Origin of the sequence: Patulibacter medicamentivorans (genome assembly GCF_000240225.1) — a bacterium.
GTDB lineage: Bacteria > Actinomycetota > Thermoleophilia > Solirubrobacterales > Solirubrobacteraceae > Patulibacter > Patulibacter medicamentivorans.
This window is the reverse complement of the sequence record NZ_AGUD01000306.1, coordinates 1-55,675: the sequence shown is the minus strand read 5'-3', so window position 1 is coordinate 55,675 and position 55,675 is coordinate 1. Positions and strand designations below refer to the sequence as shown.

Here is a 55,675-nt window from a genome sequence, read left to right as displayed (position 1 = left end):
GTAACCGTACGGCGTCCTCAGCGCCCTGCACGTGCGATGGCGCACACACGTTCGTATCGCGCCCCGCCCCGCGCCCCGCTAGAGCATGGAGGACAGCGCGGCGATGATGCCGGCGGCGACGTCCGACGTCTCCAGCTCGGAGCGCATCCGGGCCAGGCCGAGGCGGATCCGGCCCTTGACCGTGCCCAGCGGGACGCCCTCGCGGGTCGCGATCTCGCCGGCGGTCAGGTCGCCCCAGCAGGCCAGCCAGATCGCCTCGCGCTGGGGCTGGGGCAGCGTCGCCATCGCCTGCAGCAGCGCGGCCCGGGCCGCTCGCCGCTCGGCCTCGGTGACGGTCGCGTCGACCGGGTCCCGGCGGGTCGCGGCGTGGCCGACGCGATCGCTGGCGCGGGCTCCCGCCTGGCCGTGGCGGAGCAGGTCGACGGCCCGCGACCGCGCCATCACGCGCACGTAGGCCGCGAGCGATCCACGGTCGGCGTCGAAGCGGGCCGGCTCGCGCCAGAGCCGCAGGAAGACGTCGTGGACCACGTCCTCGACCTCGGAGCGGCGACCCGCGGGGCCCAGGACGCTCGAGGCCGCCGTGGCCGCGGCCGGAGCGTGCTCGGCGTAGAGGCGCGCGAAGATGCGGGGGTCGCGGAGGTTCATCGGACAGGAAGCGGGCGCCGTCGGCGCCGCGCAGCACCTCTACGGTAGCGATACGCCAGAGCAACGCCAACGCGCCAGGGAACCTTACCGTGCCATGGTGCCACCATCGCCCGACGATCGACGCGTCCGTCCGCCCGCGGCGACGGCCGACGGCGACAGCCCCCGGGGATCCGTCGATTCGGGTTCAATGGTCCCGTGCGCGATCAGCCGCTGCCGCTCCGGATCCTGCGCTGGATCGTGATCCTCGTGCTCGCGCTGGCGCTGTCGTTCGCGATCCTGCGGATCGCCGTCCAGGATGACTCGGCGACCGACGCCCCCGGGTCCGCGGGCACCACCGGGCGCACCACGGCGGCTCCCGGCGCCGACAGCAGCGCCACGCTGTTGCGCGACGGCAACGCCGTGGTGACGGTGCCCGACGACCGCGCCGCCCGCCAGGTGCGACGGCTGGCGGCGGCGCTCGGCGCCGAGGACCGTCCCGCGGTCCGGGCCGCCGGCCAGGCGGTCGTGATCGTCGTCCGCCCCCGCGCCGCCGGCGTCGTCGCCCGCGTCGGCGACCAGCGCCTCGGCGTCCGATCGGCCGCCGACCCGGCGCTGCGGACGTTCCTGGCCGACGGCCTCGGCGGTTGACGCCGCGGGTTCGCGGCAGCGGGCACCGAAGCGGCCGACCGACCGCGGGCGGGCGGGCAGGTCAATATCGTGGACGGCGATGCGGATCGCCCTGGCTCAGATCGACCTCGTCGTCGGTGACCTGTCCGGCAACGCCCGGCGCTCGATCGACGCGATCGAGGCCGCGCGCGAGGCGGGCGCCGCGATCACGGTCCTTCCCGAGCTGACGATCACCGGCTACCCGCCGGAGGACCTGCTCTTCAAGCAGCACTTCCTGGACGACGCACGGGTCGCGCTCGACGACGTCGCCGCGGCCACCAGCGGGACCGTCGCGATCGTCGGCTTCCCGGAGCGCGGCGGCGACGCCGTCTACAACGCCGCCGCGATCCTGGCCGACGGCGAGGTCCAGGGGATCGTCCGCAAGGTCCGCCTGCCCAACTACGGGGTCTTCGACGAGTACCGCTACTTCGGCGCCGGCGACCACGCCGCGATCGTCGAGGTCGACGGCGTCCCGGTCGCGGTCACGATCTGCGAGGACCTGTGGCTGCCCGACGGGCCGGCCGCCGCCGCGGCCGCCGCGGGCGCGACGGTGATCCTCAACACCTCGGCCTCGCCCTACCACCGCGGCAAGGGCCACCAGCGCGAGCGGATGCTCGCCCAGCGCGCCCGCGACCACGTCGCCGTCGTCGCCCTCTGCAACCAGGTCGGCGGCCAGGACGAGCTGGTCTTCGACGGTCACTCGGTGATCCTCGACCACGAGGGCCTCGTCGTCGGCCGCGCCGCCCAGTTCGCCGAGGACCTGCTGGTCTGCGACGTCGATCCGGCGGCCGCCAGCGCCGCCCGCCTGCGCGATCCGCGGGGTCGCCTGGCCCATCGCCCGGCGCTCGGAACGCCGGTGCGGACGGTCGCCCGGCTGACGACGGCGGCCACCGAGCACCCGCCGACCTCGACGCCCCCGCGCCACGGCCACCCACAGGACGAGAGCCCGCACGGCGACGGCGAGCTGTTCCCGACGCTCGACCCGATCGCCGAGGTCTACGCCGCGCTGGTGCTGGCGACCCGCGACTACGTGGCCAAGAACGGCTTCTCGACCGTCGTCCTGGGGCTCTCGGGCGGGATCGACTCGACGCTGGTGCTGCTGGTGGCGATCGACGCGCTCGGCGCCGACCGCGTGCGGGCGATCGTGATGCCCTCGCCGTACTCCTCCGAGGGCACCCAGTCGGATGCCGATCGCCTGGCGGACGCCGTCGGGGTGCAGCGGATGCGCCTGGGGATCAAGCCCGCGATGGACGCCTACGACCAGATCCTCGCCGAGCCGTTCTCCGGGCTCGAGATGGACCTGACCGAGGAGAACCTGCAGGCGCGGATCCGCGGCAACCTGCTGATGGCACTGTCCAACAAGCACGGCTGGCTGGTGCTCACGACCGGCAACAAGAGCGAGATGTCGGTCGGCTACTCGACGCTCTACGGCGACAGCGCCGGCGGCTTCGCGGTCATCAAGGACTGCCCGAAGACGCTCGTCTACGACCTCGTGGCGCACCGCCGTCAGGTCACGCCCGACGCCTGGGGCACCGACGGCGAGCACGACGTCCTGGCCTCGATCGTCGAGCGCCCGCCGTCGGCCGAGCTGCGGCACGACCAGCGCGACGACCAGTCGCTGCCGCCCTACGACGTCCTCGACCGGATCCTCGAGGGCTACGTCGAGCTCGACCTCGGCCGCGACCAGCTGGTCGACCGCGGCCTGCCCGCCGCCGACGTCGAGCGGGTGATCCGGCTCGTCGACCTGGCCGAGTACAAGCGCCGCCAGTCCCCGCCCGGGGTCAAGATCACCCCCCGCGCGCTCGGTCGCGACCGGCGGCTGCCGATCACCAACCGCTACGGCGGGTGACGGCGCGAGGCGTCCGCTGACGCTTCGCATCTCGCCACCTGGTGCGCTCGGCAGTGCCGAGCACAGCTCTCGCTTCCCGGCGGCGACCTGCTCGGTCTGCGAACGCCTCGCATCCGCCACCGGCCACTGCCGCTAGTCCGGCAGCGGTCGGACCGCGATGACCATCCGCGAGATCGCGGCCAGGCGACCCTCGTCGTCGGTGATCCGGACGTCCCAGACCCAGGTCGTGCGGCCCTTGTGCAGCCGCTCGGCGCGGGCGTGGATCGTGCCCTCGAAGATCGGCCGCAGGAAGTTGGTGCTGTTCGAGAGCCCCTGGGCGCTCATGCCGTCGGCGTAGACGCCGACGGCCGTCGCCATCGACGTGATCGACTCGGCGATCGAGGCGTAGACCCCGCCGTGCACCAACCCCATCGGCTGCTTGACGTGGTCGCCGACCGCGACGGTGGCCTCGATCCAGTCATCGCCGTGGGCGCCGATCTCGAGGCCGATCTGGCCGTCGAGCGTGTTCTCCACCGGGATCAGCGAGGGAAGGTCCATCGCGAGATCCTATGTGGCGCGCGCCGCAGAGGCCCGTGCCGCCCGCGATCCACCGCCGCGGACTCATCGACGGCCCTTACACGTTCCGAACGATCGCGCCGGTAGATTCCTGCGCTGATGTCGCGCTTGGAGGAGCTTCACCCCGATCAGCAGGCCGTGCTGCAGCTGGTGCTGCGCCGGAAGCTCGCGTACGGCGACGTGGCCGACGCGCTCGGCCTCGACGCCGCGCTGGTGCGGGAGCGGTCGCTGGATGCCGTCGACGGGATCGCCCCCGACGACGTGCCGGGCCTCGAGCCGGAGGATCGCGATCGGATCGCGGACTACCTGCTCGGCCAGCAGTCCGCCAGCGACCGCCAGGCGACCCGCGAGCTGCTCGACAGCCACGCCCCGGCCCGCACCTGGGCGCGGCTGGTCGCGGCCGGCCTGCGCCCGCTGGCCGGCGACGAGCTGCCGGCGGTTCCCGGCGACGGCGAGGACGTCCGCGAGGCGTTCGCCGCGCTCGACGCGCGCAAGGTCGCCGAGGGCCGCGACCACCAGCGGCGCAGCCTCGGGACGATCCTGCTGCTGGTCGCCGGCGCGCTCGTGACCGCGGCGATCGTGCTCTGGGTGGCCGGGGTCTTCGACGGCGGCGACTCCGCCGACGACAGCACCGCGTCGACGCCGACCACGACCGCGACGACGACCGCGATCACCCAGCTGCCGGCGACGATGGCCCAGCAGGTCAACCTCAACCCGCCGAAGGGGGCGACCGGCGCGGCCGCCAGGCCGCGGGGCGTCGCCCGCCTGCAGGTCGAGCAGGGCCAGATCCTCGCGGTCCTCGCCGGCGAGCGCTTCCAGCCCGTCCGCTCCAGCCGCCAGACCTACGCGGTCTGGCTGACCGGCGGCGGCCAGACGGCCGCCCGGCTCGGATGGTTCAGCAACGGCGAGAAGGACCAGTCGACCGGCAAGCCGACGCCGAAGACGATCGACTCCAAGGGCAAGATCGCCGGCACCGTGATCCCGCTGATGGCCGCCAAGGACCTGAAGACCGGCAGCGAGGTCCAGATCGACCCGTCGAAGTACACGACGCTGGTGATCGCCGAGGAGACCGAGAAGACGCTGGCCGGCACCAAGCCGGGCAAGGTCGTCGTCAGCGGCTCGCTGCTGCGCTGACGCGCGCCGCGGATCGGCGGCCGGGCGGGCGCCGCCGCTCCCGTCCCGCGGGGCCGCCGGCGGCCGCTCAGCCGAGCGCGCGCCGCAGCCGGTCGAGCGCCTCGCCCGCCTGCCGCCGCGCCGCCTTGCGACCCAGCCGCCGGGCGACGAACCCGCGTTGGACCAGATCCCGCTCGACGGCGCACGTGACGCGGCAGCGGGCGCCGTCGTCGACCGGCTCCAGCCGCAGCTCGACGGCGCTGCGGGTGAGGGCGCGGGCGAACGGCGTCCCGGCCAGCTCCTGCTCCCAGCGCTGCAGCTGCTCGCGGCGCGACGCGGCCACCCGCCAGTCCATCCGCACGGGGACGCCGCGCGAGCTGCGCAGGACGAGCGTGAAGCGCCCGCCCTGGACGTCCTCGACCCGCTCGGCGCGCGGCCACCAGGAGACGACCCGGCCGCCGTCGGAGATCAGGTACCAGACGTCCTCCGGCGTGGCGTCCAGGACGGCCGTCGCCGCGGCGCTCGCGTCGTTGCCCACGGTCGCCTCAGCTGTCGTAGCGCACGAGCGCGTGGACGTCGTGGGGGGCGAGCGCCGCGCGCCCGCCCAGGAAGCCCAGCTCGACCAGGAACGAGCAGGCGACGACCTCGCCGCCGAGGCGCTCGACCAGCGAGCAGAGCGCGCCCGCCGTCCCGCCGGTGGCCAGCAGGTCGTCGTGGACCAGCACCCGCGTGCCCGGCGGCAGCAGGTCGGCGTGGACCTCGAGGTGGTCGGTGCCGTACTCCAGCTCGTAGCTGACGGCGATCGTCTCGCGCGGGAGCTTGCCGGGCTTGCGGGCCAGCAGGAACCCGGCCCCCAGCTCGCGGGCGAGGGCCGGGCCGAGCAGGAATCCGCGCGCCTCGGCGGCGATCACCCGCTCCACCCCCAGCTCCGCGGTCAGCGCGGTCAGCTGGTCGACGGCGCTGGCCAGCGCCTCCGGGTGGGCCAGGACCGGGGTGATGTCGCGGAAGATCACGCCCGGCTCGGGGTGGTCCGGCAGGTCGACGATGTGGGCGCGCAGGTCGAGCGCGTCGGCCGGCGGCCGAGTTCGGTCGCCGCTCACGCGACCAGCCTCCGCAGGTCGCGGATCAGCAGCAGGTGCTTCAGCCGCATCGTGGTCGCCGCCAGGGTCTCCAGCGCGTCGACCGCCTCGGCCCGCCGCTCGCTGTTGCGCGAGCGCAGCGCGGGCCCGAGCAGCTGCTCGAGCAGCGCGCCCTCGCGATCGGCGGAGCTGCGCAGGACCCGCAGGTGCCGCCCGCCGACGCCGTAGCGCGCCAGCTCGACCGCGGCCCGGACGATCTCCCGCTCGTCGTCGTCGAAGACGATCGCGCCCTCGTGCTCGCGGCCCTGCACGATCCCGAAGTCCCGCAGCTCCTTGACCAGCTGCGGCGTCGCGCGGGTGTCGTCGCAGAGCTCCTCGACCGTCCGCAGCGTGCCGCCGGAGGCCTTGATCCGCGGGCGGTGCGACGTCGCCGCGCTCGTCGCCGGCGAGTCCTCGTCGTCGTCCGGCCCGACGACCCGCGGCTCCTGCCCGCGGCCGGCGGCGAGCTCCTGGCGGATCACCCGCAGCGGCAGGAACTCGTCGCGCTGCAGCCGCAGGATCGTGCGCAGGCGGTCGACGTCGTCGCTGCCGAACAGCCGGTAGCCGCCGCTGGTGCGGCGCGGATGCAGCAGCTTCTGGTCCTCGAGGTAGCGGATCTTCGAGATCGAGATGTCCGGGAACTCGCCGACCAGCAGCTTGCAGACCTGCCCGATCGTCAACGGCCGGCCGGAACGGCCCGCCGCGGGTCGCCCCGCCGCCGGTACCTCGGTGAGCTGCTCCTCGGCCATCGGGGCCTCAGCGGGCCAGGAAGGTGAGCTTGTACTTGCCGACCTGGACCTCGTCGCCGTCGGACAGCAGCGAGCTGTCGATCCGGCGCCGGTTGACGTAGGTCCCGTTCAGCGAGCCGAGGTCGTCGATGTGCCAGCCGTCGTGGCGCGAGACCACGATCGCGTGGTCGCGGGAGACGGTGACGTCGTCCAGGAAGAGGTCGCTCTCCGGCCGGCGGCCGATCGTGACCCGCTCGCCGGCGAGCGGGAAGCTCTCCCCCTCGCGGCCGCCGCCGGCGCGGACGACGAGCGCCGCACCACCGGACTCGCGCACCTGGGCCAGGTCGACCGCGGCGACCTCGCCGGTGTCGCCCACGCGGTAGGTCGCCGTCGTCGGCTCCTCGTGCGCGTGGATGTCCCCCAGGTAGGCCCCGCACTTGGGGCAGAAGTTGGCGCCCTCGCCCGCGACGAACCCGCACTCCGGGCAGTGGACCGCCATCAGGAGGTCGCGCTCCCCTCGCCGTCCTCGACCTGCTCCGCCGGACGCAGGCCGGCGGCGCGGCCGGCCAGGATCTCCGTCAGGCGATCGACGTCCGAGCCGCCGATCACGGCTTCGCCGTCCTCGTGCTTGCGACGCAGGCGGCTGACCAGCTCGGCCCGCAGGATGTCGATCTGGCCGTGCAGGATCCGCCGGCGGTAGCTGACCTCGGTCTCTTCCGTGGTGAGGCGATCGATCATCGCCTTCAGCTCCTCGTCGGAGAGGCTGCCGAGATCGGGAAACGTGTCTTCCATGCGCAGTGTGGCTCCGAAGGAGGGACGGCCGTGGCGAGCATACCAGCGCTCTCGGCCCGCTCCTCGACCTCCGGTTGAGGGTGCTGGTTGGGCCGTTGACCGCGATCGCCGCGGAATCGCTACGTCGTGGTGCCCTCGCGGCGCTCGCGCAGGGCCCGGCGGCCCTGCACCGTGTAGCGCGCGGCGGCCATCAGCGAGAGCGTGACGCCGACGTAGAGCAGCACCTCGGCGAGCGCGTTGAGGCCGACGAGGGCGAGGAAGAGGCTGCCCATCGTCGGGACCACCGCGATCCGGCCCCACCAGTTGACCTGCATCCCGAGTCCGAGCCGCACGGCCTTGCGGCCGTTGTAGAGGACGTACAGCTCGCGGGCCACGAGGATCGCCAGCGCCCACCGCGGCAGCAGCTCGAAGCTCCAGCAGACCACGCCGCCGGCCATCACCAGCGACCGGTCGGTGACCGGGTCCAGCAGCGCACCGAAGCGGCTGTACTGGCCCGTGGCGCGCGCCAGGAAGCCGTCCAGGTAGTCGGTTCCGGCGATGAAGGCGAAGAGCACGGCCGGCAGCGCGTCGGTCCCGCCGTCGCTGCTCAGCGCCAGCACCAGGAAGACCGGGATCAGCGCCAGCCGGATCATCCCGACCGCGTTCGGCAGCGTCCAGACGTTCAGCGGCTGGCCGGGCAGCGTCTGCGGGGGCGGCGGTCCCGAGCGGTCGATCCCGAACAGCCGGTAGACGGTCATCCGGACCCGCTCGGTCTGCTCGCGGGTCTTGTCGCGGATCGGCTCGGTCCGCTCGCGCAGCTGCTCGGTCCGCTCGCGGGTCTTGTCGCGGACCTGCTCGGCCCGCTCGCGCGTCCGGTCGCGGACCTGCTCGGCCCGCTCCCGGACCGGCCCACGGCCGCTCACGTCGGCCGGAGCGTCCTCGCCGCTCGGCGGTGGATCCACCGGGCGATCGGGGTCGGCCGGGATCAGGGGATCCGCTCCCACAGCTCGCGGACCGCGTCGGCCAGCCCGTCGAGGGCCAGGCCGCCCTCGATCGTCTCCTGCCCGCGGCGGATCTGGGCCTCGACCCGGCCCTCGGCCAGCGAGCGCTTGCCGACGGTGATCCGCAGCGGGCAGCCGAGCAGCTCGGCGTCGGTCAGCTTCTGGCCGGCGCCGCCGTTGCGGTCGTCGAGCAGGACGTCGAAGCCGGCGGCCGTCAGCTCGTCGTAGACCTTCGCCGCGGCCAGCTGCTCGTCGGTGCCCTGCTTGCCGAGCGCGACGACCTCGATGTCGAACGGCGCGATCGCCTTCGGCCAGCTGATCCCCTGCTCGTCGTGGAACTGCTCGACGGCGGCGGCGGCGATCCGCGCGGGACCGATCCCGTAGGAGCCCATGACGATCGGCTGCTCCTTGCCCTCCTCGTCGAGGAAGGTCGCCCCGAGCGGCTCGGAGTAGCGGGTCATCAGCTGGAAGATGTTGCCGACCTCGATCGCCGGCTCGATCGTGACGGGCTGGCCGTCGACCGTGTCGCCGGCCACGACCGCGCGGACGTCGGCGATCTCGTAGGCGAAGTCGCGGCCGGGCACCACGCCGTCGAGGTGCTGGTCGACCACGTTGGCGCCGACGACCCAGCCGCCGCCGTCGTTGGCCTCGGTCGTCGCCTCGGCGGCCGCGTCGAGCAGCACGGGGACGTCGCTGCCGATCGGGCCGAGGAACCCGGGCGGCCCGATCCGGTCGCGGATCTCCTGCTCGGACGCCTGGCGGACGGTGCCGCCGAGCGCCTTCTCGAGCTTGATCTCGACGACCTCGTGGTCGCCGCGCAGCAGCACCAGCACGAGCCGCGGCTTGGCGGCGGGGACCTCGCCCTTGACGGTGGCGGGCGCGGGCGTCACGACGACCGGGAACGCCTTCAGCAGCGACCCGGCCGGCCGGTCGAGGTGCTCGGCGAGCGCCGCGATCGTGGTCGTGCCGGGGGTCTCGATCGTGACCGGCGTCTCGCCCGCGGGCGGCAGCGCGATCGGCTGCGCGTCGGCGGAGGCGACCTCGACGTTGGCCGAGTAGGACGCGCCGTCGGGGCCCGCGAGGACCACGTCGTCCTCGCCGGCGGCGCAGGGCGCCATGTACTCGTGGGCGCGCTTGCCGCCCATCATGCCGGTGTCGGACTCGACCTCGTACCAGCGCAGGCCGCTGCGGTCGTAGACGCGCGCGTAGGCCTCGCGGTAGCGCTCGTAGTGCTCCTGCAGGCCGGCCTCGTCGCGATCGAAGGTGTAGGCGTCCTTCATCACGAACTCGCGGGTGCGCAGGACGCCGGCCCGCGGCCGCGGCTCGTCGCGCTCCTTGACCTGGAACTGGAAGAGGCTGAAGGGCAGGTCGCGGTAGCTGCGCACGATCTGGGCGACGTGGCTGGTCATCGCCTCCTCGTGCGTCATCGCCAGGACCATGTCGGCGTCCTTGCGGTCCTTGAGCCGGAACAGCTCGCCCTGGATCGCGTCGTAGCGCCCGGTCCGCTTCCACAGCTCGGCCGGCTGCAGGACCGGCATCAGGACCTCCTGGGCCCCGATCCGCTCCATCTCCTCGCGCACGATCGCGACGACCTTCTGGTGGACGCGCCAGCCGGCCGGCAGCCAGCTCCACAGCCCGGCGCCCATCTGGCGGACCAGGCCCGCGCGCACCATCAGCTGGTGGGAGACGGCTTCCGCGTCGGCGGGCGGCTGACGCTCGGTCGGTAGCAGCAGCTGGGAGAGGCGGGTCATCGCGGGGGAATCTAGACGACGGCCACGGGTCGATCCCGTGCGGCTACCGGCGGTCGCGTAGCGGACCCGCGGGTTCGAGCCGATCGCGGTGGCGCGACCGGCGCTCGACGGGTCCAGCGCGGCTGTCCGCCGCAACCGCGAGACTCCAGCGACCGCAACCCGCGCCCGTCCAGCGGGTTCCTATCCACTGACCCGCGCCGTGCCGCGCTCGACGGGCGCCTCGGCGCCCGGCTCGGCGCCTCCGCGTCCCCCCTTCGAGAGGAGACCCCGTCCGATGACCTCCCGCACCCTCCGCGCGGCGACCGCGACCACCGTCGCCGTCGCCCTGCTCGCCCTCCCCTCCCTCGCGCCCGCGTCGAGCACGATGCTGACCGGGATCGCCGACGAGAACGTGCTGAAGGGCGCCACGCCGGGAGGCGCCGAGGCGACGGTCGCCAAGTGGAAGGCCGAGGGCGTCCAGGACGTGCGCATGTTCGCCCAGTGGAACAAGCTCGCCCCGAGCACGGACGCGACCAAGGCGCCGAACGGGTTCGCGGGCAGCGATCCGAAGTCCTACGACTTCTCGACCCTCGATCGCAACGTCGACCTCGTCCGCAAGCACGGCATGAGCGTCACGCTCGTGATCTCCGGACCCGGTCCGGTCTGGGCGTCCCAGGAAGCGGTGCGGCGCAACGGGACGTGGAAGCCGAACCCGACGCTCTTCGGCGAGTTCGCGACGGCGGTCACCAAGCACATCGCCGCCAAGATCGACCGCTACATCGTCTGGAACGAGCCCAACGTCGCCACCTGGCTGCAGCCGCAGTACAGCTGCACCGGGACGACGTGCAAGCCGTACTCCCCGCACCTGTACCGCCAGCTGGCTCAGGCGGGGTACGACGCGATCCACGCCAACGATCCGTCGGCCCGGATCGCGGTCGGTGCGACGTCCTCGCGCGGCGACAAGGTGGCGATCCGGACGAACGCGACCTTCCAGCCGATGAACTTCCTGCGCGAGATGTCCTGCGTGACGTCCAAGTACAAGGCGAAGCGCTCCGGGCTCTGCAAGAACTTCAAGCCTGTCACCGGGTATGCCCTTGCATACCATCCGCACTCTGGGCAGATTTCGCCCGGTCGCCGCGAGAGTAATACCGGCGATGCCAAGCTCGGCGACCTCTCCCGGCTGTCCTCGGTCGTCGATCGACTGACCAGGGCCCGCCGTCTCAAGGTCGTCGGCGCCAAAAAGATGCCGTTCTGGTTCGACGAGTACGCGTACCAGAGCAGCCCGCCCGACAAGATCGAGGGAGTGTCGCTGCGACGCCAGTCGCTGTGGTCCCAGTGGGGCTGGTCGATCGCCGCCCGTAGCTCGCGCGTGCAGATGCTGACCCAGTACGAGTGGTTCGACGAGCCGACTGGCTCCGACGGTCTCTACAACCGCTGGCAGTCCGGGCTCTACTTCGCCGACGGCCGCGCCAAGCCGCTGGCCGCCGCCTTCGCCAACCCGATCTACGGCTGGCGCACGTCGAAGGCCGGCTACGTCTGGGGCCAGGCGCGCCCCGGCAGCCAGGCGATCCAGGTGACGCTGCAGCGTCGCAGCGGCAGCGGCAGCGGCTACCGCGACTACAAGGTCATCACGACCAACGGCGTCGGCCAGTTCAAGGTCAAGGTCCCGAAGTCGACCAAGGCCCAGTACCGCTTCACGTTCGTCGACCCGCTGTCGAAGCAGACGCGGACCAGCGACGCGGTCGGGCTGGCCAAGGACTGAGCGAGGGCAGCGTCCGCCGGGCCCCATCGCGGCCCGGCGGAAATATCAGCCGGCGCCAGCGTGACCACATTGGCGCCGCAGCCACCGCAGATCGGTGTTCACCGGCCCGACCCGCAGCACGTCGCCCTGCGTCCCGAAGCGCATCGAAACAACATCAGCTGCCGCTGAGCGCGACGACGGTCGCCCGATGATCTCAGCCCAGGGACGATGGCGGCCGGTCGGGACCTTTGCCGCGCTCGGCGGTATCGCGATCAGTTCACCGAACGATTGGTGGTACTCCGATGGAGGCCAGCATATTCGCAAGGCGAACACTCCCCGGCGACGAGCGGCTGTCCAAGGCTGGCAAGTCGCAGATCCCCGGACTGGACGGGCGCGTTCAACGATGGATATGCAGATCGAGTCACTTGCCGCGACGGCGACGTAGACCGGGGTTCGCGTCGTAGCCCGCGTCGGCAGAGCCCTCTCCCACTCAGGGCGAAGCGCCGCGACACCGCGACGCTCAGCAGGTCGAACACTCGCCACGACGTAGGCGGCCTCAACAAGTCGTACTAACGCAGAGAGCACACAACAAGCCGGTAAGGGCAATGGTCGGCCGCGCGAGACGAAGCATTCCTGGATCGTACCCACACACGGTCATGCGTGCAACTATTGGACTTGCGTCTGCCGACTGGCCCGTCGGGCGCGTGGGCATCTCAGTACGGAGACAGCGACAATCTCGTTCTCGGCGCAGCGACCGCCCTCCGGCCCTCAGCCCGCGCGGGTGAAGCGGCGGCCCGCCGTCGGCGAGGACGACTCGTCGACGGCGGTCTTGACCACGACCTCGGGCTCGGCGGCCTGCGCCTGCGCCTCGGCCTTCTCCTTCTCGAGCGCGGCGAGGCGCTCGGGGGTCATCGCGGAGAGGTCCTCGTTCTCGGACAGCCAGCGGGTCGCCTCGGCGACCTCGCGCTCGTCGCGGACGATCGTCTTGCCCGAGGCGTAGTAGCGGTCGATCTCCTTGAAGAGCTCGTCGACCAGCTGGTCGGTCGGGACCTTCTTCAGCGGCTCGCCCTTGGAGAAGATCATGCCCGCGTCCTTGGCGCCGGTGATCCCGAAGTCGGCGTGGCGGGCCTCGCCGATGCCGTTGACCGCGCAGCCCAGGACCGAGACCTCGATCGGATCCTCGTAGGCCTCGAGCCGCTGCTCGACCTCGGCGACCACCGAGTCCATGTCGAACTGCAGCCGGCCGCAGGTCGGGCAGGCGATCAGGACCGGGCCCTTCTCGCGCAGCTTCAGGGCCTTGAGGATCTCCCAGGCGACCTTGACCTCCTCCTCCGCGTGGAAGGTGGAGAGGCTGATCCGGACGGTGTCGCCGATCCCGTCGGCCAGCAGGGTGCCGAGGCCGACGGCGCTCTTCAGCGAGCCGGTGTACTTGGTGCCGGCCTCGGTTACGCCCAGGTGCAGCGGGTAGGGGATCCGCTCGCTCAGGCGCCGGTTCGAGGCGATCGTGTTCGGCACCGAGGTCGACTTCATCGAGACCTTGAACTGGTCGAAGTCCAGGCGCTCCATCAGGTCGACCGTCTCGACCGCGGCCTGCACCAGCGCCTCGACCGGATCGCTGTACTCGAGGTCGCGCAGGTGCTTGGGCAGCGACCCGGAGTTGACGCCGACGCGGATCGGCACGTCGTGGCGCTTGGCGACCGCGACGACCTCGGCGACCTTCTCCGGACCGCCGATGTTGCCCGGGTTCAGGCGGATGCAGTGGGCGCCCGCCTCGATCGCCTTGATCGCCAGCGTGTGGTTGAAGTGGATGTCGGCGATGATCGGGATCGGCGATTCGACCACGATCGTCTTCAGCGCCTCGACGTCCTGGTCGCGAGGCACCGCGACCCGCACGATGTCCGCCCCGGCCTCGGCGACCCGGCGGATCTGGGCCATCGTCTCCGGCAGGTTCGCCGTCTCGGTCTTCGTCATCGTCTGCACGGCGACCGGCGCTCCGCCCCCGATGAGGACGTCGCCGACGCGGATCTGACGCTGCGAGGCCATGTCCCGATTGTACGGAGCCCACCGGGTCGGCCGTGGGACCGTCGCGTGACCGGCCGATCCGCGGTGGCAACGGCGGTCGCGCGGGCCGCCGCGGCGTCGCGAGTCCCGGGCGTGCGTCCGCGCCGCGCCCGCCGCACTACCCTCCCTGCGTGCCGTCGCCCCGCCCGGACGTCTACGCCACCGCCCGCGGGCCGCTGGCCCGGATCGCCAGCCCGATCGCGGGTCGGCTGCGAGCGCGGCGCCACCAGCAGCTGTTCGCCCTGACCGGGATCGGTCGCGAGCAGCGGATCCTCGACGTCGGCTGCGGGACGCTCGGCCTGCGCGCGCAGGAGCCCGAGCTGGACATCACCGGCACCGACGTCGTCGACCGCCCCTCGTACCCGGGGCCGTTCGTGCGGGCCGACGCCACCGCGCGGCTGCCGTTCGACGACGACGCGTTCGACCTCGTCTACTGCAGCTCGGTGGTCGAGCACGTCCCCCGCGAGCGCCGCGCCGCGCTGGCCCGCGAGCTGCGGCGGGTCGGTCGCGGCCTCTACGTCCAGACGCCGGCCTACTCGTTCCCGATCGAGCCGCACGCGCTGCTGCCCGCCGCCCACTGGCTGCCGGTCCCGCTGCGCAAGCCGTACTGGCGGCTCGGCGCCCAGGGCCCATGGGAGGACATCGACCTGCTGCGGCGCCGCGAGATGGTCGCCCTGTTCCCCGGAGCGACCGTCCACGCCGAGCGGCTGGGACCGCTGGCGAAGAGCTGGATCGCCGTCGTGCCGGTGCCTCGCAGCTAGCCGCGTACGTCAGACACAGCGTCGGCGGCGATCCATAGGATGCCCGCCATGCAGCAGCTACGTGCGTGGTTCAGCCGTCGCAACGTGACGGTCGGCGGGGCCGCGGCGATCTCCGTCGCGGTCGCGTCGGTCGCGTTCGCTGGGCCGATCGTCTACTCGGAGTACACGACCGGCGGCGAGCGCGAGAACCGGGTGGTGCAGAGCGACGGGAGCGGGGACGCGCGGTTGCCCGACGGCGTCGCCGCGATCAGCGTCTCGCCCGACGGCCAGCGCCTGGCCCAGGTCGGCCTGACCTACGAGAAGGGCAACGACGGGTACGACGAGGCCACCCGCTCCTGGCTGCGAATCTCGCGCGGCGACGGCTCCGGCAGCGTCATCATCGTCGAGCACCCGATCGGCCGCCGCGTCTCGAAGGTCGTCGCGGGCAAGCCGGTGTGGTCCCCGGACGGCTCGCGGGTGCTCGTCGACGAGCTGGATGCTCGCCAGCCGCGGCGCATCCACGTCACGCGCCTGTCGTGCACCGTCGACCGACCGGCCTGCGATCGCGTCGGCTCACGGACGGTGACCGGCGAGTCGGCCCCCGACGCGGGCGACCTCTTCGAGACCGACATCCTCGGTTGGCAGGCACAGGACGGCCCGGTGCGGATCGCGTCGCCTGCCCTGTACCGGCCCGCCGCGGCTCGTTGCGGTGCCCGCGGCGTCGTGCTCCACGGGCCCCGGGTCACGGTCAAGGCGCTCTGGGCGACGTCGTCGTTCGGCGCGCCGCTGCTGCTGCGCGGCATCCTCCGCGGCGACGACCAGGCCCGCTTCGGCTACCCGACGAAGCAGTCGATCGATCCGCGCAGCGTCGGGGCGATCACGGTCGCCGACGGCACGCTGGCCTACGACGCCCCGAAGGCCGCGATCCGCCGCAGCGCGATCCGCTGCACGAAGCGGACGGTTCGTTGGAGCGGCGCTCGCTCGATCGGCCTCCCGCGGCTGCGGCTGCGCCACGCCGGCCGTACGGCGGTGCTGCCGCGACCGGCGGGGCTGCTGCGCGAGGACGGCCTGCGACTCGTGCCGACCGCCGACGGCGGGGCGCTGCTGCTCAGCCGTCCGTCGCCGTCGACCTCCCGTGGCCGGACCGTCTGCGATCGTCGCGACGACTGGTGCAACGGACTCGGCCGCCGTCCTGGGGGCGAGCGGCCCCAGCGCGTCTGGCGCTACCGGCCGGGGACGGCGGTGCTGACGCCGGTCACCGGCATCAGCCGTGCCGCGCTGCGGACGATCACCGCCGCCTCCGACTTCGCGGTCGGTGACGGCGAGAGCGTGATGGCGGTCGACGACCGCCAGATCACGCGGGTGCCGCTCGACGGCGGCACGCCGACGGTGGTCGCCCGTGGCGAGGGGCTGGCGCTGGGCGTCGCGGCCTGGTGAGTCCGCCGCCGGCGGCGCCGGCTCACGCTGTGCGGGTGGCGCCAGCGCGCCCCTACCCCGCCCGCCGCAGCCACTCCTCCAGCAGCACCGCCGCGGCCCGCGAGTCCTCGTCGCTGTCGCGGCCGCCGCTCTGCTGGGCCATGCGGGTGGTGAAGCGCTCGTCGTAGAGGTGGACGGGGCGCGGCTGGCCGGCCTCGGCGAGGGCGTCGGCCAGCCAGCCGGCGAAGGCCCGCGCCTCGCGCGTCTGGTCGGTGTCGTGGCCGCCCAGCCCGATCGGCAGCCCGACGACGATCTCGTCGACCTGGCGCTCGTCGATCAGCCGCAGCAGCGCGCGCCGGCCGCGGCGCGATCCGACCCGCTCGATCGCCGGCAGCGGCGTGGCGATCGTGCCCGTCGGGTCGCTCAGCGCCACGCCGGTCCGCGCCGCGCCGTGGTCGAGGGCCATCAAGCGCACGATCGGCCCGCGCCGCCGCTCAGGCGCCGAGCGCGGCAGCGATCGCGGCGCGCGCGGCGGCCAGCGCCTCGTCGGTCTTCGACGGGTCCTTGCCGCCGGCCTGGGCCATCGTCGGCTTGCCTCCCCCACCGCCGCCGACGACCGCGGCCGCGGCCTTGACGACGTCGCCGGCCTTGACGCCGCGCGCGACGACCTCCGGCGCGACCGCGACGATCAGCGCCACGCGCTCCTCGCCCGGAGCGGCCAGCACCACCACGCCGGGACCGGCGAGCTTGCCCTTGACGCGATCGGCGACCTCGGGCAGCGCCTTGGCCGCCGCCGGGGGCAGGCCGTCCAGGCGCGCGACCACCACCGGGACGCCGGCGACGTCGGTCGCCTCGCCCGCCAGCTGCTGCTCGTCGACCGCCGACGCCGCGGCCCCCGCGCCGCCGCCCTTGGCCTCGTCGCGCAGCTTCGCGACCCGCGCCGGCAGCTGGTCGACCGGCACCCGGACGACCTCGGCGGCCGCCTGCAGCAGCCGGTCGTGCTCGCGCAGCTGCTCGATCGCCGCCGGCCCGGTGATCGCCTCGATCCGCCGCACGTTGGCGGCGCTGGAGCCCTCGCTGGTGATCTTGAAGACGCCGATCTCGGCCGTCGAGCGGACGTGGGTGCCGCCGCACAGCTCGCGGCTGAACGACCCGTCGCCGATCTCGACCATCCGCACGATCTCGCCGTACTTCTCGCCGAACAGGGCCTGGGCGCCCATCGCCTTGGCCTCGTCGAGCGTCGTCGTGATCGCCCGCACCCGGTCGTTGGCCAGGATCCCGGCGTTGACGCGATCCTCGACCCAGCGCAGGTCCTCCGGCGAGAGCTTCGACGGGTGGCTGAAGTCGAACCGCAGCTTGTCCGGCCGCACCGCCGAGCCGGCCTGGTGGACGTGGTCGCCGAGCCGCTCGCGGAGCGCCGCGTGCAGCAGGTGGGTGGCGGTGTGGTTGCAGGCCGTCGCGTGACGCGCGACCGGGTCGACCCGCGCCACGACCCGCTGGCCCGCCGTCAGCGCGACGCCGTCGATCGCGGCCTTGCCGGCCTCGGCGGCGGGCTCGACGATCAGCGCCTGGTCGTCGCCCGCGCGGACCAGCCCGGCGACGCGGGTCGGCTCGCCGCCGCCCTCGACCGTGATCAGGCCGGTGTCCGAGACCTGGCCGCCGCCCTCGGGGTAGAACGGCGACTCGGCCAGCTTCAGGTAGGTGCGGCCGTCCTGCTGCAGGATCCCGGCGACGGTCGTGTGCTGCTCGAGCGTCGCGTAGCCGGTGAACTCGGTCGGCGTCGGGGCGATCCGACCGGCGATCGACCCGGCCGACGCGCCACCGTGGTCGCCCGCCCGCGACCCGGCCTGCGAGCGCTCGCGCTGCTCGGCCATCAGGCGATCGAACTCCGCCTCGACCTCCGCCAGGCCGTCCCCCTCCAACCAGGCGCTGCCGGGACCCGACGCGGCGAAGATCTCGACCGACAGGTCGAACGGGAAGCCGAAGGTGTCGTGCAGCTGGAACGCCAGCGCGCCGTCGAAGGTGCCGGCGGCGATCGCCTCGTCGAGCCGCTTCTCGCCGGCCGCCAGGGTCCGGTCGAAGGCCTGCTCCTCGGCGCGGATCCAGGTCAGCATCTCGTCCCGGCGCTCGACCAGCTCCGGGTAGCCGGCGCCCATCGTGGCGATCACCGGCTCCAGGAACCGCGGCAGCACCTCGCCCTCGATCCCGATCGCGCGCGCCTGGCGGATCGTCCGGCGCATGATCCGGCGCAGCACGTAGCCACGGCCCTCGTTCGAGGGCACCACGCCGTCGGCGGTCAGGAAGGCCGTCGCGCGGCTGTGGTCGGCGATCACCCGCAGCGCCTTGTCGACCACCGCGTCGCCGGCCTCGTAGCGCTTGCCCGACAGCTGCTCGCCGAGCGCGATCAGCGGCGCGAACTGGTCGGTCTCGAAGATCGTCTCCTTGCCCTGCAGCAGCAGCGCCATCCGGTTCAGGCCCATGCCGGTGTCGATGTTCTGCGTCGGCAGCGGCGTCAGCGTCGAGGAGCCGTCCTCGTGGCGCTTCTGGTCGTACTGCATCAGCACCAGGTTCCAGAACTCCATGAAGCGGTCGTCGGCGTCCTCGTCGCCGGGCTTCTCGCCGCTGCCGTAGGCCGGGCCGCGGTCCAGGTAGAGCTCGGTGCAGGGACCGCAGGGGCCGTTCGGGCCGGCCTCCCAGAAGTTGTCGTCGCGGCCGAGCAGGACGATCCGCTCGCGCGGGAACCCGGCGGCGACCCAGGCGTCGACGGTCTCCTCGTCGACTCCGAGGCCCAGGCCCTCGTCGCCGCCGAAGACGGTCACCCAGACCTTGTCGGGATCGAACCCGAAGCCGTCGTTGACCAGCTTCCAGGCGAACTCGATCGCGCCCGCCTTGAAGTAGTCGCCGAAGCTGAAGTTGCCGAGCATCTCGAAGAACGTCAGGTGGCGCGCGGTCACGCCGACGTTCTCCAGGTCCTCGGTCCGCATGCACTTCTGGCAGGTGGTGACCGTCGGCGCCGGCGGCGTCGCCGCGCCCAGGAAGTACGGCTTCAGCGGGTGCATGCCCGCGATCGTGAGCAGCGCCGAGGGGTCGTCGGCCGCCGGCACCAGCGAGGCGGAGGCCAGCCGCTTGTGGCCGTGGGCCTCGAAGAAGGCCAGGAACGTCTCGCGGATCTCGTCGCTGGTTACGGGCGCAGCGGTGCTCACGCCCGCGATTGTGTCGGATATCGCCGCCGCGCCGCGACCCGGGCGCGCGGGGCGGTTCTTCGCGAGGTCTTCGCCACGCGCCAGCCGGGCCTTCGGGGCGCGCGGTGGAATCGGATCCACGATGAGCAGCCTCCTCCGCGCCCCCGCTCAGCGCCCCGTCCCGGACGCCCCCGTCTGGCACGCGGCGCCGCCGCCGCTGCAGCTGCGTCGCGTCCACCACCGGACGCGCGCGACCACGGCCGGCATCGACGGCGTCGACCTGGTCCTCGGCCCGGCCGAGCTGATCGCCCTCCAGGGACCGCCCGGCGCCGGCAAGACCACGCTGCTGCGGATCGCGGCCGGGCTCCAGCGGCCGGACGCCGGCCGCGTGCTGGTCGCCGGCGAGGACCTGAACGCCGTCGGGCCGGGCCGGCGCGAGCGGCTCCGGCGCCACCACCTGGCGCTGGTCCCGTCGCGGCCGGACTGCCGCTCGCTGCTCGGCCCGCTGCAGCGGCTGGAGGCGGAGATCGCCCGCGCGCTGGCGCTCGGCCCGACCGTCCTGCTGATCGACGAGCCGGTCGGGGGCTTCGATCCCGAGACCGGTCCGGCGGTGCTCGAGCGGCTGGCCCGGCTGCGCGACGACGAGGGCCTGACCTCGGTCGTGGCGACCGCCGACGGCGCGCTGGCCGCCCGTGCCCCGCGCCGGATCCGCCTGCGCGAGGGACGCGTGGTCGCGGGCGACGTGTGACGGCGCGCGAACGCCGGTGGCTCCCACGTGCGCACGCGCGGGTGCGACGATCGCCGCATGCCCGATCCGCGCACCGCTCCCCAGCTCGGCGTCTTCCTGACCCCGGACGCCGAGCGGCTCCCGGCGGTCCGGGAGCTGGCCCGCGCCGCCGACGTCGCCGGCGTCGACCTGATCGGGATCCAGGACCATCCCTACCAGCGGCGGTTCGTCGACAGCTGGGCGCTGATGGCGACGATCCTCGCGGAGACCGAGCGAATCACCGTCTTCCCCGACGTCGCGAACCTGCCGCTGCGCCAGCCGGCGGTGCTGGCGAAGACGGCGGCGACCCTCGACCTGCTCTCCGGCGGGCGCTTCGAGCTGGGGCTCGGCGCCGGCGGCTTCTGGGACGCGATCGAGGCGATGGGCGGGCCGCGGCGGACGCCCGGCGAGTCGGTCGACGCGCTGATCGAGGCGATCGAGGTGATCCGCCTGATGTGGTCCGGCGACCGCGGGCTGCGCCGCGACGGCGAGCACTACCGGCTGGCCGGCGTCCACGGCGGACCGCGACCGGCCCATCCGATCGGGATCTGGCTCGGCGCCTACGGACCGCGGATGCTGCGGGTCACCGGTCACCGCGCCGACGGCTGGATCCCGTCGCTCGGCTTCGCCGACCGCGACACCCTGCGCGCCGGCCACCGCCGGATCGACGAGGCGGCCCGCGACGCCGGTCGCGACCCGGCGACGATCCGGCGGCTGCTGAACGTCTCCGGCGTGGTGCTGCCCGCCGGCGAGCCGTCGCGCGAGCTGCAGGGCAAGGGCTTCTCCAGCGGCGCCTTCGCCGGCGATCCCGCGGCCTGGGCCGATCGGGTGGCCGACCTGGCGCAGGACGGCTTCGACGGGATCGTGCTCGCGTTCGCCGAGGAGACGGTCGACCAGGTCCGCCGCTGGGGCGAGGAGGTCGGCCCGCTGGTCCGCGAGCGGCTCGGGTAGCCGGCGGCGGTTCTTCACCGTCTCTTACCCGACCCGGAGCCCGGGCACCGGATTGCCCCCTACGCTTGGTCGATGGCACAGGTCCTGGTCGTCGACGACGAACCCACGCTGGTGACCGCGCTCGAGCGGGCGCTGCGGCTGGACGGCCACGAGGTCGGCGTCGCCACCGACGGCGAGCGGGCCCTCGACCAGCTGGCCAGCTCGCAGCCGGACCTGGTCGTCCTCGACGTGATGATGCCGCGGATCGACGGGCTCGAGGTCTGCCGGCGCCTGCGCGCGACCGGCGATCGCACCCCGGTGCTGATGCTGACCGCCCGCGACGGGATCGACGACCGCGTCGACGGTCTCGACGCCGGCGCCGACGACTACCTGCCCAAGCCGTTCGCCCTGCGCGAGCTGCGCGCCCGGGTCCGCGCGCTGCTGCGCCGGGTCGAGACCACCGACGGCGACGGCGAGGACGAGACGATGGCGTTCGCCGACCTGCGCCTGGACCCGGTCACCCGCGACGTCCGCCGCGGCGACCGCCGGATCGAGCTGACGCGGACCGAGTTCGCGCTGCTGGAGCTGTTCCTGCGCCACCCGCGCGTGGTCCTGACCCGCTCGCAGCTGTTCGAGCACGTCTGGGGCTACGACCTCGGGGCGACCTCGAACGCGCTCGGCGTCTACGTCGGCTACCTGCGCCGCAAGACCGAGGAGGGCGGCGAGCCGCGGCTGCTGCACACGGTCCGCGGCGTCGGCTACGCCCTGCGCGAGACCTGAGGGCCGGATGGGGCTGCGCAGACGGCTGGCGCTGATCGTCGCCCTGATCGCGGCCGTCGTGATCACCTGCGGCGGCCTGACCGCCTGGGGCGTCACCCGCTCGGTCCTGCGCGGCAACGTCGACGACGCGCTCCGCGCCCAGGCCCGCTCGTTCCAGGAGGGGCCGCGCGGCTTCCGCGACCGGCTGCGGCAGCTCGACCGGGCCCAGGTCTCGCCCTACGACTCCCCGTACGGCGCCGGCCCGGACCCGGCGGCCGGGCAGGATCCCGGCGGATACCCCGGCGGCGTCCCCGCCCCGCCCGCGCGGCTCGGCGGCCCGGCCGAGTACGCGCAGGCGATCGTGGCCGACGGCAAGCGCGTGATCCGCGGCGACGTCTCGCTTCCGGTCTCCGACGAGGACCGGGCGGTGATCGGCAGCGGCGGGATGGTCGGCCCGCGCGACGTGACGGTCGGCGACGCCCACCTGCGGATGATGACCGTCGGCCTGCCCGGGATCCCGGCAGCCGTCCAGTTCGCGCGACCGCTGAACGGCACCGACGACGCGCTGCGGACGCTGGCGCTGGTGCTGCTCGCGGTCGGCCTGGTGACGGTCGGGACGGCGGCCGTGCTCGGTCGCGGCGTCGCCCGGCGGATCCTGCGGCCGGTCTCGGACCTGGCCGGCGCCGCCGCCCACGTCGAGGCGACCGAGGACCTCGGCCGGCGGCTGCCGGTCCGGTCCGACGACGAGGTCGGCGAGCTGACCCGCCGCTTCAACGGGATGCTCGCCCGCCTGCAGGGCTCGCGACGGGCGCTCGACCGCAGCATCGAGGACCAGCGCAACCTGGTCGCCGACGCCTCGCACGAGCTGCGGACCCCGGTCACCAGCCTGCGGACCAACGCCGAGGTGCTGCTCGAGGACGACGGCTCGATCGGCGAGACGGAGCGGCGCAGCATCCTCACCGACGTCCGCGACCAGGCCGAGGACCTGGGCCTGCTCGTGTCCGACCTGATCGAGCTGGCCCGCGGCGACGCTCCCGCCCGCGAGGCCGACGAGCCGGTCGCGCTCGACGACCTGGTCCGCGAGATGGTCACCCGCGCCCGCCGCGACCACCGCGGCGTGAGCTTCGCGGTCGAAGCCGAGGCGCTGGTCGTCTGCGGCCGCCCGGACCGGCTCGGCCGGGCGCTCTCCAACCTGCTGGACAACGCGGCCCGCTACGCCGCCGGCGACGGCGGCGCGGTCGAGGTGCGGGTCGTGCCCGGGCCCGAGGACAGCGCCGAGGTCCACGTCGTCGACCACGGCGCCGGCGTCCCCGAGCAGGACCGCGAGCGGATCTTCGACCGCTTCCGGCGCGGCGACAGCGCCCGCGAGCGCCCCGGCAGCGGCCTCGGCCTGGCGATCGTCCGCCAGGTCGCCGCGACCCACGACGGCCGCGTCTGGGTCCAGGAGACGCCGGGCGGCGGGGCGACCTTCGTGCTGCGGATCCCGCGCCAGCCGGACGACGACGCGGCGGCGGAGCCGACCGTCCCATCCGGCGAGTCGGCGACCGAGCCGCCCGACGCGGCCGGCTAGGCCAGGGTCCCGCTGCCCAGCACGACGTCGCCGTCGAGCAGCATCGCGGTCTGCCCGGGCGCCGCGCGCAGCAGCGGCTCCGCCAGGACGACCGTTCCGCGCCCGAGCTCGCCGGGCTCGGGGGCCTCGACCAGGCGCGCCGAGCGGGGCTGCTGGCGGTAGCGCAGCTTGACCCCGTCGACCCGCCACGGCTCGCGGTGCAGGACCAGGTCGCGCAGGACCACCCGATCGCTCAGCAGCCGCTCGCGACGGCCGATCGTGACGACGTTGCTGGCCACGTCGGTGTCGACGACGTAGCGCGGCTCGCCGGCGGCCACGCCGAGGCCGCGGCGCTGGCCGAGCGTGTACAGGTGGGCGCCGCGGTGCTCGCCGACGGTCTCCCCCGTCTCGGCGTCGCGCACCGGCCCCGGCCGGTCGCCCAGGTCGCCGTGGCGGGCCAGGAACCGCGAGTGCCCGGTGCCCGCCAGGAAGCAGAGGTCCTGGCTGTCGGGGGCGTGGGCCACGGGCAGGTCGGCCTGCTCGGCGATCTCCCGCACCTGCGGCTTGCGCAAGCCGCCGAGCGGGAACCGCAGCCGCGCGATCGACGCCGGCCGCAAGCCGCTGAGCATGTACGCCTGATCCTTGCCCGGGTCGACGGCCAGCCGCAGCAGGCCGTCGTCGGTGGTGCGCGCGTAGTGGCCGGTGGTGAGCGTCGCGCAGCCGATCCGGTCGGCCAGGTCGAGCAGCGCGTCCAGCCGCACGTCGCCGTTGCAGCGGACGCAGGGGTTCGGCGTCAGGCCCTCGCGGTGGTCGGCGATCCATGGCTCGACGACGCCGGCCCGGAAGGCGTCGCGCAGGTCCAGCGTCAGGTGCGGCATCCCCATCCGGTGCGCCAGGTCCCGCGCCCGCCGGACGGCGCTGTGCGAGCAGCACGAGGACTCGGCGTCGTTCTCGGGGTCGCGCCACAGCTCGAGCGTGACCGCGACCGCGTCGGGACCGGCCTTCAGCGCCGCGACCGCGCTGTCGACGCCGCCGCTCATGGCGACCAGCGTGCCGCGCGCCGCTCCGCCGCCGGGCGCCCCGTCGCGGGCGACCGCCGTCCCGAGCGCGCGGTGCAACGCATCGGCGACCAGCTCCGCCGCATGGCGCTTGCCGGGGTGCAATCCGCCGACGCCGTCGGCCAGCCGCTCGACCGAGATCGACGCCGCCTCGCGGACGCTCGCGCCGTCCAGCAGCTCGCAGGCGACCGAGCCGCAGACCGTCAGCGCGCCGCAGCCCTCGGCGACGAAGCCGGCGCCGCCGATCCGGTCGCCGTCGACGGCGACCACCAGCCGCACCAGATCGCCGCAGGCGGCCCCGCCGGCCACGCCGTCGTGGCCGCCGCGCGGCAGATCCCCGCGTCCGACGGGGGTTCGCAGGTGCTCCTCGTAGCGCCAGTCGGCCACCTACGGAGGGTACCCACCCGGCGTGCCCGCCCCGCAGGAACCGGATCACCGGGGTCGCCTGGCGATCGTCGTCGCCGGAACGACGATCCCCGAGCGACCCGGGCGGCCCTGCCACCGCCGGCCGCCGTGGGAGCATCGCCGGGTGGCGCTGTTCTCGTTCGAGGGGGTGACCGTCCAGGGCGAGGACCGTCCGCGCCTGGACGCGATCGACCTGGAGCTGCCCGAGGGCGGCGTGACCGCGATCGTCGGGCCATCGGGCTCCGGCAAGTCGACGCTGCTGCGCTGCGCGAACCGCCTGCAGGCTCCGGACGACGGGATCGTCCGCTACCGCGGCCGCGACCTGGCGCAGATCGACGTCCTCGCCCACCGGCGCGAGGTCGGGATGGTCTTCCAGCGGCCCGTCGCGTTCCCGGGCACCGTCGCCGAGAACCTGCGGGTCGCCGACCCCGACCTCGACGACGCGGCCGCGGGCGCGCTGCTGGAGCGCGTCGCCCTCGACGCGGCGCTGCTGGGCCGCCAGGCGTCCGAGCTGTCCGGCGGCGAGGCGCAGCGGATGGGCCTGGCGCGATCGCTGGCGACGAGCCCGCGGGTGGTCCTCGCCGACGAGCCGACCGCGTCGCTGGACGAGGACGCGGCCCACCAGCTCGAGCAGCTGCTGCGGCGCCTGGCCGACGACGGCGTCGACGTGCTGCTGGTCAGCCACTCCCCCGAGCAGGTCCAGCGGCTGGCCGACCGGGTCGTCGCGCTGCGCGAGGGCCGGCTGGAGCACGGTCCGCAGCCGGTCGCCGCCGCCGAGGCCCGGCCGTGAACGGCCACGTCGGCTGGGGCGGGCTGGCGATCGCCGTCGTGGTGGTGCTGGTCGCGGCCGGGCTCTCGCGAGCCTGGAGGCTGGGGCTCGAGCGCGATCTCGTCGTCGCGATCGTCCGCTCGCTGGCCCAGATGCTGCTGGTCGCGGTGGCGCTCGGCCTGGTCGTCGCCGACGGCGTCTCGATCTGGTGGAGCTGGCTGTGGGTGGTCGCGATGGTCGGGTTCGCCTCCATCACGATGCGGAGGCGGGCGCCCGCGCTCCCCGGGCTGCTCCGGATCGCGCTGATCGCGACCGGCACGACCGCCGCGGTCGGGATCGCGATCACGTTCGGGATCGGCATCTTCCCCGTCCAGCCGCGGACGCTGGTCCCCGTCGCCGGGATGCTCGTCGGCAACAGCATGAGCGCGGGCGTGGTCGCCTGCCGGCGCCTGAGCCACGCGATCGGCGAGCGGCGGGACGAGATCGAGGCACGGCTGGCGCTCGGCCAGCCCTGGCCGCATGCGGCCCGGCCGATGCTCCGCGAGATCCTGCGGACGGCGATCTCGCCCCAGATCGAGTCGACGAAGGCGCTCGGGATCGTCTTCCTGCCGGGCGCGATGACCGGCCTGATCCTGGCCGGCGTCGACCCGCTCGACGCGGTCCTCGTCCAGCTGGCGCTGATGTACGTGATCCTCGGCGGCGTCGTGACGATGACGACGGTGACGACCGTCGCGGCCGCCCGCCGGCTGTTCACGCGCGACCACCGGCTGCTGCCGGTGCCGCGGCAGGCGGACTGACCGCGGGGGGGCGGCGTCCGGAGCGGGCCGTCGGGTTTCGGTCCCCCAGCGACCGCAACGTCACACAACGCGCTCTGGACGATTTCAGTGCACGTCCGTACACTGACGTCGTCGCTCCGGCCGCGGACCGGCCCGACTGCCCCCTTCGCCCATGCGCTCGACCGAGATCCAGGCCTCCAGCGCCGTCGCCGCCACCGCCTTCGGCGGCGCCGTCGGCCACGTGCAGACCGTCCACCGTGCGATCGCCGGCCGTGCGATCGGCCGGCGCGCACCGGCGGTCCGCCAGATCCACGACACGATCGCCGACGGGGTCTACGCCACCGTCGGCCTGGTCGGCGGGCTGGCGGTCCGCGGTCTCGGCGCGGCGCTGGCGGCCTCCCGCGCCGGCGACGCCCCGTCGATCGCCGACACGCCCAAGGGCGACGTGGTCCTGGGTGCCCTCAACGGCGCCTTCGGCGAGCGCTTCGCGGACGACGCCTCGCCGCTGGCGCTGGGGATGACGATCCGCCACCGGGGCGACGACCTGCCCCCGACGCCGGAGGCGCTGGCGCGTGCCTACCCGCTGCCCAGCGGCCGGGTCGCGGTGCTCCTCCACGGGCTCTGCTGCACCGACCTGACCTGGCGGATCCCGGTCCGCCGCGGCGACGCCCCGGCCGAGCCCGACGACGCGCTGACCTACGGCGAGCTGCTCAAGCGCGACCTGGGGATCGACGCCGTCACGCTGCGCTACAACAGCGGCCGTCGGGTTCCGGCCAACGGCGCCGAGCTGGCCAACCTGCTGGAGCAGCTGGTCGCGGCCTGGCCCGGTGGCGTCCGCGAGCTGACCCTGATCGGCCACTCGATGGGCGGCCTGATCGCCCGCAGCGCCGGCGCCGAGGGGCTGGCCGCCGGCCACGGCTGGCTGCGGCCGCTACGCCACGTCGTGATGCTCGGCAGCCCGCAGCTGGGGTCGAACCTGGAGCGGGCGGCGGCGACCGGCGCCTGGGCCGCGGGGCTGCTGCCGGAGACTCGGCCGATCGCCGACCTGCTCGGCCTGCGCAGCGACGGCGTCCTCGACATGCGCGACGGCGCGCTGCTGCACGCCGACGTCCCGCTGGCGATCGACCGCTGGCCCTGGGGCGAGCGCGGCAGCGTGGTGCCGCTGCTGCCGGGCGTCCGCCACCACACCGTCGCCGCGACCGTCGCCCGCAACCCCGACAGCTGGCTGGCGCGGACGGTCCTCGGCGACCTGCTGGTGACGCCCGCCAGCGCCTCGTCGCGGGCCAAGGGCGAGCGACGCCTGCGGTTCCCGGCCGAGGACGTCGTCGTCCTCGGCGGGATGCACCACATGCAGCTGCTGCACGACCCGCGGGTCTACGCGCACCTGCGGCGCTGGCTGTCCCCCGCGCCGGCGCTGCCCGCCGCCGGTGCCACCGGCGACGGGGCGATCGACGGCGAGGCCGTCGAGCTGCACCCCGTGTGACGTTCCGGTCGCGTCAGGACCTCGACGTCACACCACGCCGCGGCCAGCCACGCTCCGCCGGCCGAGGCGTTCACGTTCCGGTCCCTCAGCGACCGGAACGTCGCGACGGCACTCCCGCCCGATCAGTCGGCAGCGCCGGCCACCGGCGCGCCGGTCGCGGCGCCGTCCGGCGTGCGACGGGCGTCGATCCGGTACATCGCCGGATCGAAGCGGGCCAGCCGGCGGCGCATCAGGAACGTGAAGGTCGGCCACAGGGTCGTGTTGCGGCCGGTCGCGTCCAGGTACCACGACTTGCAGCCGCCGGCGGTCCAGACCGTGCCCTCCATCTCTCGGTCCATCTCGTCGGCGAACGCGTCCTGGACCTCCTTGCGCAGGTCGACGGCGCCGGCGCCCGTGCGGTCGAGGGTGCGCAGCGCGTCGAGCACGTACGGGACCTGCGACTCGATCGTGTAGATGATCGAGGTGTGGCCCTGGCCGGTGTTCGGGCCGACCATCAGGAACAGGTTCGGGAAGCCGCTGACGGTCGTGCCCATGAAGGTCGCCATCCCCTGCTCGGCCCAGGCGTCGGCCAGCTTCCTGCCGTCGCGCCCGAAGACCAGCTCGGCAACCGGCTGGTCGGTGACGTGGAAGCCGGTCCCGAAGATGATCGCGTCGACCTCGCGCTCGCTGCCGTCGTCGGCCACGATCGAGTTGGGGCGGATCTCGCTGACCCCGTGGGTGACGACCTCGACGTTCGGCTTGCCGAGCGCCGGCAGGTAGTCGTTGGAGATCAGGATCCGCTTGCAGCCGACGTCGAAGCTCGGCTTGATCTTCGCCCGCAGCGTCGCGTCCGGGACCTGCCGGCGCATGTGGCTCTCGGCGACCGCACGCAGGATCCGCTTGGTCGGGCGCGCGTACTTGTACGGGAAGAGCATCATCTCCCGGCCCGCGTAGATCGCGCCCCGCATCGCCCGCTGGAGCACCGGGAAGCGACGGAAGAGGAACCGCTCGACCGGGGTCACGGGCCGCGACGGGCGCGGCAGGACCCACGCCGGGGTCCGCTGGAAGACCGTCATCTGGCCGACCAGCGGCTGGATCCGCGGGACGAACTGGATCGCCGAGGCCCCGGTGCCGACCACCGCGACGCGCTTGCCGCGCAGGTCGTAGTCGTGGTTCCAGCGGGCCGAGTGGAACTGCTCGCCCTCGAACGACTCCAGGCCCGGCAGCTCCGGGATCAGCGGCTCGCAGAGCGGGCCCGTGCCCGAGACGAGGACCTGGGCGGAGACGGTCCCCCGCTCGGTGGTCACGATCCAGCGCTGCGCGTCCTCGTCCCAGCGGGCCTCCTGGACGGCGGCGTTGGTCCGCACGTACGGGTTGACGCCGAACGTCGCGGCGACATCGCGCTGGTACTGCCAGATCTCGCCCTGCGGGCTGAAGGTGTTCGACCAGTTCGGGTTCGGCGCGAACGAGAACGAGTAGAGGTGCGACGGCACGTCGCAGGCGCAGCCCGGGTAGGCGTTGTCGCGCCAGGTGCCGCCGATGTCGCCCGCGCGCTCGAGGATCACGAAGTCGCGCTCGCCCTCCTGCAGCAGCCGGATGCCGACGGCCAGGCCGCTGAAGCCGCTGCCGACGATCGCGACACGGACGCGCTCCGGAACGGGATCGCCGTAGGACGCGGGAACGGCGTGAGAGGCGGTGGCGACGGTCATCGGTGCGATCCTTGGACGTTGGCAGCAGGACTACGGAGCGGTAGCCTACGGAACAGTAGGTGATTCACGCAGACCCCGCACGGCGCGCGACGTTTCACCGCCGGTTGCGAGAGCATGATGGTTCACGCATGGCTTCGCTCGAGAACAGCGCCCCGTCCTCCCCTGGGTCCGGCTCCGCCGCGAGCGCCACCGGCGACGTCGGCGGCTACCGCCGCGGCCGCGTGCCGCGCGCCGTCCGCGAGCGGCAGGTCCTGGCGCTGGCTCGCGAGCTGTTCGCCGAGCGCGGCTACCAGCAGGCGTCGATGGACGAGCTGGCCAGCCGCGCCGGCGTCTCCAAGCCGGTGGTCTACGACCTCGTCGGCAGCAAGGAGGCGCTCTACCTGCGCTGCGTCGAGCTGGCCGGCGAGGAGCTGGCCCAGGTCGTCACCAAGGGCGTGCTCTCGCAGGAGGACCCCGACGCCCGCCTGCGCGCCGGCGCGATCGCCTTCCTCGAGTGGGTCGCCGAGGAGGGCGGCGGCTGGGACCTGCTGCTGACCGCCGGCCCCGAGCCGGGCGCCGAGCCGCTGATCCAGGTCCGCGCCCAGCAGAGCGCGCTGCTGACGATGCTGACCGGCGAGACCCTGACCCAGATGGGCGTCGAGCTCGACCAGTGGCGCGTCGAGGCGATCGCCCACTCGGTCAACACCGCCTTCGAGGGCCTCGCCATCTGGTGGCGCGCGAACCAGCAGATCCCGGTCACCGAGCTGGTCGACTGGATGGCCGAGATCTTCTTCCCGGGCATCAAGGCGATCGCCGATTCACCGCACGCCAGGCCGCTGCCGCCGACGTCCTAGGCGTCGAAGGCGAACAGCTCGGGCAGGCGCATCCCGAGCTTGAGGTCGCCGAGCACGCGCAGCTTGCCGCGCATCGCCAGCCGCCGCGGGCCGGTCGCGCCGGTGAGGATCCCGCGCAGGTCGATCGGACGGACCTTGAGGGTCAGGTCCGGGTCGCGGGTCGGCTCGTCGGCGAGCACGCAGGTGCCACCGCCGATCACCAGCTCCAGGTGGTCGTAGCCGCCGCCCGGCTTGTCCCACAGCTTCACGTGGATCACCGCGTCGAGGTCGCCGGCGCGATCGCTGCGGAAGGTCCCGGCCATGTGGCGGGCGAGGGCGTCGACGACGGCCTCGTGGCTGGCGGGGTCGTCGATCAGGGCCGCGAACTCGCGCTCGTCGGCCTGCTCCAGGCTCGCATAGACGGCGGCCGGCTCCAGGCTCGCGATCTCGGTCGGGTCGGGACTGGCCATCGCTGCGTCGCTCCTGCTGGGGGTCTGACGCGCGCCGGATCGCCCGGCGCGCGCTGCGCAGCCTCGCAGACCGCGGGGACGCGCCCCTAGCCGGTCGGCGCCGAGGTCGCCAGCCGCCGCATCGCGACGCCGGTCAGGGTCTCACGGACGATCCGCTCGGCGACCAGCGCCGTGACGTCGCGCGAGCCGATCCGCTCGGGCAGCACCTCGACGACGTCCATCCCGACCAGCTCGACCTCGGCGGCGACCGTGCGGCAGGCCCACAGCAGGTCGGCCGAGGTCATGCCGCCCGGCTCCGGCGTTCCGGTCCCCGGGGCGAACGCCGGGTCCAGGACGTCGACATCGACCGACAGGAAGACGGGCCGCGAGCCGTCCGGTCCGGCCGCTGCGGCGACCGCATCGGCGACGACCGCCTTGATCCCGCGGTCGCGGACGTCGTGCATGAAGAGCGACGTGATCCCCCGCTCCCGCTGCCAGCCGAACTCCTGCTCGCCCGGCCAGTAGCCGCGCAGGCCGATCTGGACGTAGCGCGTCGGGTCGACGTGGCCGGACTCGACGAGCCGGTACATCGGCGTGCCGTGGGAGCGCTCGACCCCGAAGACGGTGCGGCCGGTGTCGGTGTGGGTGTCGAAGTGGATCAGGCCGACCGGGCCGTGCTTGGCGGCGCAGGCGCGCACGTCCGGCTCGGCGATCGAGTGGTCGCCGCCGAGCACGATCGGGATCGCCCCGGCCGCCAGCACCTGGCCGACCGTCGCCTCGATCGCGGCGTGGGATCGCTCCGGATCCGCCGGCAGCACCGGCGCGTCGCCGAAGTCGATCACCTCGAGGATCTCGAACGCGTCGACGCCGGCCTCCAGGTGCGGTCCGGGCGGGCAGCTCGCCGCGCGGATCGCCCGGGGCCCGAACCGCGCCCCCGGGCGGTCGGAGACCAGGTCGTCCATCGGCGCGCCGACGATCGCCGCGTCGACCCCGTGGAGGTCGGCGGGATCCTCGCTGTAGGGCAGCCCGGAGAAGCTCAGCAGGCCGGCGTAGTCAGGCTTCTCCCCGTGCGCGGCCCAGCGCGAGAGCGGATCGATCATCGGTGCTGTGCTCCTCGGTTTCCGACTGACGTGATGATCTGAACATTAGTCAGCTGGGGAGCCGGCCGTACGATCGCCCGCGGCGGCCCCGGCGTCGACCATCCCGGAGACCAGGCGCTCGATCCACGACCGCTCGTCCGGGAACGGGAACCCGGGCATCGCCCGGGTCACCGACGCGCGTCCGTGGAGCGCGGTCCAGAGGATCGTGGCGATCGCGAAGGCGTCCTCGTCCTCGGGGCGCCCGAGGCAGCTGGCGACCGCGGTCACCAGCACCGCGAAGGTCTCCATCCCGTCCCCGCCCAGGCGGTACTCGCCGGGATCGACGTCCTTGCGGAAGTTGGTGTGGAAGATCGCCGCGTACCAGCCCGGCTGCTCGCGGGCGAACGCCAGGTAGGCGTGGCCGGCGGCCCGCAGCGCGGACAGCGGATCGCCGTCGCGCTCGGCCATCGCCGCGTCCAGCCGCTCCTTCAGGGCCGCGAAGCAGCGGAGCTTGATCGCGGTGACCAGCTCGTCCTTGTCCGCGAAGTGCAGGTAGAGCGCCGTCGGGCTGACCCCGGCCGCGGACGTCACCGCCCGGACCGAGAGCTGATCGACGTCGTGGACCTCGGCCAGCAGCTCGGTCGCCACGTCGAGCAGCGTCGTGCGCAGCCGGTCGCCCTCGCCGCGGGGATTGCGGGCCCGTGCCTCCATCACCCTCCAGCCTAGTCCGCGCCCCGCCGAGGCGTCGCTTGACGGCAGTAACTGAACGTTGTACATGTACGACAGTCATCCAGCAAGTCCTCCCTGGAGCCTCGCCATGCCGTCCCGCCTCGCCCGTCTCGGAATCCGCCGTCCCCGCCGCGTCGCCGTCCTCGCGCTGGTGGCGTTCCTGATCGCCGGGGTCCTCGGTGGGCCCGCCGCCGGGATCCTCAACACCGACCGCGCCTTCGATGATCCGGGTGCGGAGTCGACCGCCGCTCGCCAGGCGCTCGAGCGCGCGACCGGCGCGGCCGCCGAGCCGGGCGTGCTGGCGCTCGTCCGCGACCGCCCCGGCAGCGCCGCGGTCGAGCGGGCGGCGGCGACGCTGCGCGCCGATCCGGCGGTCGCCCGGGTGACGACGCCGCCGGTCCGCGGATCCTCGCCGCTGGTGGCGAAGGACGGGCGATCGAGCGTGGTGGCGGCGACGCTGAAGGCCGGCGTCGATCGCAGCGACGCGGTCGAGCGACTGGTCGACGAGGTCGCCGACCAGCCGGCGGTCAAGCTCGGCGGCGCCGACGTCGGCTTCGTCCAGGTCGGTCAGCAGGCGACCGAGGACCTCGGCAGCAGCGAGATGATCGCCTTCCCGATCCTCGCGATCCTGGCCTTCCTGTTCTTCCGTGGGATCGCCGCCGCGCTGCCGCTGGCGATCGGGGCGCTGACGGTGCTGACCACGTTCGCGCTGCTGCGGCTGGTCAACGTCGTCGTCGACCTCTCCCCCTTCGCCCTCAACCTGGTGATCGCGGCCGGGCTCGGCCTGGCGATCGACTACAGCCTGTTCCTGGTCTCGCGCTTCCGTGAGGAGCTGGGCGACGGCCACGACCCGCCGACCGCGGTTCGGCGGACGATGGCGACAGCCGGGCGGACCGTCGTCTTCAGCTCGCTGACGGTGGCGGCGGCGCTGGCGTGCCTGTGCGTCTTCCCGCTGCCGTTCCTGGTCTCGATGGGGATCGGCGGCGCGCTGGTGTCGCTGGTGGCCGCGGCGGCGGCGCTGACCGTGCTGCCGGCGCTGTTCATGCTGCTCGGCGGTCGCCTGGGCAAGGTCCGGCCGCTGCCCGAGGGCCAGGGCCGCTGGTACGCGACCGCGCGGACCGTGATGCGCCGGCCGGGGGCCTTCGCGGTCCTGGCCGCGGTCGTGATGCTGGTGTTGGCGGCGCCGTCGCTGCGGACCCAGTGGAGCGGGGTCGATCAGAGCGTGCTGCCGGCGAGCAAGAGCGCGCGGGTGGTGGCGGACGCGATGGCGCGCGAGTTCCCCGCCGCTCCGAGCAGTCCGATCACGCTGGCCGTGCGCGCGCCGCGCGACGCCGGAGCGCGGCTGGCGTCCTACGAGCGGCGCCTGGCGGCGGTCGCGGGCGTCGAGCGGGTGGCGCCGGCGCGGCCGGTCGGGAGCGGCCTCTGGCAGATCGACGTCGATGCCGGCAGCGACGCGATCTCGGCCTCGGCGCTGCGGACGCTGCAGGCCGTGCGTGCGGTGCCCTCGCCGTACGCGGTCGAGGCCGGCGGGACGGCGGCGGCGTTGCACGACCAGCGCGCGGCGGTCAGCCGGATGCTGCCGCTGGCCGCGGGCCTGCTGCTGATCGCGACGCTGTCGATCCTGTGGTTGATGACGGGGTCGGTGATCCTGCCGATCAAGGCCCTGCTGATGAACGTCCTGACGACGGCCGCCGCGACCGGGATCCTGGTCTGGATCTTCCAGGACGGGCGGCTGCAGGGGCTGCTCGGCTACCGCAGCCAGGGAGGGATCGAGCAGACCGACTTCCTGGTGATGGCCGCGATCGTCTTCGGCCTCTCGACCGACTACGGGGTCTTCCTGCTGACCCGGATCAAGGAGGCCAGGGACCGGGACCCCGCCCACCCCATGTCCGATCGCGAGGCCGTGGCGGTCGGGATCCAGCGAACGGGCGCGATCGTCACCGCCGCCGCGATCCTCCTGGCCGTCGCCCTCGGCGCCTTCCTGCTCTCGAACGTCGTCTTCCTCCAGGAGCTGGGAGCCGGCGCGGCCGTGGCGGTGCTGCTCGACGCCTTCGTCGTCCGCACGCTGCTGGTGCCGTCCCTGATGGCCCTGCTCGGGAAGTGGAACTGGTGGTCGCCCGGCCCGCTGCGACGGCTGCACGCGCGGATCGGGGTGGACGAGGGGATGCCGGAGGAGCTGGGTGGGGCGGCGGGTGGGCGGCGGGGTGGCGGGGTGGTGATCGAAGCCTGATCCATCCCTCGGTTCCGATGAGAATCGCCGCGCCCGCCGGTCCTACGCAGCAGCAACGACCATCGACCCGCCAGGAGCGACCATGACGACACCGCCCAAGGGCCCCGCCTCGTACTTCCCATCGATCGAGAAGAAGCACGGCCAGCCGATCAGCCACTGGAAGGCGCTGATCCGCGCTGCTCCGCCGACCAGGCACATGGAGCTGGTCACGTGGCTCAAGGAGGAGCACGGCCTCGGCCACGGACACGCCGACGCGCTGGTGGCGGACACGCTGCGGGAGGACCGGGCCTGACCGCGTTGCGTCGCCGATCGGGCGCCGCGGCGGCCGGAGCCGGTGGCGGCCCGCGGCGCTCGACCTCGTCGACCGCCGCCGGCCGCACCCATTCACCGCCGCGGCAGCGGCAGCCGCCACGCCACCCGCAGCGGCTCGCCGACCGGGAGGGCGGCCCACTGCTCCCCTGCCTGGCGCAGCCCGTCGCAGGCGGCCTGGAGCCGCTCGGCGGTGATCGCCGGCGACCACCAGCGCTCGCCGAGTGCGCGCTCCAGCCCCGCCACGTCGCGCGGCCGATCCGCCAGCGCCAGGTCGGCGACCGCGCGGGTCAGCATCTCGGCCTGCGAGAGCCGGTCGCCCGCCCGGTCGACGACCGCCTGCGCCCGGCGTGCGGCGTGCGGCGGCTGCCGGCCGCCGACGATCGCGGTGTGCGCGAACAGGCCGCCGGCGGCGATCACGCCCCAGAGGCCGAACGCCAGTCCCAGGCGGTCCTCGACCACGAAGTGCGCCAGGTCGTGGGGCACGCGCCCGGCCGCGCCGCCGACCTTGTTGTAGCCGCCGCCGTCCAGCTCGACCAGCACGCCGTCGGAGCGGTGCAGCACGCTCCGGTAGCGCTGGGTCGGTCCGCGGAAGAACTCGATCGGGGTGCCGCGCGCGGGCATCGCCGGACCATCGCAGACCGTGGCGGGCGACCGCGCCGCCGGGCCGTCGCCCACCCGCGACGGCTGCGGGTTCGAGCCCGCTCCGGATCCCGACCGAGACCTCGGCTCAGGTCGGCTGCGACCGAGGCGTGGGCGTCGCGGCGTCGTCCCCGACGGCGTGGCCGCACTTCCAGCAGGCGTCCTCCTGGGCCGCGAGCGGTGCGCCGCACGCGCCGCAGAGGCGCGCGACGTGGCTGTTGCGGTAGCCGTGCGGCCGGCCGCCATGATCGGTCCTGGGTGCTTCCGTGGTCGGCATGTCGTTCCCGACCTTCCTGAGCGCGTGCGACGCTCGACGGGGAGATGGTCGCGGGGGTCGGGCGCCTGCGCGGGGCCCGTGGTTCACGGGCGCCCGCCGGGCGTCGGTCTCCGGGGAGACCACGTGGATCGCTGCAACTCCAACGTACTCCCTTCGCCGTCCCGGCGAGCGATCTCGCCGCGCCCGGCCGGGGCCGCCGAAGCAGCGGCGATCAGTAGCTGAAGACCGTCCCCGCGTCGTCGCCCAGCCACTCCCACATCGGGGTCGCGCCGGCGACGCGGGCGTTGGCGACGAAGCCAGCCTCGTCGAGCTTGCGCGACTTCACGCAGATCGGGCAGACCAGCAGCTGGCCCCCGCCCTCGGCGAACTGGCCGAACAGGCGCGGCAGCGGCGGGCAGCCGTCGCAGGCGACGCCCTCGGCGTGGCCGGGGACCGCCAGCCGCACCGCCTCCTTGGTCAGGAACATCGCGACCTCGCGCCCGCGCTCCAGCGCCGCCCCCGCCACGAGGAACGCGACCGTCACCCGCTCCGCGTCCTCGAGACCCGTCGCCAGATTGATCAGGACCTTGCTCGACATGACCCACGCCCTCGTTCGACCTCGTACCCGCGAGAGCGCAGCATCGCCGTGCGGCGCCCGGCGCGCAAGCGCGACCCGCCGTCGACCGCCATCATCGACGACGTGGCCGAGTCGGACCTGTCCCATGGCGCCCGCGCCTTCCGCGTGGTCCATGCGCTGATCACCGCCGGCTTCCTGGTGGCGATCGTCGACGTCTGGTGGAGCGCGCTGACCAGGCGCCGCGGCCGCGGACTGCGCGTCGCGGTCGCGGCGCTCGCCGCCGAGGGCGCCCTAGTCACCGCCAACGGCGGCGACTGCCCCCTCGGCGGGCTGCAGGAGCGGCTCGGCGACCCCGTGCCGCTGTTCCAGCTCGTCCTCTCCCCGACCGCCGCCCGCCGAGCCGTGCCCGTCCTCGGCGCGATCGCGACGATCGGCATCGCCCTGCTGGCCCGGCGGCCGCCGGGCCCGCGCGCTACCCCTCGTCCAGCAGGTGCGCCGCCGCCTCGACCACCAGCGGCTTGATCGCCTCCCACCGGGCCGTCACCGCCTCGCCGCCCCAGATCGGGATCGCCGCGGCGAGGCCGCGGATCAGGGCGACGGAGGAGTCGATCAGGGCGGGCAGGCGGGGATCGTCGGCCAGCTCGGGGAAGAGCGCTCGCGCGGCCTCGACGATGATCACCGTGACGCGGGTCTCGAGCTCGCGGAGGGTCGGGGCCAGCTCGGGCTCGGCCCAGACGGCGGCCCAGACCTGGGCGGCGGCCAGCGACTCGGGCGAGGTGAACTCGACCCAGGCCTCGTCGAGCACCGCCGCGCGATGGTCCGGGGTCCGCAGCGCCGCCAGGTCGATCCGCTCGAAGGCGTTGGCCGCCAGCCGCACGGCCAGGTGCTCGACCGCCTCGACCAGCAGCGCCTCCCGCGTCTCGAAGTGGTGCATCACGGTGCTCTGGGCGATCCCGGCCCGCTGCGCGACCCGCCGCGTCGTGACCCCGGCGTAGCCCTCCGCCACCAGGCAGTCCGCCGTCGCCCGGACGATCGACTCGCGCGTGGCCGCCCGCTGCTCGGCGCGCGTCGGCCGGCGGGGCGGTGCCTCGGTGGCGGATTCGTCGATCACGTGATCAGCGGATGCTACTCTGCCGCTCATCGATCACGTGATCGGTGAAATTCGACGTTCGGAGGGACCGGTGTCAGACCAGGATCCGGCTGCCGTGGAGCCTCGCTCCCGCCTCGGCCAGCGCTCCCGTCGCCGCGAGGCCCGGGCATGACCGCCACCCATGCCCGCACGCCGCGGATGAGCGGCGTGCGCGTGATCAGCGACGTCGTCCGCAACGGCCTCGGCGTCGAGAGCCCGATCGTCCGCGGGATCCCCGGCGAGGACATCGCCAGCTTCCGCTTCAACCGCCGCACGGTCTACATCCTCAAGCACCCCGACTACGTCGACCACGTCTTCCACGGCGGCGTCGACCGGTACCACAAGTCGATCGAGTACGAGATGCTGCGCGCCGCCGTCGGGCTCAGCCTCTTCACCGACGAGGACGAGTCGTGGCGCCGCCACCGGATGATGATCAACCCGGTCCTGGCCAAGCGCCACCTGACCGACCTCTTCGACCTGATGGTCGACCCGATCGAGCGGTTCGTCGCCCGCTACGAGGACGACCCGGCCGCTCGCCAGCCGATCGAGATGACCGAGGCGATGACCGAGCTGACCCTCGACGTCGTCGGCTCGGCGCTGTTCGGGCGCGGGATGGCCGACCTGGCCCAGCAGATCGGCTCGCGGGTGACGCTCGGCCTGCGAGCCTCGGAGCGCGCGGCGCGGCTGATGCTCGCCGGCAACCCCCCGACGCCGCTGACCCGCGCCGCGGTGTCGATCATCCAGCACGTCCCGTTCCTCCCCCCGCCGCTGAACCAGCTCCACGACGTGCTCTCCACGATCGACGACACCGTCTGGAAGGTCATCCACGACCGGCAGGCCAACCCGGGCCGCGACGACGACCTGCTCGGCCTGCTGCTCTCGATCCGCGACGACGACGGCGAACCGCTGCCGCTGCGGCGGGTGCGCGACGAGGCCTGCACCTTCATGCTCGCCGGGCACGAGACGACCGCCAACGCGATGGCGTGGATGTGGCACCTGCTGGCGATCAACCACGAGGCCCGCGATCGGATGCTGGCCGAGGTCGACGAGGTCCTCGGCGACCGCCGCCCGGCGTTCGACGACGTCCGCCGGCTGCCCTGGACGACCGCCTGCGTGATGGAGGCGATGCGGCTCTTCTCCCCCGCCTGGATCGTGCCCCGCGTCTGCGTCGAGGACGACGAGATCGACGGGCACCGGATCCGCAAGGGCTCGGTCGTGATCGTCCCCGTCAACGAGCTGCACCACGACGAGCGGTTCTGGCCCGACCCCGAGGTCTTCGACCCGACCCGGTTCCTGCCCGAGAACGGCCGCAAGCACCACCGCTCCGCCTACCTGCCGTTCGGCGGCGGGCGACGGGTCTGCGCCGGCCAGAGCTTCGCCCTGATCGAGACCACCCTGATCACCGCGATGATGAGCCGGTGCTTCACCTACGAGATCCTGCCCGGCCATCCGATCGCCCGCGAGGCGACGATGACGATCCGGCCCCGCTACGGGATGCCGATGGTCGCCCGTCGCCGGGCCACGGCCGCGACCCGCGAGGCGGTGGCCGCATGAGCCGCTTCCCGATCGACGGCTCGCGCGTCGTCGTCACCGGCGCCGGCAGCGGGATCGGCCGGGCGACCGCGCTGCGCTTCGCCGGCATGGGCGCCACCGTCGCCTGCGTCGACATCGACGGGGACGCCGCCGACCGGACCGCCGTCGCCTGCCGGGACCGGCGTCCGACCACCCCCGCCGCCAGCGCCTGGACCTGCGACGTGGCGGACGCCGCCGCGGTCGCGGCGCTGGCCGACGCGATCGAGGACGAGGGACCGGTCGACGTGCTGGTCAACAACGCCGGCGTCGGGATCGCCGGCCCGTTCCTGGAGTCGGCGGTCGAGGACTGGGACTGGCTGATGGGGATCAACCTCGACGGCGTCGCCTACGGCTCGCGGGCCTTCGGCGCGCGGATGGTGGATCGCGGTCGCGGCCACGTCGTCAACGTCGCCTCGGGCGCCGCCTACGCGATGAGCCGCGACATGGCCGCCTACTGCGCGTCGAAGGCCGCCGTCGTCGCCTTCTCCCGCTGCCTGCGCGCCGACTGGGCCGCCGCGGGCGTCGGCGTCAGCGCGATCTGCCCCGGCGTCATCAACACGCCGATCGCCACCCGGACCCGGATGGTCGGGCCGGTCGCCGAGCGCCAGCAGCGGATCGCCGACGCGTTCCGCTTCGGCCACTCCCCCGACCTGGTCGCCAGGGCGATCGCGCGGGCCGTCGCCCGCAACGACGAGCTGGTGCCGGTCGGACTGGAGTCGGCGATCGCCTACCGGCTGCTGCCGGTGGTGCCCAAGCCGGTCCAGGCACTCGCCACCCGGGCGTCGCTGGCACGGGTCTTCGCGGGCGTCCGGGGAGGCCGCGCATGAGCACCGTCGCCGGGCTGCCGCGCCCCGGGGACCTGCCGCTGGCGACCCAGCTGGCCTACCGGGCCACCGTCGCCAGCGACTACGCCCTCCGCACCGGTCTCGCGAGCGTGCTGGCCGGAGCGGTGCTGCCCGCAGCCGCGACCGACCTGCGGCGCCAGGAGCGCCGGCGGCTGGAGTTCTACGCCGAGCTGGCCGCCGCCGGCGATCCGACCGCGGTCTTCCTGCCGCCGGAGCGGGTCGACGTCGTCGCCGCCCCCGGCCGCGGCCCCGGGGTCCCCGGCGGGCGGGTCGAGCTGCTGCGCTTCGCCAGCCCCTACGTCGCTCGCAACCCGGCGCTGCGCCGCGACTACGCCCGCCACCTCAACAACGCGACCGCCCGGGCGCAGCACTGGCGCCACGAGGACGGCCCGCGCCCGACGCTCTGCGTGATCCACGGCTTCGGCGCGTCGCCGGCGTGGTTCAACAGCGCGTTCTTCTCGCTCCAGCGGTTCTTCGCCGAGGGCTGGGACGTGGCGCTCTACACGCTGCCCTTCCACGGGTCGCGTCGCGGCCGCTGGGCGCCGGTCAACGGCGTCGAGCTGTTCGCGCACGGGATGGCGCACTTCAGCGAGGCGATCCTGCACGCGATTCACGACTTCCGCGCGCTGCTCGACCACCTGCAGGCGCAGGGCGCGCCGCGGATCGGCGTCACCGGGCTGTCGCTCGGCGGCTACACCAGCGCCCTGGCCGCCGCCGTCGACCCGCGGCTGGACTTCGCGATCCCGAACGCCGCCGTGACCAGCCTGCCACCGCTGCTGAACGGCTGGTTCCCGGCCAACCTGGCGGGCGCGGCGGCGCGCACCGTCGGCGGCGTCCCGCGCGAGCTGCTGGAGCAGGCGCTGCTGGTGCACGGCCCGCTCCACTACCCGGCGCTGCTGCCCCGGGAGCGGCTGATGATCGTGGCCGGGCTCGGCGACCGGTTGGCGCCGCCGTCGCAGAGCGTGCTGCTGTGGGAGCACTGGCGGCAGCCGCAGCTGCACTGGTTCCCGGGCAGCCACGTGCTGCACCTGGGGCGCGAGCGCTACCTGAGCGCGATGCGCGAGCTGATCGACGGCGCGGCGCCCGCCGCGCCGACCACCGCGACCGAGGACGATCGATGAGCGAGCAGCCGGACCACGAGGTCGTCGTGATCGGGGCCGGGTTCTCCGGCATCGGCGCGGCGATCAAGCTCGACGACGCCGGGATCCTCGACTACGTGCTGCTCGAGGAGGGCGACGGCGTCGGCGGGACCTGGCACTGGAACACCTACCCCGGGATCGGGGTCGACATCCCCTCCTTCAGCTACCAGTTCTCGTTCGAGCAGCGGTCGGACTGGTCGCGGGTCTACGCGCCCGGTCGCGAGCTCAAGGCCTACGCCGAGCACTGCGTCGACAGCTACGGCCTGCGCAGCCGGATCCGCTTCGGGACCAAGGTCACCGGCGCCTCCTTCGACGACGGCGAGCACCTCTGGCGGCTCGAGATCGGCGACGGCTCGACCGTCACCGCCCGCTTCGTGATCGGCGCCACCGGCGTGCTGACCCAGCCGAAGCGGCCCGAGATCGCCGGGGTCGAGGCGTTCGCCGGACCGGTGATCCACACCGCCCGCTGGGACCACGAGCAGGACCTGCGCGGCAAGCGGGTCGCGATCATCGGCACGGGCGCCTCGGCGGTCCAGGTGATCCCGTCGATCGCGTCCGAGGTCGAGCACCTGACCGTCTTCCAGCGGACGCCGATCTGGTGCCTTCCGCGGCCCGACGCCGCGCTGCCGTGGCCGGTGCGCGCGGCGCTCTCGCGGCTGCCCGGGGCGAAGCTGGTGACCCGGATCGCCAGCCAGGCCTTCGTCGAGGCGACCTTCCCGCTGCCGGCGCACTTCCACGGCGTCCTGCCGGCCGCGAACGGGGCCGAGCGGCTCGGCCGCGCGCACCTGCGGCGGCAGGTGAAGGACCCGGAGCTGCGCCGCAAGCTGACGCCGGAGTACGCGGTCGGCTGCAAGCGCCCGAGCTTCTCCAACACCTACCTGGCGACCTTCAACCGGCCGAACGTCACGCTCGAGACGACGCCGATCGAGGCCGTCGCCGAGACCGGGATCCGCTGCGCCGACGGCAGCGAGCACGACGCCGACGTCCTGATCCTGGCGACCGGCTTCAAGGTCTTCGACCAGGGCAACATGCCGCCGTTCCCGATCCGCGGCCGCGGACAGGTCGACCTCGAGGACTGGTGGATGGAGCACCGCTTCCAGGCCTACGAGGGGATCAGCGTCCCCGGCTTCCCGAGCCTCTTCCTGGTCCTCGGCCCGTACGGCTACAACGGGGCCAGCTACTTCACCCTGATCGAGAACCAGGTCCGGCACATCGTCCGCTGCCTCAAGCGCGCGCGCCGCGACGGCTCGACCGCGATCGAGGTCACGCCCGAGGCCAACCGCCGCTACTTCGAGTCGATGCTGGCCCGTCGCGGCAGGCAGGTGTTCTTCCAGGACAGCTGCTCGGTCGCCAACAGCTACTACTTCGACCGCCACGGCGACGTCCCGTTCCGCTCGTCGCTGACGCTCGAGGCCGCGTGGCACAGCGCCCGCTTCGATCTGGACGACTACCGGTTCACGGTCGCCGACGGTGCCGCGGTGGAGGCCGCCGCCGGCGCCTGAGCCTGGATCCAGGCTGAGGCCGCGGTCCTCCCCGGACGCGTCTCCGTAGCGGCTCCCGATCCCTCCGCGATCCGCCGCGGCTAGCGTGGCTCAGCACGGGCGGCTCCCCGAGCGCCCGCGCAAGCCCGCGTTCGACCCGAGGACCCCGATGGCCTTCCGATCCCCTCCCGAGGCGCCGACCGTCGCCACCGGCCCGGCCGTCTCGGCGGCCGAGTCGCATCTCAGCTACCGCTCCAACTGGCTGCGGGCGGCCGTCCTCGGGGCCAACGACGGGATCGTGTCGACCTCGAGCCTGGTGCTCGGCGTCGCCGGGTCCGGCGCCTCCGGCAGCGCGATCGTGACCGCCGGGATCGCGGGCCTGGTCGGCGGCGCGCTGTCGATGGCGGCCGGCGAGTACGTCTCGGTCAGCTCGCAGCGCGACACCGAGCTGGCCGACGTGCGGCTGGAGGAGCACGAGCTGCGGACCGACCCGGAGGGCGAGCTGGCGGAGCTGCAGGCGATCTACGAGGATCGCGGGCTGCCCGCCGAGCTGGCCGGGCAGGTCGCCGAGGCGCTGACGGCGCGGGACGCCCTGACTGCCCATCTGCGCGACGAGCTCGGCCTCGAGGAGGAGCGCCGCGCCCGCCCGGTGCAGGCCGCGGGATCGTCGGCCGCGGCCTTCGCCTCCGGAGCGATCGTGCCGCTGCTGGCCGCGGGCCTGGTGCCCGACGGGGCGCGGACGCCGGTGATCGTCGTCGTGACCCTGGTGGCGCTCGCCGCGCTGGGCGCGATCGGCGCCCGGCTCGGCGGCGCCCGTCGCCGTCCCGCGACCGTGCGCGTCCTCGGCTGGGGCGCGGCCGCGATGGCCGTCACCTACCTGATCGGCGCGGCGGTCGGGACGGCGATCTGACGCCGTCGAGGGCCCGGGCCGGCGCCCCCGGCCGCGCGCGGCCAGAGGCGCCTCCCGCGCGCCGCGCTGCCGCTCAGCGCAGGCCGCGCGGCACCGTGTAGGTGCGGCCGGCCTTGCGGCCGTTCACCCCGTCGACGGTGGTGACCAGCCGGACGACCTGGAAGCTGCCGGGCCTCGGGGCCGGGATCTGCTTGACGACGCGTCCGCTGGCCGCCAGGCGCCCGCTGCCGATCGTCTTCCAGCCGCTGCCGTCGCAGCTGTTCTTGATCCGGACCTCGACGGTCGCGCGGCCCTTGACCAGCGGCCTGGTCGCCGTCGCGCGCACGACCCAGCGCGCGCCCTTCGGCGTCACCGAGGTGGTCGTGAAGCGGCGGGTCAGCTTGAGCGCCAGCGACCGCTCGCCGCCGATCTCGGCGCGGTAGCGGCGCTTCTCGGCGTCGGCGCGGTTGCGCGGGTCGGGATCGGCCACCTGGGCCCGGAAGCGCCCGTCCGCGCCGACCGTCGGCCGCGCCACGACCCGGTTCGTGGCCTGGTAGCGGATCGCCACCGGCTGGCCGGCGAAGCGCCGGTCGGCGACGCCGACGATCGTCGTCCGCGACCAGCCGCCGCGGCGGCTCCGCGAGCCGCGCGTGACGTCGATCAGCGTCACCGGGATCCGCCCGCACTCCAGCAGGACGTCGTCCTCGCTCCTCGGCGCCGGCGCGGGCGCGGCCACGACGTAGGTCCGCGTGGTCTTGGTGACCATCCCCCGAGCGTCGGTCGCGGTGACCGTGATCGTGTGGGTTCCCGGCTGGCCGGTGGGCAGCGGGCCGCCGTCGGCGATCGGCACGACCGTGCCGTCGGGCAGCGTCACCGTGCCCTCGCAGCGGACCGGGGCGATGCCGCCGTCGCAGCCGAAGTCGACGGGCACGGTGGCGCCCTGGCCGATCGGACCGCTCACGCCGGGGTCGGCGATCCGGGCGGTCGGGGCGGCCGGGTCCTCGATGACCAGCTTGGCGTCCTCGGCCGGGCGCAGCAGCCCGATCGCGCTGATGTTGTCGGCGCCGTTGGCGTAGGTGCCCTTGGCGTCGCCGACCACGTCGACGGACACCGTGCAGCTGGACGACGCGTCGACGTCGCCGGTGACGCCGATCGTCTCGCCGCCGTCGGGAGCCTCGACGACCGCGTTCGGGCAGGTCGTCGTCGCGTTGGCCGGCGACGCGATCGCGAGCCCGACCGCCAGGTCGTCGGTGAACGTCCAGCCGGTCGCGGCCTCGGGATCCGGGTTCGCGATCGTCAGCGTCAGCCGCGACGGCACGCCGGGCGCGGTCGAGGTCGGGCCGAACGCCTTCGACAGCTGCGGCGGGTTGCCGCGGATCAGCCGCAGCGAGATGTTGTCGATGTAGCCGTCGTTGGCCGTCCCGCTGGTGCGGGTGCCCGTCAGCTTGACCGCGACCTGGGTCGCGCCGGCCGGGATCGTCTGGATGTCCTCGCGCGGGAGGAAGCCGCTGCGGTTGCGTCGCTCGACGTTGGTGACCGGGTCCAGGACCTGGGTCAGCAGGTCGCTGCCGAGGGCGTCCTTCCAGGTCGCCTCCAGCCCCAGGTGATCGCCCTGGCCGGCGTAGCCGCCGATGAACGCGCTCAGCGACGAGTGCACGCCGCCGGCCGCGACGTCGGTCAGGTCGGCGCCGGTCAGCTGGATCGTCTGGACCGTCTCCATCGTCGCGGTGCTGCCGCCGTAGAAGAGGTAGGTCCCGCCGTCGAAGCTGCCGCCGCCGATGATGGACGACCCCGGGTACCCGCCGACGCCGTGCTGCGCCCGGGCCAGCGCGCCGGTCGCGTTGACCCACTCCCCGCCGAGCGCCGCTTCCGCGTCGCCGTTGACGGCGAGGTTCGGACCGGTGACCGCCGCCGCCGCGGGCGCGGCCAGGCCGATGCTCAGTGCCGTGCCGATCGCCGCGGCCGCCAGCGCCCGACCGACGGTGGGGGCGCCAGCGGCGCAGGTGGTGGGATTCGCGTGGTGCGTGGGCGCGACGGCATCGAGGCCGTGGGCCGTCGACCGCCGCCGCGCGAGCGCGCGGAGCGTCTTCTTCATCGTGGATCTCCTTTGGGGGGGGGCGGGCGCGGATGCACCCGAAGGGGGGCGGGGCGCCGGAGTACGGAGGGAGCGGCGCCCGCGAGCCATCGGGGGCGAGGGACGGCGGCACGCCGCCCCTCGCCTTCCCGGGAGCGGCTAGAGCAGCCGCAGACCGAGGTCGGTGGCCTCGATCAGGTAGCCGTGACCGGCCACCGGCTGCTGCGTGGCGCTGCCGTCGAAGCGGGCGCTGTAGCCCAGCGACAGCAGCGAGACCAGGCCGTTGACGAAGTCGCCGCAGTTGGCGACGCCGTCGGCGTCGGTGCGAGCGGTGCAGCTGCCACCGGCGCCGGTGAACGTGACGTTCTCACCGACGACCGGCTTGCCGCCCTCGTCGACCAACCGCGCCGCGAACGTCAGCGTGACGCGTGCCAGCGGGCTCAGCGGCAGCAGGCCCCTGCCGGGCTTCGCCGGGAGGATCGCCAGAACCGACGGCTCGATCCGCATGCCGGCCTTCGACTTGCGAACCGTGTACGTGACGGTCTTGGTCGTCTCCTGGCCGTCGTTGCCGACCGCCTTGACCGAGAACGTCTTCGTGCCGGGCGACGAGGTGTCGACGTTCGCCCCGTTGGCGACGTCGCCCTCGCAGGACGCGATCGTGGTCCCGGTGGCGGGCTGGCAGGCGTACTGCGCCGGAACCTGCTGGCCGGCGTAGAACTCGGCGCCGTCCTGCGGGCCGTCGATCGACACCGACGGCGGATCCGCCTGGACCTCCGAGGTCACCTCGATGAACGAGACCCCGCGCGACCAGCCGCAGCCGCCGACGGGCGTCAGCACCAGCTCCTCGGTGTTCGCGAGCGTGAAGACCGAGACCCGGGTCTGGCTGGCGTTGGTCACGCGCGAGACGGTGCGCGTGGCCGGATCCCACTGGTGCAGCGGGTCGATCGACACCGGCTCGACGCCGACCGGGAGCTGGACGCTCTCGCCCGGGGCGTTGAGGCCCGTGATCCCGAACCGCAGGTCGACCGGGCGGTCGAAGGTCCAGGTCTGCGCGCCGGTCGCGCAGGTGAAGTGGTAGTAGCTGCCGCCGGTCCACGGGCCACCGGTGTCGACGGTCCACTCGGCGCCGTTGGCGAGCGCGCCGTTGACCGGCGCGGCCGCCAGCGTGTCGAGCGGGATCGGGTTCGTCTGCGGTACGGCCCCGGCGGGCGCGGCCGCCAGCGCCATCGCCGCCACCGTCGTCGCGAGCGCGGCCGCCCACCGGCCGCGTCGCGTCCTCGGACCAGCTGTCCGAATTGCCATCGGTCCCCCTTCGTTGGTTGCACCGTCGGCCCATCACCGGCGGCAGCACGATGTTGACGACGTTCGAGGGGCCGAGACTCGTCAGCGGTCACGAAGTTGGCGGGCTCCCGCTTGGGACCGGCGTCCAGCGAGATCCGCCCGCACGGCCATCCCCCATGCCAGGGACGCCGGACGTCGGCCCCACGCGGTCGTTCCACCAGCATCAAACGTTTCCGCAGCGCCTCGGGGCGGATTGCTACGGTCGCCTTCGTCGGGTCGGACCGGGTCATCGGAAGGGAGCCAGCAGCCATCGTCGCGGAGACGCAACCACGTGCCGACGGCGCGTCGATCCCCTCGTCGTCGGTCGCGGCGGTGGTGCAGCGGCTCGACCGCGACACGGTCGTCGACGCGGTGCTGTCGACGATCACGCTCGAGGTCCCGACCCTCGCCGCGATGCCGGCCGAGGTCGTCGCCGGCCCACTGCGATCAGCCGTCGCCGGCAACCTGGAGATGCTGCTGGCCCTGCTCGCCGAGGACCGCAGCTACCGTCCCGACGAGGCGCTGGCGATCGGCGAGCGGTGCGCCGACCTGGCCGTCTGGGGGCTGCGGGTCGAGGACGTGGTGGCCTGGTTCTCGGTCGGCACCCCCGTGCTCTGGGACCACCTGGCGCGGACCTCCTACCCGCACGAGCTGGAGCCGCTGCTCGACGCCTGCAACCGGCTGCTGTCGATCGCCGGGCTGATCTACGACGTCGCGGTCGCGATGGCCCAGCAGCTGCCCGACGCGCTCGAGGACGAGGCGGCCAGCCGGCTGCTCGCCACCTCGGCGACCGCCGCCGATCCCGACGCGCGCGCCGCCGCCGAGCGGCTCGGGGTCGACCTGGATCGCGCCCGCCGGCCGTTCGTCGTCCGTCCCGCGGCCGGACGCCCGCGCGAGCACGCGGCCCTCGCCCGCCGCCTGCGCCGGGCCGGCGCGATCGCGATCACCCGTCCCGGCGCGATCGTCGGCCTCGCCGAGCGGCCGTTCGAGCCGCACGCGGTCGGCGCCGACGCGCTCGTCGCCCTCGGCGAGCCGGGCGACCTCGGCGACCTCGAGTCGCGCTGGAATGCGCTCGCCGACCTGGCCGCGACGGCCCACCTGCTCGGTCACCGCGGCACGGTCGCGGAGCCGGCGCTGCTGTTCGAGCGGATGCTGCTGGCGGCTCCGTCGATCGCGGCGACGATGGCGCTGCCGATCGAGCGCCTGCGGACGGCCAGCCGCGGCGAGGCCGACCTGCGCTCCGCCGCGCGGGCGCTCGTCGAGGCCAACCTCAACCGCCAGGCGGCGGCCGCCGCCCTGGGCGTCCACCCGAGCACGCTGCGGTACCGCGCCGGCCGGATCTCGGCGGTCACCGGGCTCGACCTGCAGCGGGTCCACGCGCGCTGCGTCGTCGCGCTCGGGCTCAAGGCCGCCGAGCTGGAGCGCCACCGGACCGCGCCGCCGCCGCCCCCACGCGAGCCGCCGTACCCCGCCAACGTCGCGGCCGATGTCGCCGCCCGCGTCGACCGCGACGCGCTGGCGGCCGCGATCGCCGCCGGCTATCGCGAGCACTATCCGAGCTTCGCGGCCCTGCCCGACAGCGACGTGGCGCTGCTGCCCGGCGTTCGCGAGGGCATCGACGAGCTGCTCGCCATCCTCTGCGACCCCCGCCCCCAGGCCGAGCTCGAGTTCGGCCGCGCCGACGAGCGGATCCTCGAGCACCTGGCGCTCGGGGTGACGCCGGAGGACACGCTGCGCGCCGCCGGCCTGGCCGGCACGATGATCTGGGAGGCGCTGCTCGCGGAGACGACCGCCCAGGACCGGGTCGTGCTGCCGATGGTCGCCGGCCGGCTGTTCCGCTACGCCAGCGCGATCACCCGCGCCGCCAAGGAGGCCCCGCGATCCGCGCAGCCGATGCCGACCTCCGGCAGCCAGGAGCTGATCGACGCGCTGACCGCGGCCGTCAGCGACCCCCGCCGCGTGCACGCGGCCGCCCGCAACCTCGGCCTCGACGGCGACCAGCCGCTGCGGCCGGTCGCGGCGACCGGCCACGGCGTCGCGAGCGGCAGCCAGCTGGCGTCGGCGTTCCGCACCGGCGGCTGGCCGGCGGCCGAGCGCGGCGGGCAGGTGATCGCGGTGGTCCCCGCCGATCTGCCGCTGGGACAGCTGCCGCCGAGCCTGCTCGCCGCCGTCGGCGACGGCATGCCGCTGGACCGGCTGCACGACGAGGTCGCCACCACGCGGTCGCTGCTGCGGATCGCCGACCAGCAGGGCGACCGCGGCCTGGTCGTCGCGACCGACCGGTCGTTCGAGCTGCTGATCGACGCCAACCCGGCGCTGGCCGCGGCGTTGCGGGCGCGCGTCGTCGGACGGCTCGACAGCCCCGCCGGGCGCCGCGGCCCCGACCTGGTCGCGACGCTGCGCGCGTACCTGGCGGCTGACCTCGACCGGCAGGCGACGGCGCGCGCGCTGCACCTGCACCCGAACTCGCTCGACCACCGCCTGCGGCGGATCGCCGAGCTGACCGAGCTCTCCTACACCCGGATCGAGGACCTGCTGCTGCTGGCCGGGGGCGTCGTCGCCGACGCCCTCGGCCACCGCGCCTGATCAGCCGGCGGGCGCCGCCTCGACCGTCGACCGCAGCCCGACGTCGCGCAGCTGGGTCGCGTCGACCGGCGCCGGAGCACCGGTCAGCGGGTCACCACCGGATGCCGTCTTCGGGAACGCGATCACGTCGCGCAGCGAGTCGCGGCCGGCGCAGAGCGCGGCCAGGCGATCGATGCCGAACGCGATCCCGCCGTGCGGCGGCGCGCCGGCCTTGAGCGCGTCGAGCAGGAATCCGAAGCGCTCCTGGGCGTCGTCGGGCGTGAAGCCCAGCAGCTCGAGGATCGCCTGCTGCTGCTCGATCCGGTTGACGCGGATCGAGCCGCCGCCGACCTCCCAGCCGTTGACGACCAGGTCGTAGGCGCGCGAGTGCAGCGCGCCCGGCCCTTCCGCGCCACCCGGGCCGTAGGTGCCGCCGGGGCGCAGCTCGTCGGCGGTGACCGCGGCGCCGCCCGGCGCGCACGGCTGCGTGAACGGGTGGTGGATCGCGTCCCAGCGGTCCTCGCCGGCGTCGTGCTCGAACATCGGGAAGTCGACGATCCAGAGCACGTCGTTGCGGTCCTCGCGCAGGTCGAAGCGGTCGGCCAGCTCCAGCCGCAGCGTGCCGAGCACGTTGGCCGCCGTCGGCGCCTTGTCGGCGACGATCAGCAGCAGGTCGCCGGGCGACGCCGACAGCGTGCCCTTGATCGCCTCGATCTCCTCGGGCGTCAGGAACTTCGCGATCGGCGAGCGCCAGGAGCCGTCCTCCTCGACGAAGCCCCAGACCAGGCCGCCGGCGCCGGCCTTCTTCGCGATCTCGGTCAGCTCGTCGAGCTGCTTGCGCGGCACGGTCAGGCCGCCGGCGTTGATCCCGCGGACGACGCCGCCGGACGCGAGCGTGCCGGCGAAGACCTTGAACTCGGTCGTGCTCAGGGCCTCCGACAGCTCCTGGATCTCGAGCCCGAAGCGGCGGTCGGGGCGATCGTTGCCGAACCGCAGCAGCGCCTCGTCGTAGCCCATCCGCTCCCACGCGGGAGCCGCCACGTCGAGGCCGCCGGCGGCGAACGCCCGCGCCATCACGCGCTCGAAGACGGCGATCACGTCGTCCTCGTCGACGAAGCTCAGCTCGGCGTCCAGCTGGGTGAACTCCGGCTGGCGGTCGGCGCGCAGGTCCTCGTCCCGGAAGCAGCGGACGATCTGGTAGTAGCGCTCGAGGCCGGCGATCATGAACAGCTGCTTGAACAGCTGCGGCGACTGCGGCAGCGCGTAGAAGCTGCCGGGCTGCAGCCGCGACGGGACCAGGAAGTCGCGCGCGCCCTCGGGCGTCGAGCGGGTCAGCATCGGCGTCTCGATGTCGAGGAAGCCCTCCTCGTCGAGCGCCGAGCGGATCTCGCGGACGATCCGGCTGCGCAGCAGCAGGGCGTCGCGGTTGCGCTCGCGGCGAAGGTCGATCACGCGCCGCTTGAGCCGCAGCAGCTCGTCGACGTCGCCGTCCTCGTCGACCGCGAACGGCGGCGTCTCGGCCTCGGCCAGGACGTCGATCTCCGCCACCCGCAGCTCGACCGCGCCGGTCTCCATCCGCGGGTTGACGTGCTCGGCGCCACGGGCCGCCAGAACGCCCTGCACCGAGATCACGTGCTCGCTGCGCAGCCGCTCGGCCGCGGCGAAGACCTCGGGGCCCGACGTGTCGGGATCGAAGACGACCTGCAGCAGCCCGGTCCGGTCGCGCAGGTCGACGAAGATCAGCCCGCCGTGGTCGCGACGGCGATGGACCCAGCCGGCGACCCGCAGCGTCTCGCCGACCTGGCCCTCGCCGATCGTCCCGGCCCAGGCGCCGCGGAAGCGGTTGGCGACGAGCGGCGCCCCGGTGACGGTGTCGCGGACCAGCCCGGCTACCCGCGCGTCGAGCGCGTCGCGGCGGGCGTCGGCGTTGGAGGGCGGCGTGGTGGTCGCGGACGGGCGCTGGTCGGGGGCAGGCATCGCCCGCAACCGTATCGGCCGTCAGGCGCTGCCGGTCTGCTGCCCGGCGCCCTGTGCCGGCGCCTGGTCCTCGGGCCACTGCCAGCGGCCCACCAGGTCGGCCGCCGCGGCGGCGTCGGCCACCGCCTCCTCGCGCCCGTCGGCGATCCGCCGGACCGCCAGCGTGCCGTCGTCCTGGACGCTGATCAGGTTCTGGGCGCCGGACCGCTCGGCCCGTCGCCGCTGGCCCTTCAGGCCGCGTCCGGCGAGGTCCAGCTCGGTCGCGTAGCCCATGGTGCGAACGGCGTCGGCGACGGCGAACGCCTCGCGGCGACGGCCCTCCGGCCAGATCACGTACGCGACCGGGCGGCGCGCGTGCGACGGCATCTCGCCGAGGCACAGCAGCAGCCGCTCGATCCCGGCGCCCCAGCCGAAGGCCGGCGTCGCGGGGCCGCCGAGCTGCTCGACCAGCCCGTCGTAGCGGCCGCCCCCGCCGACTCCCGACTGCGCGCCGAGCGCATCGGAGGTGAACTCGAAGAGCGTCCGCGAGTAGTAGTCGAGCCCGCGGACGAGGGTCGGGTCGATCTCGTAGGCGACCCCGGCCGCGTCCAGCAGCGCCCGCACCTCGGCGAAGTGCTCGGCGTCCTCGGCCGGCAGGTGGTCGAGCAGCAGCGGCGCCCCCGCCATCACCTCGCGGGTCCCTGGGTCGTCGGCGTCGAAGGCCCGCAGCGGGTTGAGGTCGATCCGCTCGACGACCTCGGCCGAGAGCCGGTCCTGGTGCTCGCGCAGGTAGGCGACGAGCAGCTCGCGGTAGGCCGCCCGGCCCGCGATCGAGCCGAGCGAGCCGATCCGCAGCCGCAGGCCGGCAGCGGCGACCGCCGCGTCCGCCGCTACCGCCACCGCGTCCTGATCGACGCCGGTCGCGCCTGCCGCGCGCCGCTCGGCGAGCGCGCGCTGGGTCGCCCCGGAGCGCAGCACCCGCTCGATGATCCGCTGCAGCAGCACGATCCCCTCGGCGTCGAGCGCCGGATCGTCGCTGCCGAGCGCCTCGGCGCCGAACTGCCAGAACTGGCGCTGGCGGCCCGCCTGGGCGCGCTCGTAGCGGAAGAACGGCCCCCAGTACCAGACCCGCACCGGCTGCGGCAGCTTGTGCATCCCGTGCTCGAGGTAGGCGCGGGCAACGCCGGCGGTGCCCTCCGGGCGCAGCGTCAGGCTGCGGCCGCCACGGTCGTCGAAGGTGTAGGTCTCCTTCTGGACGATGTCGGTGCTGCCGCCGACGCCGCGGTGGAACAGCTCGGTCGCCTCGAAGATCGGCGTCTCGATCCGCTGGTAGCCCGCGTTCCCGAGGATCTCGCGGCACGCCAGCTCGATCAGCTGGCGCCGCGACCCCTCGTCGGGCAGGACGTCGTGGGTGCCGCGCTGGGCGCGGATGATCTCGGCCACGGGCCTAGGCCCCGAGGATCTGCAGGACGAACGGGTTCGTCTGGCGCTCGCGGCCGAGCGTCGTCGGGCCCATGTGGCCCGGGTAGACCGTCGTCGCGTCGTCGAACCGATCCAGCAGCGAGCCGATCGACGCCATCAGCGTCGCGTGGTCGGCGCCGGGCAGGTCGGTGCGGCCGACCGAGCCCTGGAAGAGCACGTCGCCGGAGAACAGCGCGCCCTCGTCGGGCAGCGCGTAGGTGACGTGGTCGGGGCTGTGGCCGGGGGTCGAGACGACCTGGAAGTCGAACCCGGCCAGCGACACGACGTCGCCGCCCTTGACCAGGTGCTCGGGGTCGTAGCCGCGGAACGGCCCGAAGCCCTCCCACCGCATCACGGCGTTCGGATCGCGCAGGATCTCGACCTCGCCGGCCGGGCACCAGACCTCGGCCCCGGTCGCGTCGTGCAGGTCGGCGACCGCGCCGATGTGGTCGAAGTGGGTGTGGGTGACGAGGATCCCGGCCAGCGTCACGCCCAGCTCCTCGAAGGCGGCCAGCAGCTTCGGGGCCTCGTCGCCGGGATCGATGATCACGGCCTCGCTGGCCCCGGGCCGGCGAACGAGGAAGGCGTTCTCCTGGATCATGCCCAGGGTGAACATGCGGACGTCCATGGCGGTGGCTTCGGTCGGAGGGATCGGGCTGCGCCGGCGGTCGCCGGCGCGACGTCATTTCTTGGTGCGGTCCTGCTGGCCGAGCTTGGCCATCCGGCGGCGGTAGAAGAAGCGATCGGTGTAGAAGCCGAACGGCGTGTACAGCCCGAGCAGGATCACGCCGGTCAGCGCGACCGAGACCGGGTTGCCCTTCAGCGCCAGCATCACCGCGACGAAGATGCCGGCGGCGATCAGCGCGCGGATGAACGCTGAGCGCCAGGTCGGCTCGCGCAGGCGCGGGTCGACCCGACCACCGCCGCGCGGCTTGCCGCCGTTCTTCTGCGAGGACCCGCCGGGACGACCGCCCGTCGCCCCGCGGCTCTCGATCATCCCTGCAGCGTTGCCGCGGTGCTTGGTGCGGCGCTTCGTCGAACGTGCCATGCGCGCCAGCAAGGGTAGCGACGGGGCCGTGCGAGGAGCCTCCAGCGGCGAACCCGTACGCTGGAGCGGATGGCCCGAAACCGCCTCGGACTCGTCCTCACCGGTGGGACGATCGGTTCGACCAGCTCCGACGACGCCGAGGTCGTGCGCCTCGTCCGGGGCAACGACGCCGGCGGGATGCCCGGCTGGCTGGCCGGACCACTGGCCGCCTTCGGGTCCCACCAGCTGACCGTCCGGCGCCCGGTCGAGCTGCACTCCGAGGAGGCGCGACCGGAGCACTGGGAGGCGATCGCGACCGCCTGCCGTCGGCTCGCCGAGCGCGGCGCCGAGGCGATCTGCGTCCTGCACGGGTCGGACACGATGAGCTACACCGCCGCGGCGCTGTCGTTCGCGCTCGCCGACCTGTCGATCCCGGTCGTCCTGACGGGCTCGAACCTGCCGCCCGACGATCCCGAGAGCGACGCCCGCAACAACGTCCGCCAGGCGATCATCGCGCTGCGGACCCTGCCGGCCGGCGTCTACCTGATCTTCGCCGGCAGCCCCGACGGCGACGCGCTCGTCCACCTCGGGACCCGGGTGCGCAAGGACCGGGCGTCGGGCGAGGCGTTCGTCTCGCCCAACGGCGGGCCGGTGGCCAAGGTCGTCGGCGGCAGGCTGATGCGGCTGGCGCCGTGGCCGCTGCCCGTCCCCCCGCCGGCGATGCCGACGGTCGCGCGCTTCGACCCCCGCGTCCTGGAGCTGCGGGTCCACCCCGGGATGCCGTTCGCGGCGCTCGAGGCCGCGGTCCGCGCGGGCGGGCTGCGCGGGGTCGTCGCCGAGCTGTACCCGTGCGCGACCGGACCGACCGGCGAGGACGACGCGTCGCTGGAGCGGTTCGCCCGCTTCGTGACCGCCCGCGGCGGGATCGTCGCGGCGACCGTCGCCGCCGCGCCCGAGGTGGCCGGCTCGTACTACCCGTCGCTGCCGACCCTGACCGGGGCCGGCGTCGGATTCCTGCCCGGCGTCCTCAGCGCGACCGCGACGGTCAAGCTGATGTGGGCGCTGGCCGCCGCCGACGGCGACCCGGCCGTCGCGCGCAGCCTGATGCGGCGGCCGATCGCCGGCGAGTCGGCCCCGATGGGCCGCCGCCACCCGCCGGCCACCCGCTACGTGCCCTCGACCGCGGCGATCGCCCGGTCGGCCGGCCACTGACGGCCCGCCGCGCGCGGACGTCGGGCGAGCCGACCGACCGGCTACCGGCCCGCGTCCCCGCGCAGCGCGTCCTCGAGCGTCCGCCGACCGCGCACCGGCAGGTCGTCCGGGAAGCCGTCGAAGGCGGTGGCGGGCGGCAGGCCGACCAGCTCGCAGGCGGCGACCGGCGCATGGCGGGCGACCGCGGCGACCAGCGCCGCCAGCGGGACGGCGCGGTGGTCCTCGACGTTGCAGGAGACCTGGGCGATCGGCGCGCCGCCCGCCAGGCCGTCCGGGTGCGCCAGCTCGAGCCCGATCGCCCGCACGCCCGGCAGCCCCTCGGCCCCGCCGTCGCGCACGAGCGCCGCGATCCGCCGGGCGTCGTCGACGGTGGCCGCCCCGCCCAGCTCCAGGTTGAAGGCGACCAGCGGCGGCCGCGCGGCGACCAGCACCGCGCCGGCGGTC

50 protein-coding genes and 1 pseudogene are annotated in these 55,675 nt (G+C 74.3%); 24 read left to right on the top strand and 27 right to left on the bottom strand.

The window, feature by feature from the left end; all coding sequences use genetic code 11:
• Positions 1 to 78: 78 nt before the first annotated feature.
• Entirely contained in the window at positions 79 to 645 is a 567-nt protein-coding gene (locus PAI11_RS22205; protein WP_007578920.1) for a sigma-70 family RNA polymerase sigma factor, read from the bottom strand.
• 195 nt (positions 646 to 840) lie between these two features.
• Between PAI11_RS22205 and PAI11_RS22200 the strand changes: the two genes are divergently transcribed.
• Positions 841 to 1,272, top strand: a complete 432-nt coding sequence (locus tag PAI11_RS22200) for a hypothetical protein (protein ID WP_007578917.1) — start codon at positions 841 to 843, stop codon at positions 1,270 to 1,272.
• 79 nt (positions 1,273 to 1,351) lie between these two features.
• Positions 1,352 to 3,139, top strand: a complete 1,788-nt coding sequence (locus tag PAI11_RS22195; protein ID WP_007578916.1) for an NAD+ synthase — start codon at positions 1,352 to 1,354, stop codon at positions 3,137 to 3,139.
• A gap of 132 nt (positions 3,140 to 3,271) precedes the next feature.
• On the opposite strand, the gene PAI11_RS22190 is transcribed toward PAI11_RS22195, so the two are convergent.
• Positions 3,272 to 3,676, bottom strand: a complete 405-nt coding sequence (locus PAI11_RS22190; RefSeq protein ID WP_007578914.1) for a PaaI family thioesterase — start codon at positions 3,674 to 3,676, stop codon at positions 3,272 to 3,274.
• 117 nt (positions 3,677 to 3,793) lie between these two features.
• On the opposite strand from PAI11_RS22190, the gene PAI11_RS22185 reads away from it, so the two are divergent.
• Entirely contained in the window at positions 3,794 to 4,828 is a 1,035-nt protein-coding gene (locus PAI11_RS22185) for a hypothetical protein (protein WP_040601369.1), read from the top strand.
• Between the two features lie 67 nt (positions 4,829 to 4,895).
• On the opposite strand, the gene PAI11_RS22180 is transcribed toward PAI11_RS22185, so the two are convergent.
• The 7 genes from PAI11_RS22180 to PAI11_RS22150 form a co-directional block, all read right to left on the bottom strand.
• Positions 4,896 to 5,345 (bottom strand): SRPBCC family protein, encoded by a 450-nt coding sequence (locus PAI11_RS22180; RefSeq protein ID WP_007578909.1) that lies wholly within the window; start codon positions 5,343 to 5,345, stop codon positions 4,896 to 4,898.
• A gap of 7 nt (positions 5,346 to 5,352) precedes the next feature.
• On the bottom strand, positions 5,353 to 5,907 hold the full coding sequence (locus PAI11_RS22175) for an adenine phosphoribosyltransferase (protein WP_007578907.1): 555 nt from the start codon (positions 5,905 to 5,907) through the stop codon (positions 5,353 to 5,355).
• Positions 5,904 to 6,674: a transcriptional regulator FtsR gene (gene ftsR / locus PAI11_RS22170; RefSeq protein WP_007578905.1), complete on the bottom strand. Its 771-nt coding sequence runs from the start codon at positions 6,672 to 6,674 to the stop codon at positions 5,904 to 5,906. Before ftsR ends, PAI11_RS22175 begins: the two co-directional genes overlap by 4 nt.
• A 7-nt stretch (positions 6,675 to 6,681) precedes the next feature.
• Positions 6,682 to 7,152, bottom strand: a complete 471-nt coding sequence (locus PAI11_RS22165; RefSeq protein WP_007578903.1) for an FHA domain-containing protein — start codon at positions 7,150 to 7,152, stop codon at positions 6,682 to 6,684.
• A complete protein-coding gene (locus tag PAI11_RS22160; protein ID WP_007578902.1) occupies positions 7,152 to 7,445 on the bottom strand; it encodes an RsiG family protein in 294 nt (97 codons plus the stop codon). Before PAI11_RS22160 ends, PAI11_RS22165 begins: the two co-directional genes overlap by 1 nt.
• A gap of 119 nt (positions 7,446 to 7,564) precedes the next feature.
• Positions 7,565 to 8,347: a CDP-alcohol phosphatidyltransferase family protein gene (locus PAI11_RS22155; protein WP_244406584.1), complete on the bottom strand. Its 783-nt coding sequence runs from the start codon at positions 8,345 to 8,347 to the stop codon at positions 7,565 to 7,567.
• Positions 8,348 to 8,409: 62 nt separating this feature from the next.
• Entirely contained in the window at positions 8,410 to 10,176 is a 1,767-nt protein-coding gene (locus PAI11_RS22150; RefSeq protein WP_007578899.1) for a proline--tRNA ligase, read from the bottom strand.
• A gap of 274 nt (positions 10,177 to 10,450) precedes the next feature.
• Here PAI11_RS22150 and PAI11_RS22145 point away from each other — a divergent pair, with 274 nt between their 5' ends.
• Entirely contained in the window at positions 10,451 to 11,917 is a 1,467-nt protein-coding gene (locus PAI11_RS22145) for a hypothetical protein (protein ID WP_007578897.1), read from the top strand.
• Positions 11,918 to 12,664: 747 nt separating this feature from the next.
• On the opposite strand, the gene ispG is transcribed toward PAI11_RS22145, so the two are convergent.
• Entirely contained in the window at positions 12,665 to 13,939 is a 1,275-nt protein-coding gene (ispG, locus tag PAI11_RS22140; protein WP_007578895.1) for a flavodoxin-dependent (E)-4-hydroxy-3-methylbut-2-enyl-diphosphate synthase, read from the bottom strand.
• Positions 13,940 to 14,088: 149 nt separating this feature from the next.
• Here ispG and PAI11_RS25055 point away from each other — a divergent pair, with 149 nt between their 5' ends.
• The gene (locus PAI11_RS25055) at positions 14,089 to 14,718 is read left to right on the top strand and encodes a class I SAM-dependent methyltransferase (protein WP_007578893.1); all 630 of its coding nucleotides are present in this window, start codon (positions 14,089 to 14,091) and stop codon (positions 14,716 to 14,718) included.
• A 48-nt stretch (positions 14,719 to 14,766) separates the two neighbouring features.
• The gene (locus PAI11_RS22130; RefSeq protein ID WP_007578892.1) at positions 14,767 to 16,134 is read left to right on the top strand and encodes a hypothetical protein; all 1,368 of its coding nucleotides are present in this window, start codon (positions 14,767 to 14,769) and stop codon (positions 16,132 to 16,134) included.
• A gap of 52 nt (positions 16,135 to 16,186) precedes the next feature.
• Here the strand turns inward: PAI11_RS22130 and ruvX are convergent, their stop codons facing one another.
• On the bottom strand, positions 16,187 to 16,579 hold the full coding sequence (gene ruvX / locus PAI11_RS22125) for a Holliday junction resolvase RuvX (protein WP_007578890.1): 393 nt from the start codon (positions 16,577 to 16,579) through the stop codon (positions 16,187 to 16,189).
• Between the two features lie 28 nt (positions 16,580 to 16,607).
• Entirely contained in the window at positions 16,608 to 19,316 is a 2,709-nt protein-coding gene (gene alaS, locus PAI11_RS22120) for an alanine--tRNA ligase (protein WP_040601367.1), read from the bottom strand.
• A gap of 121 nt (positions 19,317 to 19,437) precedes the next feature.
• Between alaS and PAI11_RS22115 the strand changes: the two genes are divergently transcribed.
• The 4 genes from PAI11_RS22115 (at position 19,438) to PAI11_RS22100 (ending at position 23,320) form a co-directional block, all read left to right on the top strand.
• A complete protein-coding gene (locus PAI11_RS22115; protein ID WP_007578886.1) occupies positions 19,438 to 20,043 on the top strand; it encodes an ATP-binding cassette domain-containing protein in 606 nt (201 codons plus the stop codon).
• Positions 20,044 to 20,100: 57 nt separating this feature from the next.
• Entirely contained in the window at positions 20,101 to 21,012 is a 912-nt protein-coding gene (locus PAI11_RS22110) for an LLM class flavin-dependent oxidoreductase (RefSeq protein ID WP_007578884.1), read from the top strand.
• Positions 21,013 to 21,084: 72 nt separating this feature from the next.
• Positions 21,085 to 21,771: a response regulator transcription factor gene (locus tag PAI11_RS22105; RefSeq protein WP_007578882.1), complete on the top strand. Its 687-nt coding sequence runs from the start codon at positions 21,085 to 21,087 to the stop codon at positions 21,769 to 21,771.
• A 7-nt stretch (positions 21,772 to 21,778) separates the two neighbouring features.
• Positions 21,779 to 23,320 (top strand): sensor histidine kinase, encoded by a 1,542-nt coding sequence (locus PAI11_RS22100; RefSeq protein ID WP_007578880.1) that lies wholly within the window; start codon positions 21,779 to 21,781, stop codon positions 23,318 to 23,320.
• Here the strand turns inward: PAI11_RS22100 and mnmA are convergent.
• The gene (gene mnmA, locus PAI11_RS22095) at positions 23,317 to 24,744 is read right to left on the bottom strand and encodes a tRNA 2-thiouridine(34) synthase MnmA (RefSeq protein WP_007578878.1); all 1,428 of its coding nucleotides are present in this window, start codon (positions 24,742 to 24,744) and stop codon (positions 23,317 to 23,319) included. The genes PAI11_RS22100 and mnmA overlap by 4 nt on opposite strands.
• Positions 24,745 to 24,766: 22 nt before the next feature.
• Here mnmA and PAI11_RS22090 point away from each other — a divergent pair, with 22 nt between their 5' ends.
• The 3 genes from PAI11_RS22090 to PAI11_RS22080 all read left to right on the top strand — a co-directional run bounded on the left by PAI11_RS22090 (position 24,767) and on the right by PAI11_RS22080 (position 27,790).
• Positions 24,767 to 25,552 carry an ABC transporter ATP-binding protein gene (locus tag PAI11_RS22090; protein ID WP_211656646.1) on the top strand — a complete coding sequence of 262 codons (786 nt, stop codon included), beginning with the start codon at positions 24,767 to 24,769 and terminating at the stop codon, positions 25,550 to 25,552.
• Positions 25,549 to 26,328, top strand: a complete 780-nt coding sequence (locus tag PAI11_RS22085; protein WP_007578875.1) for an ABC transporter permease — start codon at positions 25,549 to 25,551, stop codon at positions 26,326 to 26,328. Before PAI11_RS22090 ends, PAI11_RS22085 begins: the two co-directional genes overlap by 4 nt.
• Before the next feature lie 151 nt (positions 26,329 to 26,479).
• Entirely contained in the window at positions 26,480 to 27,790 is a 1,311-nt protein-coding gene (locus PAI11_RS22080) for a lipase family protein (protein ID WP_007578873.1), read from the top strand.
• 122 nt (positions 27,791 to 27,912) lie between these two features.
• Here the strand turns inward: PAI11_RS22080 and PAI11_RS22075 are convergent, their stop codons facing one another.
• Complete coding sequence (locus PAI11_RS22075) at positions 27,913 to 29,478, bottom strand: flavin-containing monooxygenase (RefSeq protein WP_007578871.1); 1,566 nt, start codon at positions 29,476 to 29,478, stop codon at positions 27,913 to 27,915.
• A 128-nt stretch (positions 29,479 to 29,606) separates the two neighbouring features.
• Here PAI11_RS22075 and PAI11_RS25050 point away from each other — a divergent pair, with 128 nt between their 5' ends.
• A complete protein-coding gene (locus PAI11_RS25050; protein WP_007578869.1) occupies positions 29,607 to 30,311 on the top strand; it encodes a TetR/AcrR family transcriptional regulator in 705 nt (234 codons plus the stop codon).
• Here PAI11_RS25050 and PAI11_RS25045 read toward each other — a convergent pair.
• The 3 genes from PAI11_RS25045 to PAI11_RS22055 form a co-directional block, all read right to left on the bottom strand.
• Positions 30,308 to 30,760 carry an SCP2 sterol-binding domain-containing protein gene (locus PAI11_RS25045; RefSeq protein WP_007578867.1) on the bottom strand — a complete coding sequence of 151 codons (453 nt, stop codon included), beginning with the start codon at positions 30,758 to 30,760 and terminating at the stop codon, positions 30,308 to 30,310. The genes PAI11_RS25050 and PAI11_RS25045 overlap by 4 nt on opposite strands.
• A gap of 86 nt (positions 30,761 to 30,846) precedes the next feature.
• Positions 30,847 to 31,839 (bottom strand): agmatinase, encoded by a 993-nt coding sequence (gene speB / locus PAI11_RS22060; RefSeq protein ID WP_007578865.1) that lies wholly within the window; start codon positions 31,837 to 31,839, stop codon positions 30,847 to 30,849.
• Between the two features lie 45 nt (positions 31,840 to 31,884).
• Positions 31,885 to 32,529 carry a TetR/AcrR family transcriptional regulator gene (locus PAI11_RS22055; protein WP_040601365.1) on the bottom strand — a complete coding sequence of 215 codons (645 nt, stop codon included), beginning with the start codon at positions 32,527 to 32,529 and terminating at the stop codon, positions 31,885 to 31,887.
• A gap of 106 nt (positions 32,530 to 32,635) precedes the next feature.
• Here PAI11_RS22055 and PAI11_RS22050 point away from each other — a divergent pair, with 106 nt between their 5' ends.
• Together PAI11_RS22050 and PAI11_RS22045 are read left to right on the top strand one after the other, a co-directional pair.
• Complete coding sequence (locus tag PAI11_RS22050) at positions 32,636 to 34,777, top strand: MMPL family transporter (RefSeq protein WP_007578860.1); 2,142 nt, start codon at positions 32,636 to 32,638, stop codon at positions 34,775 to 34,777.
• Between the two features lie 82 nt (positions 34,778 to 34,859).
• A complete protein-coding gene (locus PAI11_RS22045) occupies positions 34,860 to 35,069 on the top strand; it encodes a DUF4287 domain-containing protein (protein ID WP_007578858.1) in 210 nt (69 codons plus the stop codon).
• A 92-nt stretch (positions 35,070 to 35,161) separates the two neighbouring features.
• Here the strand turns inward: PAI11_RS22045 and PAI11_RS22040 are convergent, their stop codons facing one another.
• Positions 35,162 to 35,710: a hypothetical protein gene (locus PAI11_RS22040; RefSeq protein WP_007578856.1), complete on the bottom strand. Its 549-nt coding sequence runs from the start codon at positions 35,708 to 35,710 to the stop codon at positions 35,162 to 35,164.
• Between the two features lie 506 nt (positions 35,711 to 36,216).
• Positions 36,217 to 36,582 (bottom strand): DsrE family protein, encoded by a 366-nt coding sequence (locus tag PAI11_RS22030; RefSeq protein WP_007578854.1) that lies wholly within the window; start codon positions 36,580 to 36,582, stop codon positions 36,217 to 36,219.
• 48 nt (positions 36,583 to 36,630) lie between these two features.
• Here PAI11_RS22030 and PAI11_RS22025 point away from each other — a divergent pair, with 48 nt between their 5' ends.
• Complete coding sequence (locus tag PAI11_RS22025; RefSeq protein WP_007578852.1) at positions 36,631 to 37,083, top strand: hypothetical protein; 453 nt, start codon at positions 36,631 to 36,633, stop codon at positions 37,081 to 37,083.
• Here PAI11_RS22025 and PAI11_RS22020 read toward each other — a convergent pair.
• Positions 37,034 to 37,672: a TetR/AcrR family transcriptional regulator gene (locus PAI11_RS22020; protein ID WP_007578850.1), complete on the bottom strand. Its 639-nt coding sequence runs from the start codon at positions 37,670 to 37,672 to the stop codon at positions 37,034 to 37,036. The two genes, PAI11_RS22025 and PAI11_RS22020, sit on opposite strands and share 50 nt — an antisense overlap.
• Positions 37,673 to 37,819: 147 nt before the next feature.
• On the opposite strand from PAI11_RS22020, the gene PAI11_RS22015 reads away from it, so the two are divergent.
• From PAI11_RS22015 to PAI11_RS21995, 5 genes are all read left to right on the top strand, one after another.
• A complete protein-coding gene (locus PAI11_RS22015; RefSeq protein WP_138974484.1) occupies positions 37,820 to 39,244 on the top strand; it encodes a cytochrome P450 in 1,425 nt (474 codons plus the stop codon).
• On the top strand, positions 39,241 to 40,089 hold the full coding sequence (locus PAI11_RS22010; RefSeq protein WP_007578846.1) for an SDR family NAD(P)-dependent oxidoreductase: 849 nt from the start codon (positions 39,241 to 39,243) through the stop codon (positions 40,087 to 40,089). Before PAI11_RS22015 ends, PAI11_RS22010 begins: the two co-directional genes overlap by 4 nt.
• Positions 40,086 to 41,228 carry an alpha/beta hydrolase family protein gene (locus PAI11_RS22005; RefSeq protein WP_007578845.1) on the top strand — a complete coding sequence of 381 codons (1,143 nt, stop codon included), beginning with the start codon at positions 40,086 to 40,088 and terminating at the stop codon, positions 41,226 to 41,228. The genes PAI11_RS22010 and PAI11_RS22005 overlap by 4 nt, the downstream gene beginning before the upstream one ends.
• A complete protein-coding gene (locus tag PAI11_RS22000) occupies positions 41,225 to 42,748 on the top strand; it encodes a flavin-containing monooxygenase (RefSeq protein ID WP_007578843.1) in 1,524 nt (507 codons plus the stop codon). Before PAI11_RS22005 ends, PAI11_RS22000 begins: the two co-directional genes overlap by 4 nt.
• 148 nt (positions 42,749 to 42,896) lie before the next feature.
• Positions 42,897 to 43,637, top strand: coding sequence for a VIT1/CCC1 transporter family protein (locus PAI11_RS21995; RefSeq protein WP_007578841.1), 741 nt, complete (start codon positions 42,897 to 42,899; stop codon positions 43,635 to 43,637).
• A gap of 73 nt (positions 43,638 to 43,710) precedes the next feature.
• Here the strand turns inward: PAI11_RS21995 and PAI11_RS25040 are convergent, their stop codons facing one another.
• On the bottom strand, positions 43,711 to 45,711 hold the full coding sequence (locus PAI11_RS25040) for a DUF7933 domain-containing protein (RefSeq protein ID WP_007578840.1): 2,001 nt from the start codon (positions 45,709 to 45,711) through the stop codon (positions 43,711 to 43,713).
• Positions 45,712 to 45,849: 138 nt separating this feature from the next.
• Complete coding sequence (locus PAI11_RS21985; RefSeq protein ID WP_007578839.1) at positions 45,850 to 46,917, bottom strand: Ig-like domain-containing protein; 1,068 nt, start codon at positions 46,915 to 46,917, stop codon at positions 45,850 to 45,852.
• A 426-nt stretch (positions 46,918 to 47,343) separates the two neighbouring features.
• Here PAI11_RS21985 and PAI11_RS21980 point away from each other — a divergent pair, with 426 nt between their 5' ends.
• Positions 47,344 to 49,596, top strand: a complete 2,253-nt coding sequence (locus tag PAI11_RS21980) for a PucR family transcriptional regulator (protein WP_040601363.1) — start codon at positions 47,344 to 47,346, stop codon at positions 49,594 to 49,596.
• On the opposite strand, the gene aspS is transcribed toward PAI11_RS21980, so the two are convergent.
• The 4 genes from aspS to PAI11_RS21960 form a co-directional block, all read right to left on the bottom strand.
• Positions 49,597 to 51,552: an aspartate--tRNA ligase gene (gene aspS, locus PAI11_RS21975; protein ID WP_007578837.1), complete on the bottom strand. Its 1,956-nt coding sequence runs from the start codon at positions 51,550 to 51,552 to the stop codon at positions 49,597 to 49,599.
• Between the two features lie 21 nt (positions 51,553 to 51,573).
• Positions 51,574 to 52,974, bottom strand: a complete 1,401-nt coding sequence (locus PAI11_RS21970) for a histidine--tRNA ligase (RefSeq protein ID WP_007578836.1) — start codon at positions 52,972 to 52,974, stop codon at positions 51,574 to 51,576.
• 4 nt (positions 52,975 to 52,978) lie between these two features.
• Complete coding sequence (locus PAI11_RS21965) at positions 52,979 to 53,608, bottom strand: MBL fold metallo-hydrolase (RefSeq protein WP_244406583.1); 630 nt, start codon at positions 53,606 to 53,608, stop codon at positions 52,979 to 52,981.
• A 66-nt stretch (positions 53,609 to 53,674) separates the two neighbouring features.
• Positions 53,675 to 54,040: a GTPase-activating protein gene (locus PAI11_RS21960; protein WP_138974483.1), complete on the bottom strand. Its 366-nt coding sequence runs from the start codon at positions 54,038 to 54,040 to the stop codon at positions 53,675 to 53,677.
• A 69-nt stretch (positions 54,041 to 54,109) separates the two neighbouring features.
• Here PAI11_RS21960 and PAI11_RS21955 point away from each other — a divergent pair, with 69 nt between their 5' ends.
• A complete protein-coding gene (locus tag PAI11_RS21955; RefSeq protein ID WP_007578833.1) occupies positions 54,110 to 55,231 on the top strand; it encodes an asparaginase in 1,122 nt (373 codons plus the stop codon).
• 41 nt (positions 55,232 to 55,272) lie between these two features.
• Here the strand turns inward: PAI11_RS21955 and PAI11_RS21950 are convergent.
• A pseudogene (locus PAI11_RS21950) lies at positions 55,273 to 55,675 on the bottom strand (hypothetical protein); the annotation flags it as partial.

Coding starts and splice junctions, on each gene's coding strand:
- PAI11_RS25045 (WP_007578867.1), bottom strand. CDS start 30,760: ATGGCCAGTCCCGACCCGACCGAGATCGCGAGCCTGGAGCCGGCCGCC.
- ispG (WP_007578895.1), bottom strand. CDS start 13,939: ATGGCCTCGCAGCGTCAGATCCGCGTCGGCGACGTCCTCATCGGGGGC.
- PAI11_RS22105 (WP_007578882.1), top strand. CDS start 21,085: ATGGCACAGGTCCTGGTCGTCGACGACGAACCCACGCTGGTGACCGCG.
- ftsR (WP_007578905.1), bottom strand. CDS start 6,674: ATGGCCGAGGAGCAGCTCACCGAGGTACCGGCGGCGGGGCGACCCGCG.
- PAI11_RS21955 (WP_007578833.1), top strand. CDS start 54,110: ATGGCCCGAAACCGCCTCGGACTCGTCCTCACCGGTGGGACGATCGGT.
- PAI11_RS22205 (WP_007578920.1), bottom strand. CDS start 645: ATGAACCTCCGCGACCCCCGCATCTTCGCGCGCCTCTACGCCGAGCAC.
- PAI11_RS21995 (WP_007578841.1), top strand. CDS start 42,897: ATGGCCTTCCGATCCCCTCCCGAGGCGCCGACCGTCGCCACCGGCCCG.
- PAI11_RS21985 (WP_007578839.1), bottom strand. CDS start 46,917: ATGGCGCTGGCGGCCGCGCCCGCCGGGGCCGTACCGCAGACGAACCCG.
- PAI11_RS22055 (WP_040601365.1), bottom strand. CDS start 32,529: ATGGAGGCACGGGCCCGCAATCCCCGCGGCGAGGGCGACCGGCTGCGC.
- PAI11_RS22040 (WP_007578856.1), bottom strand. CDS start 35,710: ATGCCCGCGCGCGGCACCCCGATCGAGTTCTTCCGCGGACCGACCCAG.
- PAI11_RS21965 (WP_244406583.1), bottom strand. CDS start 53,608: ATGTTCACCCTGGGCATGATCCAGGAGAACGCCTTCCTCGTTCGCCGG.
- ruvX (WP_007578890.1), bottom strand. CDS start 16,579: ATGGCCCTCGACCACGGCGCGGCGCGGACCGGCGTGGCGCTGAGCGAC.
- PAI11_RS22010 (WP_007578846.1), top strand. CDS start 39,241: ATGAGCCGCTTCCCGATCGACGGCTCGCGCGTCGTCGTCACCGGCGCC.
- PAI11_RS22115 (WP_007578886.1), top strand. CDS start 19,438: ATGAGCAGCCTCCTCCGCGCCCCCGCTCAGCGCCCCGTCCCGGACGCC.
- PAI11_RS22150 (WP_007578899.1), bottom strand. CDS start 10,176: ATGACCCGCCTCTCCCAGCTGCTGCTACCGACCGAGCGTCAGCCGCCC.
- PAI11_RS22075 (WP_007578871.1), bottom strand. CDS start 29,478: ATGACCGTCGCCACCGCCTCTCACGCCGTTCCCGCGTCCTACGGCGAT.
- PAI11_RS22005 (WP_007578845.1), top strand. CDS start 40,086: ATGAGCACCGTCGCCGGGCTGCCGCGCCCCGGGGACCTGCCGCTGGCG.
- PAI11_RS22080 (WP_007578873.1), top strand. CDS start 26,480: ATGCGCTCGACCGAGATCCAGGCCTCCAGCGCCGTCGCCGCCACCGCC.
- PAI11_RS25050 (WP_007578869.1), top strand. CDS start 29,607: ATGGCTTCGCTCGAGAACAGCGCCCCGTCCTCCCCTGGGTCCGGCTCC.
- PAI11_RS22045 (WP_007578858.1), top strand. CDS start 34,860: ATGACGACACCGCCCAAGGGCCCCGCCTCGTACTTCCCATCGATCGAG.
- PAI11_RS22000 (WP_007578843.1), top strand. CDS start 41,225: ATGAGCGAGCAGCCGGACCACGAGGTCGTCGTGATCGGGGCCGGGTTC.
- PAI11_RS22110 (WP_007578884.1), top strand. CDS start 20,101: ATGCCCGATCCGCGCACCGCTCCCCAGCTCGGCGTCTTCCTGACCCCG.
- PAI11_RS21960 (WP_138974483.1), bottom strand. CDS start 54,040: ATGGCACGTTCGACGAAGCGCCGCACCAAGCACCGCGGCAACGCTGCA.
- PAI11_RS22160 (WP_007578902.1), bottom strand. CDS start 7,445: ATGGAAGACACGTTTCCCGATCTCGGCAGCCTCTCCGACGAGGAGCTG.
- PAI11_RS22100 (WP_007578880.1), top strand. CDS start 21,779: ATGGGGCTGCGCAGACGGCTGGCGCTGATCGTCGCCCTGATCGCGGCC.
- PAI11_RS22165 (WP_007578903.1), bottom strand. CDS start 7,152: ATGGCGGTCCACTGCCCGGAGTGCGGGTTCGTCGCGGGCGAGGGCGCC.
- PAI11_RS22030 (WP_007578854.1), bottom strand. CDS start 36,582: ATGTCGAGCAAGGTCCTGATCAATCTGGCGACGGGTCTCGAGGACGCG.
- speB (WP_007578865.1), bottom strand. CDS start 31,839: ATGATCGATCCGCTCTCGCGCTGGGCCGCGCACGGGGAGAAGCCTGAC.
- PAI11_RS22145 (WP_007578897.1), top strand. CDS start 10,451: ATGACCTCCCGCACCCTCCGCGCGGCGACCGCGACCACCGTCGCCGTC.
- PAI11_RS22185 (WP_040601369.1), top strand. CDS start 3,794: ATGTCGCGCTTGGAGGAGCTTCACCCCGATCAGCAGGCCGTGCTGCAG.
- PAI11_RS25040 (WP_007578840.1), bottom strand. CDS start 45,711: ATGAAGAAGACGCTCCGCGCGCTCGCGCGGCGGCGGTCGACGGCCCAC.
- PAI11_RS22190 (WP_007578914.1), bottom strand. CDS start 3,676: ATGGACCTTCCCTCGCTGATCCCGGTGGAGAACACGCTCGACGGCCAG.
- aspS (WP_007578837.1), bottom strand. CDS start 51,552: ATGCCTGCCCCCGACCAGCGCCCGTCCGCGACCACCACGCCGCCCTCC.
- PAI11_RS22195 (WP_007578916.1), top strand. CDS start 1,352: ATGCGGATCGCCCTGGCTCAGATCGACCTCGTCGTCGGTGACCTGTCC.
- PAI11_RS22050 (WP_007578860.1), top strand. CDS start 32,636: ATGCCGTCCCGCCTCGCCCGTCTCGGAATCCGCCGTCCCCGCCGCGTC.
- PAI11_RS22130 (WP_007578892.1), top strand. CDS start 14,767: ATGCAGCAGCTACGTGCGTGGTTCAGCCGTCGCAACGTGACGGTCGGC.
- PAI11_RS22015 (WP_138974484.1), top strand. CDS start 37,820: ATGACCGCCACCCATGCCCGCACGCCGCGGATGAGCGGCGTGCGCGTG.